At 70.8% G+C, this 54,799-nt stretch carries 63 protein-coding genes (1 of these 63 only partly in view); 43 read left to right on the top strand and 20 right to left on the bottom strand.

Translation table 11 applies throughout. From position 1 onward, the window contains the following. Positions 1-171 precede the first annotated feature (171 nt). From rho to prfA, 3 genes are all read left to right on the top strand, one after another. Positions 172-2,118 carry a transcription termination factor Rho gene (rho, locus tag OO60_RS10830; protein WP_033261277.1) on the top strand — a complete coding sequence of 649 codons (1,947 nt, stop codon included), beginning with the start codon at positions 172-174 and terminating at the stop codon, positions 2,116-2,118. Positions 2,119-2,300: 182 nt separating this feature from the next. Further along, entirely contained in the window at positions 2,301-2,528 is a 228-nt protein-coding gene (gene rpmE / locus OO60_RS10825) for a 50S ribosomal protein L31 (RefSeq protein ID WP_003102730.1), read from the top strand. Between the two features lie 92 nt (positions 2,529-2,620). Beyond that, positions 2,621-3,691, top strand: coding sequence for a peptide chain release factor 1 (gene prfA, locus OO60_RS10820; RefSeq protein ID WP_003102728.1), 1,071 nt, complete (start codon positions 2,621-2,623; stop codon positions 3,689-3,691). An 84-nt stretch (positions 3,692-3,775) separates the two neighbouring features. Here the strand turns inward: prfA and OO60_RS10815 are convergent, their stop codons facing one another. The 9 genes from OO60_RS10815 to OO60_RS10775 form a co-directional block, all read right to left on the bottom strand. Continuing rightward, the gene (locus tag OO60_RS10815) at positions 3,776-4,162 is read right to left on the bottom strand and encodes a VOC family protein (RefSeq protein ID WP_003102724.1); all 387 of its coding nucleotides are present in this window, start codon (positions 4,160-4,162) and stop codon (positions 3,776-3,778) included. Continuing rightward, positions 4,162-5,427 (bottom strand): mannosyltransferase family protein, encoded by a 1,266-nt coding sequence (locus tag OO60_RS10810; protein WP_003102721.1) that lies wholly within the window; start codon positions 5,425-5,427, stop codon positions 4,162-4,164. Before OO60_RS10810 ends, OO60_RS10815 begins: the two co-directional genes overlap by 1 nt. Beyond that, entirely contained in the window at positions 5,420-5,854 is a 435-nt protein-coding gene (locus OO60_RS10805) for a GtrA family protein (RefSeq protein WP_003102718.1), read from the bottom strand. The genes OO60_RS10810 and OO60_RS10805 overlap by 8 nt, the downstream gene beginning before the upstream one ends. Further along, entirely contained in the window at positions 5,851-6,855 is a 1,005-nt protein-coding gene (locus tag OO60_RS10800) for a glycosyltransferase family 2 protein (protein WP_003102716.1), read from the bottom strand. Before OO60_RS10800 ends, OO60_RS10805 begins: the two co-directional genes overlap by 4 nt. A gap of 143 nt (positions 6,856-6,998) precedes the next feature. Continuing rightward, entirely contained in the window at positions 6,999-8,453 is a 1,455-nt protein-coding gene (gene wsfD, locus OO60_RS10795; protein ID WP_003102710.1) for a glycan biosynthesis hexose transferase WsfD, read from the bottom strand. Between the two features lie 18 nt (positions 8,454-8,471). Next, positions 8,472-8,903, bottom strand: a complete 432-nt coding sequence (locus tag OO60_RS10790) for a GtrA family protein (RefSeq protein ID WP_003102707.1) — start codon at positions 8,901-8,903, stop codon at positions 8,472-8,474. Next, a complete protein-coding gene (locus OO60_RS10785; protein WP_003102704.1) occupies positions 8,900-9,892 on the bottom strand; it encodes a glycosyltransferase family 2 protein in 993 nt (330 codons plus the stop codon). Before OO60_RS10785 ends, OO60_RS10790 begins: the two co-directional genes overlap by 4 nt. A 31-nt stretch (positions 9,893-9,923) precedes the next feature. Further along, complete coding sequence (locus tag OO60_RS10780; protein WP_003102701.1) at positions 9,924-10,712, bottom strand: TIGR03619 family F420-dependent LLM class oxidoreductase; 789 nt, start codon at positions 10,710-10,712, stop codon at positions 9,924-9,926. Then, positions 10,712-11,479 (bottom strand): alpha/beta fold hydrolase, encoded by a 768-nt coding sequence (locus OO60_RS10775; RefSeq protein ID WP_003102698.1) that lies wholly within the window; start codon positions 11,477-11,479, stop codon positions 10,712-10,714. Before OO60_RS10775 ends, OO60_RS10780 begins: the two co-directional genes overlap by 1 nt. A 54-nt stretch (positions 11,480-11,533) precedes the next feature. Between OO60_RS10775 and OO60_RS10770 the strand changes: the two genes are divergently transcribed. Beyond that, positions 11,534-11,881: a MerR family transcriptional regulator gene (locus OO60_RS10770; protein WP_003102693.1), complete on the top strand. Its 348-nt coding sequence runs from the start codon at positions 11,534-11,536 to the stop codon at positions 11,879-11,881. A 96-nt stretch (positions 11,882-11,977) separates the two neighbouring features. Beyond that, positions 11,978-12,844 carry a peptide chain release factor N(5)-glutamine methyltransferase gene (gene prmC, locus OO60_RS10765; RefSeq protein ID WP_003102690.1) on the top strand — a complete coding sequence of 289 codons (867 nt, stop codon included), beginning with the start codon at positions 11,978-11,980 and terminating at the stop codon, positions 12,842-12,844. Positions 12,845-12,933: 89 nt separating this feature from the next. On the opposite strand, the gene OO60_RS10760 is transcribed toward prmC, so the two are convergent. Then, positions 12,934-14,907 carry a M6 family metalloprotease domain-containing protein gene (locus tag OO60_RS10760; protein ID WP_003102687.1) on the bottom strand — a complete coding sequence of 658 codons (1,974 nt, stop codon included), beginning with the start codon at positions 14,905-14,907 and terminating at the stop codon, positions 12,934-12,936. A 576-nt stretch (positions 14,908-15,483) separates the two neighbouring features. On the opposite strand from OO60_RS10760, the gene OO60_RS10755 reads away from it, so the two are divergent. The 14 genes from OO60_RS10755 to aroA all read left to right on the top strand — a co-directional run bounded on the left by OO60_RS10755 (position 15,484) and on the right by aroA (position 27,524). Continuing rightward, positions 15,484-16,134, top strand: coding sequence for an L-threonylcarbamoyladenylate synthase (locus OO60_RS10755; RefSeq protein WP_003102684.1), 651 nt, complete (start codon positions 15,484-15,486; stop codon positions 16,132-16,134). A gap of 74 nt (positions 16,135-16,208) precedes the next feature. Next, complete coding sequence (locus tag OO60_RS10750) at positions 16,209-17,366, top strand: glycosyltransferase family 4 protein (protein ID WP_003102682.1); 1,158 nt, start codon at positions 16,209-16,211, stop codon at positions 17,364-17,366. A 47-nt stretch (positions 17,367-17,413) separates the two neighbouring features. After that, positions 17,414-17,857 carry a Cg1360 family ATP-synthase-associated protein gene (locus OO60_RS10745; RefSeq protein ID WP_003102679.1) on the top strand — a complete coding sequence of 148 codons (444 nt, stop codon included), beginning with the start codon at positions 17,414-17,416 and terminating at the stop codon, positions 17,855-17,857. Between the two features lie 532 nt (positions 17,858-18,389). Further along, positions 18,390-19,190 carry a F0F1 ATP synthase subunit A gene (atpB, locus tag OO60_RS10740; protein WP_003102678.1) on the top strand — a complete coding sequence of 267 codons (801 nt, stop codon included), beginning with the start codon at positions 18,390-18,392 and terminating at the stop codon, positions 19,188-19,190. Between the two features lie 55 nt (positions 19,191-19,245). Beyond that, a complete protein-coding gene (locus OO60_RS10735; protein ID WP_033261340.1) occupies positions 19,246-19,503 on the top strand; it encodes an ATP synthase subunit c family protein in 258 nt (85 codons plus the stop codon). Positions 19,504-19,534: 31 nt separating this feature from the next. After that, positions 19,535-20,092 carry a F0F1 ATP synthase subunit B gene (locus OO60_RS10730; protein ID WP_003102673.1) on the top strand — a complete coding sequence of 186 codons (558 nt, stop codon included), beginning with the start codon at positions 19,535-19,537 and terminating at the stop codon, positions 20,090-20,092. Between the two features lie 5 nt (positions 20,093-20,097). Beyond that, complete coding sequence (locus OO60_RS10725; RefSeq protein ID WP_003102670.1) at positions 20,098-20,922, top strand: F0F1 ATP synthase subunit delta; 825 nt, start codon at positions 20,098-20,100, stop codon at positions 20,920-20,922. Between the two features lie 56 nt (positions 20,923-20,978). After that, positions 20,979-22,619 carry a F0F1 ATP synthase subunit alpha gene (atpA, locus tag OO60_RS10720; RefSeq protein WP_033261276.1) on the top strand — a complete coding sequence of 547 codons (1,641 nt, stop codon included), beginning with the start codon at positions 20,979-20,981 and terminating at the stop codon, positions 22,617-22,619. A gap of 11 nt (positions 22,620-22,630) precedes the next feature. Beyond that, the gene (locus OO60_RS10715; RefSeq protein ID WP_003102664.1) at positions 22,631-23,569 is read left to right on the top strand and encodes a F0F1 ATP synthase subunit gamma; all 939 of its coding nucleotides are present in this window, start codon (positions 22,631-22,633) and stop codon (positions 23,567-23,569) included. Continuing rightward, positions 23,569-24,996, top strand: a complete 1,428-nt coding sequence (gene atpD / locus OO60_RS10710) for a F0F1 ATP synthase subunit beta (RefSeq protein ID WP_003102661.1) — start codon at positions 23,569-23,571, stop codon at positions 24,994-24,996. Before OO60_RS10715 ends, atpD begins: the two co-directional genes overlap by 1 nt. A 114-nt stretch (positions 24,997-25,110) precedes the next feature. Further along, the gene (locus OO60_RS10705; protein WP_003102658.1) at positions 25,111-25,476 is read left to right on the top strand and encodes a F0F1 ATP synthase subunit epsilon; all 366 of its coding nucleotides are present in this window, start codon (positions 25,111-25,113) and stop codon (positions 25,474-25,476) included. Positions 25,477-25,501: 25 nt separating this feature from the next. Further along, complete coding sequence (locus OO60_RS10700; protein WP_003102655.1) at positions 25,502-25,936, top strand: DUF2550 domain-containing protein; 435 nt, start codon at positions 25,502-25,504, stop codon at positions 25,934-25,936. Between the two features lie 19 nt (positions 25,937-25,955). After that, the gene (locus OO60_RS10695; protein ID WP_003102652.1) at positions 25,956-26,276 is read left to right on the top strand and encodes a putative quinol monooxygenase; all 321 of its coding nucleotides are present in this window, start codon (positions 25,956-25,958) and stop codon (positions 26,274-26,276) included. Positions 26,277-26,285: 9 nt separating this feature from the next. After that, on the top strand, positions 26,286-27,524 hold the full coding sequence (gene aroA / locus OO60_RS10690) for a 3-phosphoshikimate 1-carboxyvinyltransferase (RefSeq protein WP_003102649.1): 1,239 nt from the start codon (positions 26,286-26,288) through the stop codon (positions 27,522-27,524). On the opposite strand, the gene OO60_RS10685 is transcribed toward aroA, so the two are convergent. Then, entirely contained in the window at positions 27,521-28,093 is a 573-nt protein-coding gene (locus OO60_RS10685) for a cob(I)yrinic acid a,c-diamide adenosyltransferase (RefSeq protein WP_003102646.1), read from the bottom strand. The two genes, aroA and OO60_RS10685, sit on opposite strands and share 4 nt — an antisense overlap. A 61-nt stretch (positions 28,094-28,154) precedes the next feature. Between OO60_RS10685 and murA the strand changes: the two genes are divergently transcribed. Beyond that, positions 28,155-29,429, top strand: coding sequence for a UDP-N-acetylglucosamine 1-carboxyvinyltransferase (gene murA / locus OO60_RS10680; protein WP_003102645.1), 1,275 nt, complete (start codon positions 28,155-28,157; stop codon positions 29,427-29,429). A gap of 30 nt (positions 29,430-29,459) precedes the next feature. On the opposite strand, the gene OO60_RS10675 is transcribed toward murA, so the two are convergent. After that, positions 29,460-30,053: a TetR/AcrR family transcriptional regulator gene (locus OO60_RS10675; protein ID WP_003102640.1), complete on the bottom strand. Its 594-nt coding sequence runs from the start codon at positions 30,051-30,053 to the stop codon at positions 29,460-29,462. 94 nt (positions 30,054-30,147) lie between these two features. On the opposite strand from OO60_RS10675, the gene OO60_RS10670 reads away from it, so the two are divergent. The 3 genes from OO60_RS10670 to OO60_RS10660 are packed head-to-tail and all read left to right on the top strand — an operon-like array spanning position 30,148 to position 32,565. Continuing rightward, positions 30,148-30,567, top strand: coding sequence for a nuclear transport factor 2 family protein (locus OO60_RS10670; protein WP_003102638.1), 420 nt, complete (start codon positions 30,148-30,150; stop codon positions 30,565-30,567). Beyond that, positions 30,560-31,378 (top strand): Rossmann-fold NAD(P)-binding domain-containing protein, encoded by an 819-nt coding sequence (locus tag OO60_RS10665; protein ID WP_003102635.1) that lies wholly within the window; start codon positions 30,560-30,562, stop codon positions 31,376-31,378. The genes OO60_RS10670 and OO60_RS10665 overlap by 8 nt, the downstream gene beginning before the upstream one ends. After that, positions 31,375-32,565, top strand: a complete 1,191-nt coding sequence (locus OO60_RS10660) for an alpha/beta hydrolase family protein (protein WP_003102633.1) — start codon at positions 31,375-31,377, stop codon at positions 32,563-32,565. Before OO60_RS10665 ends, OO60_RS10660 begins: the two co-directional genes overlap by 4 nt. On the opposite strand, the gene OO60_RS10655 is transcribed toward OO60_RS10660, so the two are convergent. Together OO60_RS10655 and OO60_RS10650 are read right to left on the bottom strand one after the other, a co-directional pair. After that, positions 32,562-33,188, bottom strand: a complete 627-nt coding sequence (locus OO60_RS10655) for a LysE family translocator (RefSeq protein ID WP_003102631.1) — start codon at positions 33,186-33,188, stop codon at positions 32,562-32,564. The two genes, OO60_RS10660 and OO60_RS10655, sit on opposite strands and share 4 nt — an antisense overlap. Further along, the gene (locus OO60_RS10650) at positions 33,188-33,814 is read right to left on the bottom strand and encodes a LysE family translocator (protein WP_033261275.1); all 627 of its coding nucleotides are present in this window, start codon (positions 33,812-33,814) and stop codon (positions 33,188-33,190) included. Before OO60_RS10650 ends, OO60_RS10655 begins: the two co-directional genes overlap by 1 nt. A gap of 101 nt (positions 33,815-33,915) precedes the next feature. Between OO60_RS10650 and OO60_RS10645 the strand changes: the two genes are divergently transcribed. The 3 genes from OO60_RS10645 (at position 33,916) to OO60_RS10635 (ending at position 37,130) form a co-directional block, all read left to right on the top strand. Continuing rightward, positions 33,916-34,437, top strand: a complete 522-nt coding sequence (locus OO60_RS10645) for a YdbT family protein (protein ID WP_081655958.1) — start codon at positions 33,916-33,918, stop codon at positions 34,435-34,437. Positions 34,438-34,496: 59 nt separating this feature from the next. Then, positions 34,497-35,018, top strand: a complete 522-nt coding sequence (locus tag OO60_RS10640; RefSeq protein ID WP_003102627.1) for a hypothetical protein — start codon at positions 34,497-34,499, stop codon at positions 35,016-35,018. 93 nt (positions 35,019-35,111) lie between these two features. Continuing rightward, on the top strand, positions 35,112-37,130 hold the full coding sequence (locus OO60_RS10635) for a protein meaA (protein WP_081655957.1): 2,019 nt from the start codon (positions 35,112-35,114) through the stop codon (positions 37,128-37,130). On the opposite strand, the gene OO60_RS10630 is transcribed toward OO60_RS10635, so the two are convergent. Next, entirely contained in the window at positions 37,123-37,680 is a 558-nt protein-coding gene (locus tag OO60_RS10630; protein WP_003102624.1) for a cysteine hydrolase family protein, read from the bottom strand. The two genes, OO60_RS10635 and OO60_RS10630, sit on opposite strands and share 8 nt — an antisense overlap. Positions 37,681-37,752: 72 nt before the next feature. Between OO60_RS10630 and OO60_RS10625 the strand changes: the two genes are divergently transcribed. From OO60_RS10625 to OO60_RS10610, 4 genes are all read left to right on the top strand, one after another. Next, positions 37,753-38,739, top strand: coding sequence for a GlxA family transcriptional regulator (locus tag OO60_RS10625; RefSeq protein WP_033261274.1), 987 nt, complete (start codon positions 37,753-37,755; stop codon positions 38,737-38,739). After that, positions 38,718-39,485 (top strand): enoyl-CoA hydratase-related protein, encoded by a 768-nt coding sequence (locus tag OO60_RS10620; RefSeq protein WP_003054270.1) that lies wholly within the window; start codon positions 38,718-38,720, stop codon positions 39,483-39,485. The genes OO60_RS10625 and OO60_RS10620 overlap by 22 nt, the downstream gene beginning before the upstream one ends. A 66-nt stretch (positions 39,486-39,551) precedes the next feature. Continuing rightward, complete coding sequence (locus OO60_RS10615) at positions 39,552-40,052, top strand: TetR/AcrR family transcriptional regulator (protein WP_240490550.1); 501 nt, start codon at positions 39,552-39,554, stop codon at positions 40,050-40,052. Continuing rightward, positions 40,049-40,513: a DUF2867 domain-containing protein gene (locus OO60_RS10610; RefSeq protein WP_003054275.1), complete on the top strand. Its 465-nt coding sequence runs from the start codon at positions 40,049-40,051 to the stop codon at positions 40,511-40,513. The genes OO60_RS10615 and OO60_RS10610 overlap by 4 nt, the downstream gene beginning before the upstream one ends. Here the strand turns inward: OO60_RS10610 and OO60_RS10605 are convergent. Then, positions 40,485-41,030 carry an NUDIX domain-containing protein gene (locus tag OO60_RS10605; RefSeq protein WP_003054280.1) on the bottom strand — a complete coding sequence of 182 codons (546 nt, stop codon included), beginning with the start codon at positions 41,028-41,030 and terminating at the stop codon, positions 40,485-40,487. The two genes, OO60_RS10610 and OO60_RS10605, sit on opposite strands and share 29 nt — an antisense overlap. A 37-nt stretch (positions 41,031-41,067) precedes the next feature. Between OO60_RS10605 and nucS the strand changes: the two genes are divergently transcribed. The 10 genes from nucS (at position 41,068) to OO60_RS10555 (ending at position 50,589) form a co-directional block, all read left to right on the top strand. Continuing rightward, complete coding sequence (nucS, locus tag OO60_RS10600) at positions 41,068-41,727, top strand: endonuclease NucS (RefSeq protein WP_003054282.1); 660 nt, start codon at positions 41,068-41,070, stop codon at positions 41,725-41,727. Position 41,728: 1 nt separating this feature from the next. Beyond that, positions 41,729-41,944, top strand: a complete 216-nt coding sequence (locus tag OO60_RS10595) for a DUF1653 domain-containing protein (protein ID WP_003054284.1) — start codon at positions 41,729-41,731, stop codon at positions 41,942-41,944. Positions 41,945-42,327: 383 nt separating this feature from the next. Further along, positions 42,328-43,104, top strand: coding sequence for a hypothetical protein (locus OO60_RS10590; protein WP_033261273.1), 777 nt, complete (start codon positions 42,328-42,330; stop codon positions 43,102-43,104). Positions 43,105-43,305: 201 nt separating this feature from the next. Then, positions 43,306-45,003, top strand: coding sequence for a sodium:solute symporter family protein (locus OO60_RS10585; RefSeq protein WP_003054286.1), 1,698 nt, complete (start codon positions 43,306-43,308; stop codon positions 45,001-45,003). A gap of 9 nt (positions 45,004-45,012) precedes the next feature. Next, entirely contained in the window at positions 45,013-45,297 is a 285-nt protein-coding gene (locus tag OO60_RS10580; protein ID WP_003054289.1) for a hypothetical protein, read from the top strand. Between the two features lie 47 nt (positions 45,298-45,344). Then, on the top strand, positions 45,345-46,337 hold the full coding sequence (locus tag OO60_RS10575; protein ID WP_240490552.1) for a DUF3558 domain-containing protein: 993 nt from the start codon (positions 45,345-45,347) through the stop codon (positions 46,335-46,337). Positions 46,338-46,404: 67 nt separating this feature from the next. Then, positions 46,405-47,406: a dihydroxyacetone kinase subunit DhaK gene (gene dhaK, locus OO60_RS10570; RefSeq protein ID WP_003054293.1), complete on the top strand. Its 1,002-nt coding sequence runs from the start codon at positions 46,405-46,407 to the stop codon at positions 47,404-47,406. Then, positions 47,406-48,035, top strand: a complete 630-nt coding sequence (gene dhaL, locus OO60_RS10565; RefSeq protein ID WP_003054294.1) for a dihydroxyacetone kinase subunit DhaL — start codon at positions 47,406-47,408, stop codon at positions 48,033-48,035. The genes dhaK and dhaL overlap by 1 nt, the downstream gene beginning before the upstream one ends. Then, complete coding sequence (dhaM, locus tag OO60_RS10560) at positions 48,032-48,703, top strand: dihydroxyacetone kinase phosphoryl donor subunit DhaM (RefSeq protein ID WP_033261272.1); 672 nt, start codon at positions 48,032-48,034, stop codon at positions 48,701-48,703. Before dhaL ends, dhaM begins: the two co-directional genes overlap by 4 nt. Positions 48,704-48,822: 119 nt before the next feature. Next, positions 48,823-50,589, top strand: a complete 1,767-nt coding sequence (locus tag OO60_RS10555) for a 3-hydroxyacyl-CoA dehydrogenase family protein (RefSeq protein WP_033261271.1) — start codon at positions 48,823-48,825, stop codon at positions 50,587-50,589. Here OO60_RS10555 and tsaA read toward each other — a convergent pair whose 3' ends face one another. Genes tsaA through OO60_RS10540 form a run of 3 tightly spaced genes read right to left on the bottom strand, consistent with a single transcriptional unit; the run spans position 50,590 to position 52,258 of the window. Beyond that, a complete protein-coding gene (gene tsaA, locus OO60_RS10550) occupies positions 50,590-51,000 on the bottom strand; it encodes a tRNA (N6-threonylcarbamoyladenosine(37)-N6)-methyltransferase TrmO (protein WP_004560410.1) in 411 nt (136 codons plus the stop codon). After that, positions 50,997-51,422 carry a nucleoside deaminase gene (locus OO60_RS10545; RefSeq protein ID WP_004560412.1) on the bottom strand — a complete coding sequence of 142 codons (426 nt, stop codon included), beginning with the start codon at positions 51,420-51,422 and terminating at the stop codon, positions 50,997-50,999. The genes tsaA and OO60_RS10545 overlap by 4 nt, the downstream gene beginning before the upstream one ends. Next, positions 51,419-52,258: an LLM class flavin-dependent oxidoreductase gene (locus OO60_RS10540; RefSeq protein WP_004560414.1), complete on the bottom strand. Its 840-nt coding sequence runs from the start codon at positions 52,256-52,258 to the stop codon at positions 51,419-51,421. The genes OO60_RS10545 and OO60_RS10540 overlap by 4 nt, the downstream gene beginning before the upstream one ends. 93 nt (positions 52,259-52,351) lie before the next feature. Here OO60_RS10540 and OO60_RS10535 point away from each other — a divergent pair, with 93 nt between their 5' ends. Next, the gene (locus OO60_RS10535; protein ID WP_004560415.1) at positions 52,352-52,816 is read left to right on the top strand and encodes an Lrp/AsnC family transcriptional regulator; all 465 of its coding nucleotides are present in this window, start codon (positions 52,352-52,354) and stop codon (positions 52,814-52,816) included. Beyond that, positions 52,800-53,324, top strand: a complete 525-nt coding sequence (locus OO60_RS10530; protein ID WP_004560417.1) for a P-loop NTPase family protein — start codon at positions 52,800-52,802, stop codon at positions 53,322-53,324. The genes OO60_RS10535 and OO60_RS10530 overlap by 17 nt, the downstream gene beginning before the upstream one ends. 2 nt (positions 53,325-53,326) lie before the next feature. On the opposite strand, the gene OO60_RS10525 is transcribed toward OO60_RS10530, so the two are convergent. Continuing rightward, positions 53,327-53,803, bottom strand: a complete 477-nt coding sequence (locus tag OO60_RS10525) for an Lrp/AsnC family transcriptional regulator (protein WP_004560419.1) — start codon at positions 53,801-53,803, stop codon at positions 53,327-53,329. A gap of 58 nt (positions 53,804-53,861) precedes the next feature. On the opposite strand from OO60_RS10525, the gene OO60_RS10520 reads away from it, so the two are divergent. After that, on the top strand, positions 53,862-54,799 hold the 5' portion of the coding sequence (locus tag OO60_RS10520; protein ID WP_004560421.1) for a trans-sulfuration enzyme family protein. 181 nt of this gene lie beyond the right edge of the window; only the first 938 of its 1,119 coding nucleotides appear in the window; it begins with the start codon at positions 53,862-53,864; its stop codon lies off the right edge, out of view.

Below are 54,799 nucleotides of genomic sequence, written 5' to 3'. Positions count from 1 at the left end.
GTCCTCCGTTTGGAGGACGCAAACCCCTGTGGTGGAGGCGCTCCAGCTGTGTTCCGCACGGCCGAAGAGCTCATCTCGCGTATCGGGGGGCAACTACGCCGGTTCGCGATCAGAAGCGAGCGGCAGTCCGCTGATCCACCTGGAGGCGTGGATCGGTCAGGAAGGACATGTGTGAGCAACACCGATCTTTTGAGCGACGTGAGCGGCACGGCCGAGACGAACGGCACCGCCCCCGCTCCCAAGCGGACGGTCGGCGGGCTGACCGGTAAGACCGTCGCCGAGCTGCGTTCGCTCGCTGGGGAGCTCGGCGTCGGCGAGACGACGGGCATGCGCAAGGGCGACCTGATCGCCGCGATCCGCGAGCGCCAGGGCAAGTCCCGCAAGCCGCGTGCGGCGGCCGAGACGCTGCCGCTGGAGGGCGTCGGCGAGCCGCCGAAGGCTCCCAAGGCCGAGGCGAAGGCGGAAGCCCCCGCGGCCGAGACCAAGCCGGAGCCGAAGGCCGAGGCGCCCGCCTCCGCGCCCGCGGACACCCAGCCGGCGGCCGAGCGCCCGCAGCAGGACCGGCAGGACGGCCCCCAGGGCCAGGACGGCCAGCCCGAGGAGGGCGGCCGCAGCCGGCGTCGCCGCGGTGCCAACCGCGCCGCCGGGGCCCCCGACGGCCAGCAGGGCGGCGACCGCCAGCAGGGCGGCGACCGTCAGCAGGGCCAGGGCGGCGGCAACCGCGACCAGCAGCGCCAGGGCGGCAACCGCGGTGACAACCGGGGTGACAACCGCCAGGACGGCAACCGCGGCGACAACCGCCAGCGGAACAACCAGCAGGACGGCAACCGCGGCGGCCAGGACAACCGCAACCAGCAGCCGGACGACGACGAGGAAGGCGGCCGTCGCGGCCGTCGCTTCCGCGACCGCCGTCGCCGGGGCAGCGGTGGCGGCCAGCGCGACGGCGGTTCGCCGGACACCGAGATCCGCGAGGACGACGTCCTGCTGCCCGTCGCGGGCATCCTGGACGTGCTGGACAACTACGCGTTCGTCCGCACCTCCGGCTACCTCGCCGGCCCGAACGACGTCTACGTCTCGCTGTCGCTGGTCCGCAAGTACGGCCTGCGCCGCGGTGACGCCATCACCGGTGTCGTGCGCCAGCCGCGCGAGGGCGAGCAGCAGCGGCAGAAGTTCAACCCGCTGGTGCGCGTCGACTCGATCAACGGCCTGGAGCCGGACGAGGCCAAGCGGCGTCCCGACTTCACCAAGCTGACCCCGCTGTACCCGAACGAGCGGCTGCGCCTCGAGACCGAGTCGCACAAGCTCACCACCCGCGTGATCGACCTGATCATGCCGGTCGGCAAGGGGCAGCGCGCCCTGATCGTGTCGCCGCCGAAGGCCGGTAAGACCACGATCATGCAGGACATCGCCAACGCGATCTCCACGAACAACCCCGAGTGCCACCTGATGGTCGTCCTGGTCGACGAGCGTCCGGAAGAGGTCACCGACATGCAGCGCTCGGTGAAGGGCGAGGTCATCGCCTCGACCTTCGACCGGCCGCCGTCCGACCACACGTCGGTCGCGGAGTTGTCGATCGAGCGGGCCAAGCGCCTGGTCGAGATGGGCCACGACGTCGTCGTGCTGCTCGACTCGATCACCCGCCTGGGCCGTGCGTACAACCTGGCGGCCCCGGCGTCCGGCCGGATCCTCTCCGGTGGTGTCGACTCGACCGCGCTGTACCCGCCCAAGCGCTTCCTCGGCGCGGCCCGCAACATCGAGAACGGCGGCTCGCTGACCATCTTCGCCACGGCGATGGTCGAGACCGGCTCGACGATGGACACGGTCATCTTCGAGGAGTTCAAGGGCACCGGCAACGCCGAGCTCAAGCTCGACCGGAAGATCGCCGAGCGCCGGGTGTTCCCGGCGGTCGACGTCAACCCGTCCGGTACCCGCAAGGACGAGCTGCTGCTCTCGCCGGACGAGCTCGCGGTCACGGTGAAGCTGAGCCGGGTGCTGCACGCGCTCGACTCGCAGCAGGCCATCGACCTGCTGATCTCGCGCCTGCGCAAGACGAAGACCAACGTCGAGTTCCTGATGCAGGTCTCGAAGACCGCCCTCGGCGGCGGCGAAGACGACTGAGTCCCGTCTCGAAGGGGGCCTTCCCGGTGCGCCGGGGAGGCCCCCTTCGCGGTGGGAATAGCTGGTCAGCGGGGTGCGTTCCAGTACACGTCTGCCCGTCTGGCAGAATTACCCGCTGAAGTCCGGCGCCGGTTCACCCCGTGGGAACGACTGGGGACCCGGAGCCAACGAGAGAGGACACCATGAAGAGCGGTATTCACCCCGAGTACGTGGTCACGAACGTGAACTGCGACTGCGGCAACAGCTTCACCACGCGCAGCACCAAGACCAGCGGCAACATCCACGTCGAGATCTGCTCGAACTGCCACCCGTTCTACACGGGCAAGCAGAAGATCATGGACACCGGTGGCCGGGTCGCGCGCTTCGAGGCTCGCTACGGCAAGCGCCAGAAGAAGGCCGACGCCAAGTAGCTTTCCCGACGACGCCCACTCGCCCGCGCGAGTGGGCGTCGTCGTTTTGTGTGGACACGGTGTCCTGTTTCCCGGGCTGAGAGGTGGCAGAGGTGGATTCGAGCTCGCTCAAGGGGCTGCTCGCCGAGCACGCGGAGCTGGAGCAGCAGCTCGCGGACCCGGCGGTGCACGCCGACCAGGCGCGCGCCCGCAAGCTCGGCCGCCGCTACGCCGAGCTGACGCCGGTGGTGCGGGCCGTCCGCGAGCTGGACACCGCCCGCGACGACCTCGCGGCCGCCCGGGAGATGGCCGCGGAGGACGCCGACTTCGCCGCGGAGGCCGAGGAGCTGGCCGCGCGGATCCCGGAGCTGGAGGCGAAGCTCACCGAGCTGCTGCTGCCGCGTGACCCGTACGACGGCTCCGACGTCGTGATGGAGATCAAGTCCGGCGAGGGCGGCGAGGAGTCGGCCCTGTTCGCCGGCGACCTGCTGCGGATGTACCTGCGCTACGCCGAGCGCCACGGCTGGAAGGCGGAGGTCCTCGACTCGGTCGACTCCGACCTGGGCGGCTTCAAGGACGTCACGCTCTCGATCAAGACGAAGGCGGCCGACGTCGACGGCGTCTGGTCCCGGCTCAAGTTCGAGGGCGGCGTCCACCGCGTCCAGCGCGTCCCGGCGACGGAGTCCCAGGGCCGCATCCACACGTCGGCGTCCGGCGTGCTCATCTATCCGGAGCCGGAGGAGGTCGAGGTCGAGATCGACCCGAACGACCTGCGCATCGACGTGTTCCGCTCCTCGGGCCCCGGCGGCCAGAGCGTCAACACGACCGACTCGGCGGTCCGGATCACCCACCTGCCGACCGGCATCGTGGTGTCCTGCCAGAACGAGAAGTCCCAGATCCAGAACCGTGCGCGGGCGCTGCAGGTGCTGCAGGCCCGCCTCCAGGCGATCGCGGAGGAGGAGGCGGCGGCCAAGGCATCCGACGCCCGCCGGTCGCAGGTCCGCACGGTGGACCGCTCGGAGCGGGTGCGGACGTACAACTTCCCGGAGAACCGGATCTCGGACCACCGGGTGAACTACAAGGCGTACAACCTGGACCAGGTCCTGGACGGCGACCTGGACGGCGTCCTGGACGCCTTGGCGACGGCGGACCGCGAAGAGCGCCTGGCGGCTCAGGCCGGCTGAGCCCAGCGAGAACCGGCCGGCTCGTGGAGGACCCGCAGGAAGGCGAACGGCGCCCAGCAGGTCGAGCACGCTCCGCCGGGCCGTTCAGGCCCCCGGCTGCCGGGCGACCAGCCAGCACAGGCAGAAGGGATGCCCGGCCGGGTCGGCGTACACCTGGAAGTCGTCCCCGGTCGTGGTGCCCGCCGCCGGCTGCAGAACGGTCGCGCCGAGGGCCATGACCTGCTCGTGGGCTTCGGCGAAGTCCTCGACCCACAGGTCGAGGTGGATCTGCTGCCTGGTCGGGCCGTCCGGCCACGTCGGCGGCACGTGGTCCGGCGCGAGCTGCACGCCGATCCGCGGCGCGCCGTCCACCAGCACCATGTGCCAGTCGCCGTCGTCGTCGACCTCGCCGCCCAGGACGCCCGCCCAGAAGCGGCTCTCGGCCGCGAGGTCGGCCGCGTCGAACGTGACGACCTGGTGCACGATGCGCATCAGCCGGCCCAGAAGCCGGTGATGAAGCGGATGTAGATCGTCCCGCAGACCAGCGCGTTGGCGTAGAGCACGATGTGCACCGCGCCGCGCAGCCGGGGGCGGCGCTCGCCGAACAGCACCAGGGCCACGTACATCACCAGGCACGGCAGCAGGTAGCGGTGCACCGACACGACGTTGCTGTTCATCGTCAGCATCACGATCGACGCGAAGCCGAACAGCGCCAGCGGGATGCCCTTCGCGCGCAGGGCCACCAGGACGTACACCGAGGACGCGAACAGCAGCGCCAGGCCGATCATCGGCAGCACGTGGCTCATCAGCGTCCACGAGTCCATCGGGACGTCCCCGAGCAGCGCGTGGGCGGTGAGCTTGGCTTCGCCCCAGAGCGTTTCGAGGATGTTCGGGTTGAACTTGTGGTACGACCAGCTCTTCACGCCCTTCAGCGCGTTGAAGCTGGCGAACGCGTCGCCGGTCTGGAGCTTCATGTAGAGCAGCACGCCGCCGAGGCCGAGGAACGCCGCCGGGAACCACAGCAGGTTCCAGGACAGCAGGCCGCGCAGTTTCCAGTCCTTCGAGCGCCAGAACTCCAGGAAGCACAGGCCGACGAACACCGCCGCGGTGATGCGGGAGGCCGTCAGCGGGATGAGCGTCAAGCCCATCCAGAGCCACTGGCGGCGCAGCGCGAACAGGTAGGCCCAGAAGCCCAGCGCGCAGAACACCGCTTCGCTGTAGAACGCGTGCAGGAAGAACGCGGCGGGCGCGGTGAGGAACGCCGCGACGACCAGCCACGGGGCCCGCTCGCCGTCGAAGAAGTGGCGGCCGATCTTCAGCAGCGCGACCGCGGCCAGCCAGGTCGCCACCAGGTTGACGAGGAACCCGGCGAGGAGCAGGCCGATCGTGCCGAAGCTGACCGTGTGCACCAGCCAGACCAGGATCGGGAACACCGGGTAGAACGCGCGCGTCGGGGCGTAGCTGCCGGTGTAGGCGTGCACGGCGATCTCGCCGTAGTTGCCGGCGTCCCAGCGGTAGGTGTGCGCCAGCAGGCTCGCCGTCGAGCCGATGCCGGTCTTCGGGACGCCTTCGCTGGCCGGGCTGGACGGCCCGAACAGGTACGCGACGGCGATCAGCACCACGTTCCAGGCCAGCACCACGGCGAAGACGCGGGCGTAGTCGCCGTTCAGCCACGCCCACCGGCTCGATCTCTCGGCTTCCGTGCGCTCCGGCTCGGCCTGGCCGGCGACCCGGGACGGGACGGCCGTGCTAGTCATGGGAAACCTCCGGGACCGGCGTGCCGGCGGCCGTCGCGGGCCGCTGCCGGAAGACGACCTTGTGGTAGAGCAGGTAGTTCCAGACCAGGCCCACCGCGATGCCGGCGAACTTCGGGATCAGCACGTGCACGCCGGGGAACGCCTTCGTGACGGCGAGGATGATCAGCGCCTGCACGACCCAGAGCCCGAACGCGGTGACGGCGAAGAACAGCAGCGCCTGGCGCCGGACGTCGCCGTCCTTCGCGCGGAACGTGAAATTGCGGTTCAGGGTGAAGCTGAGCAGCATGCCCGTGGTCGTCGAGGCGAAGTTCGCCGCGAACAGCGGGACGCCCACCGTCACCAGCAGCGCGTAGCCGAGGGCGTCGACGAGCGTGTTCGCCACGCCCACCAGCCCGAAGCGCAGCTGGGTCGCCGTGATCAGCTTCACCGGGTACCTCTTCCCGCGTCGGCGTTCTCGGGGACGGCGACCGGGTCGCCGGGACGGGTCCGTACCGACGCGACGCCGTAGAGCGGCCGGTTCTGCACCTGGGAATAAGTTCTGCCGATGTAACTTCCCAGGACGCCGAGCATGATGATCTGGATGCCGCCGAGGAAGAACATGGCGATGGTGATGAACGCCCAGCCGGGGACGGCGGTTTCGGGAGCGAAGAGCTTCACGCCGACGACGTAGAGGACGCCGAGGAAGCTCAGCAGGGAGATCAGGTAGCCCATCCGCGTGATCATCCGCAGCGGCGTGGTGGAGAACCCGAGGATGCCGTCGGCGGCGAAGCGGAGCATTTTGCGCAGCGGATAGCCCGTGACGCCGGCGTGGCGCTTGTCGCGGTCGAACAGGACGGCGGTCTGCTTGAAGCCGATATAGCTGACGAGACCGCGGAGGAACCGGTCGCGTTCGCGGTACTTGCGCAGTTCGTCGACGACCTTGCGGTCGATCAGGCGGAAGTCGCCGGTGTTCTTGGGGATGTCGACCGCGGCCATTTTCCGGAGCGACCAGTAGAACGCGCCGGCGGTGAGCTTCTTGAACGCGGAATCCTGCCGCGACCGGCGCTGGGCGTAGACGACGTCGTAGCCCTCTTCCCACTTTTCGAGCAGTTCCAGGGCGACGCGGGGCGGGTCCTGGAGGTCGCTGTCCATGATGATGACGGCGTCGGCGTCGACCAGGTCGAGGCCCGCGGTGACGGCCATCTGGTGGCCGAAGTTGCGGGAGAGCTCGATGACGGTGACCCGCTGGTCGCGCTCCGCCAGCTCGGTGAGCTTGGCCAGGGAGCCGTCGCGGCTGCCGTCGTCGACGTACAGGAAGCTGAAGTCGTAACGCTCCGCCAGCGGCGCGGTCACCTCGTCGACGGTCTTGTGCAGCAGGTCGATGTTCGCTTCCTCGTTGTAGATCGGGAAGACGAACGCCACCCGGCGGGTGGTCGGCTTGGTCGGCACTGCGGGACTCCCCGGAGTTTCGGTGCGGAACGGCCCGGGCGGCGCTAGATCAGGTGAAAATTCCCCCGACCCGGTGCCCGGCATCCTAGGAGATGGAACCGGCCCCCCTGCCGAGAGACCCGGTTAACCGGCGTTGACCGGCATCACCGGAAGGCCGACCGCTCCGGCTCGCGGAACGCGTCGAACACCTCGGTCACCGGCTCCGCCTCGACGTCGTCCTCGACCGGCGGGGCCGGCCGCGGCAGCAGGCTCAGCGCCGCGAACACGAAGGCCAGGCACGTCGGGAACAGCGTCAGCAGCTGGTGCTTGACGCCCTCGACGCCCTCACCCAGCGCCGACAGCCCGAACTGGCCCACCGCGAACAGCAGCAGGAAGAACACCACGATCCCGTACTCGCGCGCGCGGCGGCGGAACGCGCGGACCCCGGCCCACGCGGTCAGCAGCCACACCGGCACCAGCACGACCAGCCCCAGCGGCGCCACCAGCGCGGACAGCCCGGAGAACACCGGCACCCGGAACTCCTGCGCCATCGGCGGCAGCCCGGACGTCTCCGAGAAACTGCCGAGCCGCGGCGGGCGGGCGGTCAGCGTGTCCACCGCGCCCTGCTGGAGGATCTGCAGCGTGCGCTTCGGGTGGCCGGCGTAGTAGCGGACCACGTTCCGGCGGCTGATCTGGTCGGAGTAGGCGTTGTAGTCGGCGTCGGTCCAGGGGCGTGCTTCCCACCAGCCCTTGCCGATGAACTTCTTCGCGCTCGGCGGCAGGCCCAGTGCGGCCAGGTCGGCGTCGGTGTCGTGCTTGCCGTCCACGATGCTGTCGAACACGACGTGGAACATGTTCGCTTCGCGGTACTCGGCGTTGGCCGGGTCGCCCTGCGACTGCACCACCGCCGTCCCTGCGCCGACGAGAACCAGCACGCCCAGCGGCAGCGCCCACCGCGCCCAGCCCCGCTTGCCCAGCGGCCGGACCAGCACCAGCGCCAGCAGGAACAGCGGGATCAGCAGCAGTGTCTGCGACTTCGCGTTGAGGCCGATCAGCGCGCCCACCACGGTCAGCGCGGCGCCCCAGTACCGCCACGCGCCCGTGCGGTGCATCAGCAGCAGCCCGCCCGCGGTCAGCAGCATCCCCAGGAAGCCCGCGCCCTCGCTCAGCACCGACGCGAAGTAGCCGAAGAACGCCGAATCGGCCATCACGAGCAGCAGCAGCACGGCGGCGATGACGCGGTTGCGGACGCTCAGGTCGAGCGCCAGGACCGCCGCCGTGACGCCCACGGCGACCAGCACGCAGGTGATCGCGCCGAGGACCAGCAGGTTGAGCTGCGCCGACGAGCCGAGCAGCGTGCCGGCCTTGCTCGCCAGCCAGTCGAGCCACGCCTGGCTGGAGATGTAGTCGCTCTTGCAGGCCGCGCCCGGACCGTAGCTGAAGTGGACGTAGTACTCGGACTTCAGTTCCGGGTGCCGGCCGCCGAGGTCGCACAGCAGCCGCCAGCCGTCGCCGTTGTCGGCCATCCCGACCGGCCGGGGTACGAGGAACCGGACCAGCAGCACACCCAGGGACAGGACGAAAACGCCCAGGCCGAAGCGCAGTTCACGGGATCGCACCCGGACCAGCGTACGAGATCACGCTGAGTCGGCCGGTGCTGCACCGGGCACCGGGCTCGCCGGCCGGTGCCGGAACACGACGTAGTGGTAAAGCAGGTAGTTCCAGCACAACCCGACGACGATCGCCGCGCCCTTCGGCACCAGCAGGCCGACGCCCGGGAACAGGTGGCCGACCAGCCGGATGACGGCGAACTGGATCACCCACAGCCCGAACGCGGTGACGCCGAAGAACAGCAGTGCCTGGCGGCGGACGTCGCCGTCCTTCGCGCGGAACGTGAAGCTCCGGTTCAGCGCGAACGACAGCAGCATGCCCGCCGTCGTCGAAATCAGGTTGGCGACGAACTGCGGCAGGCCGAGCGTCACGAGGAGTGCGTAGCCCAGTGCGTCGACCAGGGTGTTGCCGATCCCGACGATCCCGAACCGCACCTGCGTGGCCGTGACGAGCCTCATCGGGCGGCGCTCCGGCGGTCTTCGGCCGGTTCGCCGGGACGGGACCGTACCGACGCGACGCCGTAGAGCGGCCGGTTCTGCACCTGCGAATAAGTTCTGCCGATGTAACTTCCCAGGACGCCGAGCATGATGATCTGGATGCCGCCGAGGAAGAACATCGCGATGGTGATGAACGCCCACCCCGGCACCGCCGTCTCCGGCGCGAACAGCTTCACGCCCACGACGTAGAGGACACCGAGGAAGCTCAGCAGCGAGATCAGGTATCCCATCCGCGTGATCATCCGCAGCGGAGTGGTCGAGAAGCCCAGGATGCCGTCGGCGGCGAACCGCAGCATCTTCGTCAGCGGGTAGCCGGTGACACCGGCGTGCCGCTTGTCGCGGTCGAAGAGCACCGCGGTCTGCTTGAACCCGACGTAGCTCACCAGGCCGCGCAGGAACCGGTCGCGTTCGCGGTACTTGCGGAGCTCGTCGACGACCTTGCGGTCGATCAACCGGAAGTCGCCGGTGTTCTTCGGGATGTCGACCGCGGCCATTCTCCGCAGGAACCAGTAGAACGCGGTCGCGGTGAACCGCTTGAACGGCGAGTCCTGCCGCGACCGCCGCTGCGCGTAGACGACGTCGTAGCCCTCCTCCCACTTTTCGAGCAGCTCGAGCGCCACCCGCGGCGGGTCCTGGAGGTCGCTGTCCATGATGACGACGGCGTCGGCGTCGACCAGGTCCAGCCCCGCGGTGACGGCCATCTGGTGCCCGAAGTTGCGGGAGAGCTCGATCACCGTGACCCGCTGGTCGCAGGCGCTGAGCTCGGTGAGCTTGGCCAGGGAGCCGTCGCGGCTGCCGTCGTCGACGTACAGGAAGCTGAAGTCGTAGCGTCCGGCGTGGGGTGCGGTGACCTCGTCGACGGTTTTGTGCAGCAGGTCGATGTTCGCCTCCTCGTTGTAGATGGGGAAGACGAACGCGACCCGGCGGCGCGTGGTCGGCTCGGTCGGCACGGGCGCTCCCGGGGGTCGGCGTCGAAGGGGCCTAGGGACCGGCGACGGCCTCGGCGAACGCGGTCATCCGCTGCGCGAAGGCTTCGGCCGGGCCGAAGTGGACGGCCACCGCGTCCGCCCCCGCCAGGATATACGCGCGGAATCGCGCCACGGCGGTTTCGAGATCGGTCCCGTCCCATTCCATTCTGGCGGTGACCCGTGTTTCGCGGCCGTTTGTCATGGCCCTCAGCCGTCCGGCGCGTTCGCCGACTTCGGCGGGGGAGAGGCCCGCGCTCGTCCAGCCCGCGCCGATCCGCGCGGCCCGCCGCAGCGCCGCGGCGGAGTTGCCGCCCACGGTGACCGGCACCGGCCCCGCCGTCCGCGGCTCGACGTACCCACCGCGGGGGCCGCGGCCGGTCCGGAGCAGCTCCGCGAGCAGGTCGAGCGTCTCGTCGGTGCGACGGCCACGGGCCCCGAAATCGGCGCCGACCTCGGTGAACTCGGGCTCGTTCCACCCCACGCCGACGCCGAGGCCGAACCGGTGCCCGCTCAGCCGGTCGAGGGTCGCGACCTGCTTGGCGAGGGTGAACGGCTCCCGCAGCGGCACGATCAGCACCGAGGTCCCGAGCCGGATCCGGCTGGTCCGCGCGGCGATGTGGGCGAGGGTGACCAGCGGCTCGTAGACGCCTCCGAAGACCTCGCCGAACGGGCCCGGCGGCAGCACGTGGTCGGGCAGCCAGGCGGCGCGGTAGCCGAGGTCTTCGGCGAGCCGGGCCAGCTCGGCGGGCCGCGCGGGGTCGAGGTCCGGCTCCTCGTTCGGCAGGACGACTTCCAGGTCCATCAGAGCCCTCCCAGGAACTTCTCGATCGCGGCGAGCCACGCGCCGGGCGCTTCCCCGCCGATGTTGTGGCCGGCTTCGATCTCGACCAGCTCGGCGTGGGGGAGACCGGCCGCGAGCTCGCGTGACAACGCGGGCGAGGCGAGCCCGTCCAGGGTGGTCGCGACGACGAGCGCCGGGACGGTGATCGCGGCCAGCTCGGCGCGCGTGTCGACCTGCGCGACCAGGCCGACCTGCTCCGGGCTGCCCGCGGGGATGAAGGCGGCGAGCTCGTCGACGGCCGTCGCCAGGTCCGCCGGCGACAGCGACTCGAGGTGCCGCGTGCCGGTCCCGGCCAGCGTGAGGAACTTCGCGAGCAGCCTCGGATCGTCGTGCAGCAGCGACGCCCAGATGTCGACGGCGAGTCGGATGCGGTTGTCGAGCCGGGCGAACCCGCTGGTCAGGATCAGTCCGGTGACGCGGCCGGGGTGCCGCGTGGCGGCGCGCACGGCCACCGCCGTGCCGAGCGAGTAGCCGAGGACCGCGAAGCGCTCCAGCCCGGCGCCGACGGCGATGGCGACCAGTTCGTCGGCGACCTCGTCCAGGTCGAGCGGGGTTTCGCTGCGGGGCGTCGCGCCGGAGCCGGGGTAGTCGGGGCCGACGACGGTGTGCGTGCGCGCGAGGTCGCCGAGGATCGGGCCGAAGTTGGCCTCGACGCTGCCGCCGCCCCCGTGGGCGAGCAGCAGGCCGGGCCCGGAACCCCGCACGACGTGGCGGAAATGTTCGGTCATGCCGGCGACGTTAGGCATTCACATCGGTGTGAAGGTCAACCATTCGGGGGTCACATGCGGATCGGCGAGCTCGCGGAACGCACCGGCGTCAGCACGCGCCTGCTGCGCTACTACGAGGAGCAGGGCCTGCTGACGCCGTCGCGCGACAGCAACGGGTACCGGACGTACGCGGAGGACGCCGTCGTCCGCGTCCGGCAGATCCGCCGCCTGCTCGGGGCGGGGCTGAACACCGAGGTCATCGCGTCGGCGCTGCAGTGCGCGCGCGGCGAGGAGGCCCACCTCGACCTGTGCCCGGAGCTGGCCCGGCTGCTGCACCGCGAGCTCACCGCGATGGACGACCGGATCGGGACGCTGCAGCGGCGGCGCAGCGCACTGGCCGGGTACTTGTCCGCCGGGTCGTGAGGGTGCCTCGATACGCTGGACGGCGTGGGACCGGCGCGTGTCCTCACGGGGCAGTTCCGCCTGGTGTGCCAGGCTTGACGAGGTGAAGGACGACGAGTGAATCGGCAGCCGCTGCGCCTGGCCATCATCGAGGCCACCCGGATCCTCGAACGCGCGGGCGTCGCCTCGCCGCGGTTCGACGCCGAGGTGATCGCCGCGCACGTGCTCGGGGTCGAACGCGGCCGGCTGCCGATGGTGCCGCTGGTCGACCCGCCGGTGATCGAGGCGATCGGTCAGCTCGTCCAGCAGCGCGCGAAGCGGATCCCGCTGCAGTACCTGACCGGGTGGGCGGCGCTCGGCGACATCACGGTCGCGGTCGGCGCGGGCGTGTTCGTGCCGCGGCCGGAGACCGAGCTGCTGCTCGAGTGGGGTGTCAAGTTCCTGCAGGGCCGCGAGTTCCCGGTGGTGGTGGACCTGTGCACCGGTTCCGGAGCGCTGGCGCTGGCGGTGGCCCACGCCCGCCCGGACGCGGTGGTCTACGCGGTGGACATCGACCCACAGGCGCTGGCCTGGGCCCGCCACAACGCGGACGTGCACGCGGACGCGGGCCACACGCCGATCCGCCTGTACTCGGGTGACATCGGCGACCCGACGATGTTCGCCGAGCTCGACGGCCTGGTGGACCTGGTGCTGTGCAACCCGCCGTACGTCCCCGAGGGCACCCCGGTGCCCCCGGAGGTCGCCGAGCACGACCCGCCTCGCGCGGTGTTCGCGGAGGAGAGCGGCCTGGCGGTGATCCGCCACGCGATCGCGGCGGGGGCCCGGTTGCTGCGCCCGGGGGGTGGCCTGGCCATCGAGCACGACGACACGCACGGTTCGGCGGTGCCGGCGCTGGTGCGGGCGCGGCGGGTGCTGACCGGGGTGGAGGACCACGCGGACCTGACGGGCCGGGCGCGGTTCGTGACGGCGCGCCGGCTGGGCTGAGCAGCCCCCGATCTCGACGCTACCGGTGGCCACCGACGGTTTCCGGTGGTCCGGAGGGGACTGTCCACAGCCCCCTCCGGACCACCGGCTCAGAAGCCGAGCGCCGTGCAGCTCGCCGACGCCGTCTTCGACGGGTCGCTCACCGACGTCGCCGTCAGCTTCACCCTGGCCGCGAAGTCGCCGCCTGCGCCTCGCTTCGCGTACGCCGGGACCTTCACGTGGCTGCCGAACTTGGCCGTCGCCAGCTCGTTCGGGAGGCGCACCTCCCAGCCCTTCGCGTCCGTCGACACGCTCAGCCGGTAGGTGTCCGTGTCGTACGGCGCCTGTGCTCCGCGCGCCGCGCCCGTGTTGAGGAGGCCGAAGTCGCACGTGGCGAGGCCGCCCCGGGCGAAGGCCGGCAGGGCCGGTGTCACGGCTGCGCCGCGGGCCTGGCTGCCCGAGCCGTCCAGGGAGGCCACCGTCACCGTGTACGACAGGACTCCGTGGCGATCGCGGGCCAGGTCCGTGATCAGGAAGTGCAGGCGGTTGGCCTGGTCGGTGTACTCGTACGGGCTGGCCGCCTCGGTGCCCGCCTTGAACAGGGCGTCGTTGAGCTGGCGGTAGTCACCGATGGTGATCTTCACCGGCGTGCCGTCCGGCTTGGTGTAGTCGGTGATGCCGATGTCCTGCGGGTTCGCGTCGATCACCCAGTCGAAGGGCGCGTCGTCCTTGTTCTTGGTCTTCGTGATCAGCACGCCGGAGTCCGGGGCGAACGAGTCCGAGCCCATCCGGTCGACCACCTCGACCGTGTAGTTGTCGTAGCCGCCGCCGTCGCAGAACGGGTCCTTCGACCGGTCGCACTTGGGCGCCTTGTCGCCGCCCGTCAGCTTGATGTTCAGCCCGGTGAACGCGCCGGGCTGCGCCTCGGTCTCGCGTGCGGTCAGCCGAGCCGAAACCGGGCCGGACGACGCCAGCTGGTTCCGGTCCAGCTGCAGGACGTCCGCCGGGTCGACGATGCCGAGCTTCAGCTTGTTGCGCAGCTGGTGCTGCGCGCCCATCGAGCTGCCCTGCGTCGCCGGGATCTGCCAGCGCGTGTGCGGGCCGCCCGGCCCGTTGAACGTCCCGCGCGACAGCATGTCCCACGGCCCGCTGTAGCTGCGGGAGGGCGGGACGCCGAACGGGTTGTTGTAGTTGTCGCCGATGCCCAGGATGTGGCTGAACTCGTGGGCGTAGGTCGACTGCCCGGAGCTCTCCGCCTGCACCGAGCTGCCGTCCTGCGCGTTCGGCCAGATGCTGGCGGCCGACGCCCACGACGTCCACGGCACGTACCGCGTCGCCGCGTAGTTGGGCAGGTCGTGGTTCGGCGGCCCGAAGCTGTCCGGCACGTTCTCCTTGGTGCCGAACTTCATCTCGCCGAACTCCTGCCAGGTCGAGCTCTCGTCCTGGCCGGCGGAGAGGTAGAAGACGAAGTCGAACTGCTTCGCGGTGTCGCCGACGTCGGCGCGCCAGGCGTCACCGGCGTCCTTGCGCAGGTCCCGGTTGCAGTTCGCGCCGGGCGGGCAGGCGCTCGGCTGGAACTCCATGCCGTACTCGTAGGACTTCCCGGGCATCCGGTAGGGCCCGAACGCGGTCAGCTGCACGCCGAACCGGCCGCCGGAGTCCTCCATCCAGTACTCGTTGATCGTGTGCCCGTGGTTGAGGGTCTCGGGTTTGTTGAGGAAGTCCTGGTAGTACTGCGCGACCCCCGCCCGCGGAACGTTCGCGGCGGCGGGCCCGGGGTTGCCGAAGATGGTCGAGTTCGCCGGCTTGGTGACGACGAAGTCCTGGTCCGGGTAGTCGGCGAGGACGACGGCGCCCTTGAAGGTGCGCTGGGTCGGCTTCAGGCTCGGGTCGGCCCAGTTCGTGCCGGGGACCTTGCGGTAGTCGGACCAGGTCATGTGGTCCTGGTTCTCCCAGTGCGCGGCATCGATCGGGGCGGGCCAGCCACGGGTGAGCGGCTCCGCCGCGGCGGTACCCGCACCAAGCCCGCTCAGGACGGCAACCGAGGCGAGCAGGGCGAGCGCTTTCGGGGTTCTGGGGCGCATCTGCGGCTCCTTCGCTGGGAACCCACGGGGTGGTGGTTCCCGAAGATCGACCGTATTGAGCCCCGCTGTCCCGGTTCCGCCTCGCGACGAGGTTTACCCGCTTGCCGCACGACGAAAGTCTGGCCGGTTGTCAGGCCGGCCATGCTGTGGACAGATCGGGCCGCGCGTGCTGTGAGGGCGGGAAACTGTCGGTGCCCACCGGTAGCGTGGAAGACGGGGGCGCCCCCGGGGCCACCGCCGACGACGACCACCTCTCGTCCGCCACCGGCGACCTCGCCCGCCAGTGCCTTGCCAGGCCCGCGGCTGCCGAAGCTTTGCCGGGCCGCACCTGCCGGTGCCTTTCCGGAGCCGCGCCCGCCGAAGCCCTACCTCCCAATCCGCCGCCCGCCCTCGTCCCCGCCGCGCCCTGTGGACAACTCCGGCCACCCGCACCCGCGAGCCCGCGAAACTGCCGGTCCCCACCGGTAGCGTGGAAGACGGGGGGCGCCCCCAGGCCCCCCCCGCACCAGCCCACCCCGCCCAGCCGGTGTGACGCGGCGAACGGTCCCCCAACCGGCCGGACTACCCTTGGCGCCCATGAGCGTGGTCTACGACTGCAGCAAGCGGGAGACCCGGGCCGACGGGCTGGCCGCCGCGGCCGGGGCCGTCCGGTCGAGCCGGCTGGTCGTCCTGCCGACCGACACCGTCTACGGCATCGGGGCCGATGCCTTCGACGCCGGCGCCGTGCAGGCGCTGCTGCGTGCCAAGAACCGCGGGCCGGACATGCCGGTCGGGGTGCTCGTCGGCTCCTGGTCCACTGTGGACGGACTGGTGCTCGGGGTGCCGCCGCAGGCGCGGGCGCTCATCGAAGCCTTCTGGCCCGGTGACCTCTCCATCGTTTTGCCGCACGCGCCGAGCCTGCAGTGGAACCTCGGCGACGCCCGCGGCACCGTCATGCTCCGGATGCCGCTGCACCCGGTGGCGCTGGAACTGCTGCGCGACGTCGGCCCGATGGCCGTCTCCAGCGCGAACGTCTCCGGGCGGCCGCCCGCCAGCACCGCGCAGGAGGCGCAGGAGCAGCTCGGCGACTCGGTTGCGGTGTACCTCGACGGCGGTTCGAGCGGCGAGCCCGTCGCCTCGAGCATCGTGGACCTCACCGGTACCGAACCGGTCGTGCTGCGCGAGGGCGCGGTGGGCAAGGAAGCCATCGCGGAGGTGCTGGGTGTGCCCGCGGAATCGTTGGCCTGAAGCCGGATCGAGCGGGATTCCGCGGCACGATAGCGTGTCGCGGGTGACCCCGACCCCGCGAGCGTGACGCACCCGTGCCGCCCACATCCGGTCTCCTCCCCATCCGGGAATACATCCTCGTCGCGCTGACCGCGACGGCCGTGACCTACCTGCTCACCGGTGTCGTGCGCCGGATCGCGATCCGGGTCGGCGCGATCGCCAACCCGCGCGCCCGCGACGTGCACGTCGCCCCGATCCCGCGGATGGGCGGCGTCGGCATCTACCTCGGCGTGGCCGCCGCGATGGGGCTGGCCCACCAGCTGCCCGCGCTGTCGCACGGCTTCGACGCCTCGTTCGACTCGGTCGGCGTGCTGCTCGCCGCCGGGGTCATCTCGCTGATCGGCGCGCTCGACGACCGGTTCGAACTGGACGCCTGGACGAAGCTCGCCGGCCAGGTGATGTGCGCCGGGATCCTGGTCATCTTCGGCGTGCAGTGGGTGTCGTTCTGGGTGCCGTGGGGCGGCACCGGCGGCTCGTTCGGGTCGGTGCTGGTGCTCGACAAGAACCAGGGCGCGCTGCTCACCGTCGTCATGGTCGTGGTGATGGTCAACGCGATGAACTTCGTCGACGGCCTCGACGGGCTGGCCGGCGGCCTCGGCTTCATCGCGGCCGCCGCCACCTGCGCGTTCTCACTCGGGCTGCTCGACAGCTCCGGCGGCGACGTCGGCACCTACCCGCCCGCGCTGATCGCGGCCACCCTCGCCGGCGCCTGTCTGGGCTTCCTGCCCTACAACTTCCAGCCCGCCAAGATCTTCATGGGCGACTCCGGCTCGATGATGATCGGCCTGATGCTCGCGGGCGCGACGACGTCGGCGTCCGGGCGCGTGCCGTACCCGCAGTTCAGCGGCAAGGACGCGATCGCGCTGCTCTCGCCGCTGGTCGTCGTGGCGGCGGTGCTGTTCGTGCCGATGCTGGACCTGATCATGGCGGTGGTCCGGCGCACCCGCCGCGGCGAAAGCCCGTTCGCGGCCGACAAGATGCACCTGCACCACCGGCTGCTGGAGATCGGCCACTCCCAGCGCCGCGCGGTCCTGCTGATCTACCTGTGGGCCGGGATCCTCGCCTTCGGCGCGGTGTCGGTGACGCTGTTCGACGACGCCGCGGCGCTGTGGATCATCGGGGTCGGGCTGGTGTTCGCGGTGGTGGTTTCGATCGTCCCGCGGCTGCGCTCGCGCAACCAGCCCGGAACCTGACCAGCGGGGTTCTCTACACTCGGTGGCGAACCGAGCAGGGAGCCAGTGTGAGCGAAACCGAAACGCCCGAGCAGGAGAACCCGCACGCCAAGGTGGTGCTGCAGGCCGCCCGCGCGATGACGAAGGCTTCGCTGCTGGTGACCCCGCCCGCGGTGATCGTCTGCATCGCCCTGTTCAGCATCCTGAACGGCCTGCCCGGTTTCCTGGGCTCGCTGGTCGGCGGCGTGCTCGCGATGCTGGCGTCGCTGTCCACCCTCGGCATGATGAAGTTCAGCGCCGGCCAGGACCCGATGTTCGTCATGGTCATCGCGCTCGGCGGGTACGTCGTCAAGGTCGTCCTGCTCTTCGGGGCGCTGACCCTGCTGAAGGGCGTCACCGCGCTGCACCCGATGTCGCTCGGCATCACGATGATCGTCGCCATCCTGCTCGCCGCCGCGGCCGAGTTCGCCGCCTTCCGCAAGACCAAGATCCCGACGATCATCCCCTCCTGACGCTGTCCGTTTTGCCGCGGACTTCCGTTACTCTTCGTGCACCCGCCTGCGGCCGCCTGAGTGTGACCGGCGTCACCAAAGTGCGCTTTCGTGCGCACTGCGGAACGTGACCGGGACCCCTCGCCTGCGGTGATCCGGTGCCGGTCCCGGCCCGGGCCGGACCTGGGTCCCGGGTCGACCCGGGACCTAAGTCCTGGGCTGATCGGTGGGGATGGAGTACGGCTGTACGGCACCGATTGACCTGCTGGTATGGTCCGCGTCAAGGGTGGCGGCCTCGGCCGCGCGCTCCCTGAGACGAACCGCGATCAGCAGTGTGGCGACCGAGTGGTTCCGCCCCTGCGCAGCTGGTCCGAAGTAGACCGCAGGGCAGTGTTCACGCGAGACAACCCCGTGTGCAGAACGTGAAGGTGTGTTCTGCGAACCGTGGGGTAGCCGCCTCCGGCGTCCCGATACGTATCGGGTACGTTAAGTCCAGATCGTGACGATTCCCCCGGCGGAGTGAACGCCGGCCGGGAGAACCGGAAGGAGCCCAGTGGGCGCGCTGGTACTGACCGAGGGCGGCACTTTCACGCCCCCCGGTGTGGCGGACTTCAACCTGCCGCCTCTTTTCGGCTCCGGGTACTGGGGCAGCTTCACCAAGCCGATGCTGCTCGTGGTGATCTCGCTGGTCATCATCGTCGCCTACTTCATGCTGGCGTCCCGGAAGCTGAAGGTCGTCCCCGGCAAGGGACAGTTCATCGCCGAGTCGATCTACAACTTCGGCCGCAACAACATCGCGCGGGAGCAGATCGGCTCGAAGGACTTCAAGCCGTTCATCCCGCTGGTGCTCGGCCTGTTCGTCTTCGTGCTGGTGAACAACCTGTTCGGGATCATCCCGTTCTTCCAGTTCCCGACGATGGCGCGGATCGGGTTCCCGCTGGCGCTGTCCGTCCTGGTCGTTTATCCGGTGTACCACTACGTCGGCATCAAGCGCCACGGCTTCGGGCACTACCTGAAGAAGGAACTGGCGCCGCCGGGCATCCCCGGATTCGTGCTGCCGCTCTACTCGACCATCGAGTTCGCGCAGAAGTTCTTCATCGCGCCGGCCACGCTCGCCATCCGAGTCTTCGCCGCGATGTTCGCCGGGCACCTCATCATCATGGTGTTCACGCTCGGCGGCAGCTTCCTGCTGACGGAGACCGACGGCTTCGGCCTGAAGCTCGTTTCGCCGATCGCGTTCATCTTCGCGATCCTGATGACCTTCCTCGAGGCCTTCATCCAGGTGCTGCAGGCCTTCATCTTCGCCCTGCTGTCGGCCGGGTACATCGGCGCCGCGCTGGCGTCGGAGCACTGAGAACACAAGCCCCCGATCCACGCGAGCGCGTGGACCGAAGTGAAGGGAAATGCACGTGAGCAACATCGTTCTGGCCCAGGCCGCGGAGCAGGCTGCCAACATCAACCCCGGCCTTGCCGCCATCGGTTACGGCCTGGGCGCGATCGGCCCGGGCATCGGTGTGGGCCTGATCTTCGCCGCCGTCATCAACGGCACCGCGCGTCAGCCGGAGGCGCAGGGCAAGCTGCAGGGCATCGGCTTCTCGACCTTCGTGCTGACCGAGGTCCTCGCCCTGATCGGCATCGTCATCTACTTCATCGCCTCCGCCGCCTGAGTTCGGTTAGCTCATCGCTTAAGGAGACGTTGTGCTGAAGACGGACCTGGTGTTGGCCGCCGAGAAGGCGCCCAACCCGATCATCCCGCACATTCCCGAGGTCATCCTCGGGCTCGTCGCCTTCCTCATCCTGCTGTTCGTCCTCAAGAAGTACGTCGTTCCGCGCTTCGAAGCGGCGTACGAAGAGCGCGCCCAGATGATCGAAGGCGGCATCGAGAAGGCGGAGAAGGCCCAGGCTGCGGCCGAGGACGCGCTCGCCAAGTACAAGGCGCAGCTGGCCGAGGCCCGCACCGAAGCCGCGAAGATCCGCGACGACGCCCGGCTCGAAGCCGAGCAGATCAAGGCGGAGCTGCGGGCCGAGGCCGAGGCCGAGTCCCAGCGCATCGTCGCCCAGGGCCAGGCCCAGCTGCAGGCCCAGAAGGCGCAGATCATCGCCGAGCTGCGGGCCGACATGGGCCGCAACGCCGTCGAGCTGGCCAGCCGGATCGTCGGCGAATCGCTCGAGGACGAGGTGCGCCGCCGTGGCACCGTCGACCGGTTCCTCGCGGAACTGGAGACCGCCGGTGCCTCCAACGGAGCGGGGAAGTAACCGGAATGACGCTGCATGCTGCGAGCCGTGAAGCGCTCGGCCTCGCCGAGGAACGCCTCGGCGAGGTTCTGGCCGACGCGGGAGCCGACGCGGCCACGGTCGGCGACGAGCTGCTCTCGGTCGTCGACCTGCTGGACCGGGAGATCGGCCTGCGCCGGGCGGTGAGCGACGCCTCGGCGGCGCCGGAGTCGCGCACCGCGCTGGTGCGCCGGCTGTTCGACGGCAAGCTGTCCGAACCGGCCCTGAAGGTGCTCGACGCCGTGGCGGGCAGCCGCTGGTCCAGCCCCCGTGAGCTGACCGACGGGCTCGAGTCGCTCGGGCGCTCGGCCCTGCTCACCTCGGCGGAGAAGACCGGGAACGTCGACACCGTCGAATCCCAGCTCTTCCAGGTCGCGCGGGTCGTGGCCAACCACCCGGAGCTCGAGGCCGCGCTGTCGGACCTGACCGGTCCGGCCGACGCCAAGCGCACGCTGGTGCGCGGGCTGTTCGCCGACAAGGTGGACGTGGTCACCGAGACCCTCGTCGAGCAGGTCGTCCGCCGGGCCAAGGGCCGCGGCGTCGGCATCGGGCTCGACAAGCTGGTCAAGCTGGCCGCGGAGCGGCGTCAGCGTTCGGTGGCCTACGTGACCAGTGCGAACGCCCTGTCCGACGAGCAGGTCGCGCAGCTGAGCGCGAAGCTCGACGACATCTACGGGCGGCCGATCGCGCTGCACGTCGAGGTCGACCCCCGGCTCGGCGGCGGGCTCGTCGTCCGCGTCGGCGACGAGGTCATCGACGGGAGCGCGGCGGGACAGCTGGCGGCGTTGCGCAGGCGGCTGGCCCGGGCGTAGCCCCGGTCACACAAGACTTTGCATACTGGCAAGAACGAAGCGAGAGCGGGAAAGACATGGCCGAGCTGACGATCTCCTCGGATGAGATCCGTAGCGCGATCGAGAACTACGTCTCGAGTTACGCCCCGGACGTGAGCCGGGAAGAAGTTGGCACCGTGGTGGACGCCGGCGACGGCATCGCCCACGTCGAGGGCCTGCCCTCGGCCATGGCCAACGAGCTGCTCGAGTTCCCCGGCGGCGTCCTGGGCGTCGCACTGAACCTGGACGCGCGCTCCATCGGTGCCGCGATCCTCGGCGACTTCGAAAGCATCGAAGAGGGCCAGCAGGTCAAGCGCACCGGTCAGGTCCTGTCGGTGCCGGTCGGTGACGGCTACCTCGGCCGCGTCGTCAACCCGCTGGGCCAGGCGATCGACGGCCTCGGCGACATCGAGACCACCGAGCGCCGCGCGCTGGAGCTGAAGGCCGCCTCGGTGGTCGAGCGCCAGCCGGTGTCGGAGCCGCTGCAGACCGGCATCACCGCCATCGACGCGATGACGCCGATCGGCCGTGGCCAGCGCCAGCTGATCATCGGTGACCGCAAGACGGGCAAGACCGCCGTCGCCGTGGACACGATCATCAACCAGAAGGCCAACTGGGAGACCGGCGACCCGCAGAAGCAGGTCCGCTGCATCTACGTCGCGGTCGGCCAGAAGGGCTCCACGATCGCCGCCGTGAAGAAGTCCCTCGAGGACGCCGGCGCGCTGGAGTACACCACGATCGTCGCGGCCCCCGCGTCCGACTCGGCCGGCTTCAAGTGGATCGCGCCGTACACCGGCTCGGCCATCGGCCAGCACTGGATGTACGAGGGCAAGCACGTCCTCATCGTGTTCGACGACCTGACCAAGCAGGCCGACGCCTACCGCGCGATCTCGCTGCTGCTGCGCCGCCCGCCGGGCCGCGAGGCGTTCCCCGGCGACGTCTTCTACTTGCACTCCCGCCTGCTGGAGCGCTGCGCGAAGCTGTCGGACGAGCTGGGCGCCGGCTCGCTGACCGGTCTCCCGATCATCGAGACCAAGGCGAACGACGTGTCGGCCTACATCCCGACCAACGTCATCTCGATCACCGACGGCCAGTGCTTCTTCCAGTCGGACCTGTTCAACGCCGGCCAGCGCCCGGCCATCGACGTGGGCATCTCGGTGTCCCGCGTGGGTGGTGCCGCGCAGGTCAAGGCGATGAAGTCGGTCTCCGGTTCGCTCCGGATCGACCTCTCGCAGTACCGCGAGCTGGAGGCGTTCGCCGCCTTCGCTTCGGACCTCGACGACGCCTCGAAGGCGCAGCTCGAGCGCGGTGCCCGGCTGTACGAGGTGCTCAAGCAGCCGCAGTACTCGCCGATCCCGGTCGAGGAGCAGGTCTGCACGGTGTGGCTGGGCACGAACGGTCACTACGACTCGGTCCCGACCGAGGACGTGCGCCGCTTCAACCTCGAGTTCCTCGACTCGGCCCGCCGCAAGCACCAGGACGTCCTGGGCGCGATCCGCGACTCCGGCAAGTTCGAGGACGAGACGGCCGACAAGCTGGTCGCCGCGGTGAACGAGTTCAAGAAGGAGTTCACCACGTCCGAGGGCAAGTCCCTGGTCGAGGCGGACACCGACGCGATGGACGCCGACAAGGTCGGGCAGGAGACCGTCAAGGTCAACAAGCCCGCCCCGAAGAAGTGAGCTGGTAGCTCATGGCCGCACAACTCCGGGAACTCCGGTCGCGCATCAAGGCGACCAAGTCGATCGGCAAGATCACCAAGGCGATGGAGCTCATCGCCACCGCGCGCATCACCAAGGCGCGGGCTCGGGTCGCCGCTTCCCGGCCGTACGCGGACGAGATCACCAAGGTGCTCTCGGCGCTGGCCGGCGCGGCCACCACGCTCGACCACCCCATGCTGGTCGAGCGCCCGAACCCGAAGCGGGCCGCCGTCCTGGTCGTGACCAGTGACAAGGGCCAGTGCGGTGGGTACAACTCCAACGTGCTGCGCGCGACCGAAGAGCTGCTGGCCCTCCTCCGCTCGGAGGGCAAGGAGCCCCAGGTCTACGTCACCGGCAACAAGGGGCTGAACTACTACCGGTTCCGGGGCCGCGAGGTCGTGGACGGCTGGACGGGCTTCTCCGACCAGCCGGGCTACACCAACGCGGTCCAGGCCGGCGAAGCCCTGGTCGAGTCGTTCATGCGCGGCGTCGACGACGAGCACGGCAACGCCGACGGCATCACGGGTGTCGACGAGATCCACATCGTCTACACCGAGTTCGTGTCGATGCTGACCCAGCGGCCGACGGCCAAGCGCGTCGCCCCGCTCGAGGTCGAGTACTCCGAGGGAGAAGAGGAGAAGCCCGCCGGGCTGCTCCCCAGCTACGAGTTCGAGCCCAGTGCCGACAAGCTGCTGGACTCGCTCCTGCCGAAGTACATCAACACGCGGCTCTACGCGGCCCTCCTCGAGTCCGCGGCGTCCGAGCTGGCCGCCCGCCGGACGGCGATGAAGGCCGCGTCGGACAACGCGAACGAGCTGGTCGGCAACCTGACGCGGGAGATGAACCAGGCCCGCCAGGCGCAGATCACCCAGGAGATCTCCGAAATCGTCGGTGGCGCGAACGCGCTCACCGCAGCAGGAAGTGATGATTGATGACCAGTACTGAAGCCCCGCGCGCCAAGGGGCGCATCGTGTCGGTGACCGGTCCGGTCGTCGACGTCGAGTTCCCGCGCGGTTCCGTGCCCGACCAGTTCAACGCCCTCAAGGTCGAGATCGAGTTCGAGCAGCTGCGCAAGACGGTGACCCTCGAGGTCGCCAGCCACCTGGGCGACAACCTCGTCCGCACGATTTCGCTCCAGCCGCAGGACGGCCTGGTCCGCGGCGCCGAGGTCACCGACACCGGCGGCCCGATCACCGTCCCGGTCGGCGACAAGGTCAAGGGCCACGTCTACAACGCCCTCGGCGAGTGCCTCGACGAGCCCGGCTACGGCGAGGACCTCGAGCGCTGGGGCATCCACCGCAGCGCCCCGTCCTTCGACCAGCTCGAGGGCAAGACCGAGATGCTGGAGACCGGCCTCAAGGTCGTCGACCTGCTCACCCCGTACGTCCAGGGTGGCAAGATCGGCCTGTTCGGCGGTGCCGGCGTCGGCAAGACGGTGCTCATCAAGGAGATGATCACCCGTGTCGCCCGGAACTTCGGTGGTACGTCGGTGTTCGCCGGGGTCGGCGAGCGCACCCGTGAGGGCAACGACCTCTTCCTGGAGATGTCCGAGGACGGCGTCATCAACGACACCGCCCTCATCTTCGGCCAGATGGACGAGCCGCCGGGCACGCGCATGCGCGTCGCGCTGTCCGCGCTGACCATGGCGGAGTACTTCCGCGACGTCCAGAACCAGGACGTGCTGCTGTTCATCGACAACATCTTCCGGTTCACCCAGGCCGGCTCGGAGGTGTCGACCCTGCTGGGCCGCATGCCGTCCGCCGTGGGTTACCAGCCGACGCTGGCCGACGAGATGGGGCAGCTGCAGGAGCGGATCACCTCGACCCGGGGTCGTTCGATCACCTCGATGCAGGCGATCTACGTCCCCGCGGACGACTACACCGACCCGGCCCCGGCCGCGACGTTCGCCCACCTGGACGCCACCACCGAGCTCTCCCGGTCGGTGTTCCAGAAGGGCATCTTCCCGGCGGTGGACCCGCTGGCGTCGACGTCGACGATCCTCGACCCGGCCATCGTCGGCGAGGACCACTACCGCGTCGCCTCCGAGGTCATCCGGATCCTGCAGAAGTACAAGGAGCTGCAGGACATCATCGCGATCCTCGGGATGGACGAGCTCTCGGAAGAGGACAAGCTGACCGTTCAGCGCGCGCGCCGCATCGAGCGGTTCCTGTCGCAGAACATGCTGGTCGCCGAGGCGTTCACGCAGATCCCGGGCTCGACGGTGCCGCTGTCGGAGACCATCGAGTCGTTCGACCGCATCGCCAAGGGTGACTTCGACCACTACCCGGAGCAGGCGTTCCTGGGCATCGGTGGCCTCGAGGACCTCGAGAAGAAGTACAAGGAAATCACCAAGAAGTGAGTTCCTGACGACGGCGGGGGCAGTGTCCTATGTGGACTCGGGCCCCCGCCGTTCTCATAGCTTGAGTCAGACCTATTACACTCGGTGGCAACACCCCGAGTTAAGGAGTGCTACGTGGCCGAGATGTCCGTGGAGCTGGTGGCCGTCGAGCGCCGTCTCTGGTCGGGTACCGCCACTTTCGTGGTGGCCCAGACCACCGAGGGTGAGATCGGCATCATGGCCGGTCACGAACCCGTGCTCGGGCAGCTCGTCGAGGGTGGCGTGGTCAAGGTGACGACCACCGACGGTGAGACGGTCTGCGCGGCCGTGCACGGGGGGTTCCTCTCCGTCACCGGCACCGGGGTGAGCATCCTCGCCGAGAGCGCCGAGCTTTCCGACGAGATCGACGTCGAGGCGGCCAAGGCGGCCCTGACCGGGGACGACGAGACCGAGCGGGCGAGGGCCTCGGCCCAGCTCCGCGCAGCGGGTCAGTCGGCCTGAGCGCGAGACGGGCAGGAGCCGGGCCGTGAAGATCACCGTGGTCGTAGTGGGGCTCCTGATCGTGCTCGCGGTGCTGGCCGCCTGGTACGGCCAGCGGTGGATCCGGATGCGCCGCGGCGGTGGCGTGAGCGTCGCACTGCGGTGGCGTCCGGACAACCCGCGGTCCAGCTGGCACCTGGGGCTGGGCCGCTACGAGGGCGACGAGTTCGTCTGGTACCGGGTGTGGAGCCTGCGGACCGGCGCCGACCGCGTCTTCCAGCGGGAAAGCATGCAGATCGCCGACCGCCGCGACCCGTCCGGCACCGAGGCCTACGCCGTTCCGGAGGGCTCGACGGTGCTGCGGTGCGAGTCGGAGACCCAGGAGGCGATCGAGATCGCCATGGGTCCGGGCGCACTCACCGGCTTCCTTTCGTGGCTCGAGTCCGCCCCACCCGGGCGGCGCCTCCCGCGCGCCTCGTAGCGGGCCTACCGTGGAGGCCATGATTCTCATCGTGGTCAAGTGGCCGGTGAAACCCGAGTACGCGGAAAGCTGGCCGGAGATCGTCGCGGACTACACCGCGAACACCCGTGCCGAGGACGGCAACCGGTTCTTCGAGTGGTCCCGCAGCCTCGAGGACGAGAACACCTACGTGCTGGTCGAGGGTTTCGACGGCCAGGACGCGGCGGTCGCGCACGTCGGCTCCGACCACTTCAAGTGGGCGGTCGGGAACCTCGGCGCGTACATCAGCGACAACCCGCAGATCATCAACGTCCAGGACGCCTCCGACTGGGGCCCGATGGCGGAAATCGCGCCGCACTAAACTCGGGGTGTGACCCTCGTCGAGATCCCCGGCTCCAAGTCCGTCACCGCCCGTGGCCTCTTCCTGGCCGCCGCCGCGCACGGCACCACCGTCCTCGGCCGCCCGCTGCACTCGGACGACACCGAGGGCTTCGCCGAGGGCCTGGTCAAGCTGGGCTACCGGGTCGACCGGCAGCCGGAGGCGTGGACCATCGAGGGCCGCCCCGCGGGGCCCGGGGTCGCTTCGGCGGACGTCTTCTGCCGCGACGGCGCGACGACGGCCCGGTTCCTGCCCGCGCTGGCCGCGGCCGGCACCGGGACGTTCGCCTTCGACGCGTCCGACCAGATGCGTCGCCGCCCGCTCGGGCCGCTGACCGACGCCCTGCAGGAGCTGGGCGTCGACCTGGAGTTCCGCGGCGAGCCGGGCCACCACCCGCTGACGGTCCGCGCGAACGGCATCAAGGGCGGCGAGCTGACCCTGGACGCGGGGTTGTCGTCGCAGTTCCTGACGGCGTTGCTGCTGGTCGGGCCGCTGACCGCGGAGGGCCTGCGCATCACGGTCACCGACCTCGTGTCGGTGCCGTACGTCGAGATCACGCTGGAGATGATGCGCCGCTTCGGCGTCGACGTCCGCCGCGAGGGCCAGACGTTCGTGGTCCCGGCGCAGCCGTACCAGGCGTGCGAGTACCCGGTGGAGCCGGACGCGTCGACGGCGAGCTACTTCCTGGCCGCGGCCGCGGTCACCGGCCGCACGGTGACCATCCCGGGGCTGGGCTCCGACGCCCTGCAGGGGGACGTGAAGTTCTCCGACGTGCTGCGCGAGATGGGCGCGCACGTCGAGCTGACGCCGGACTCGGTGACGGTCGCCGGCCCGTCGGACGGCCTTCGCGGCGTCACGGTCAACATGCGCGACATCTCGGACACGGTCCCGACCCTGGCGGCGATCGCCCCGTTCGCGTCCGGCCCGGTGCGCATCGAGGACGTCTACAACACCCGCATCAAGGAGTGCGACCGGCTCGACGCGTGCGAGGAGAACCTGCGCGCGATGGGCATCGAGGTCGAGACGGGCCGCGACTGGATCGAGATCCAGCCGGGCGAGCCGACGGGCACCCTGGTCACATGCCGCCGCGACCACCGGATCGCGATGGCGTTCAGCATCACCGGCTTGCTGACCGAAGGCATCACGCTGGACGATCCGGACTGCGTGAAGAAGACGTTCCCCGGCTTCCACCAGGCGCTGGGCGCGCTGCGGGAGAGCTGGGGGATCTAGGGCTGCCCGCCCGGCTGCCACAGGACGTCGCCGTCCGGGTTGGCCAGCCGGGCGAGGATGAACAGCAGGTCCGAGAGCCGGTTCAGGTACTTCACCGCCACCGGGTTCGTCGTCTCCGGCTCGGCCTCGTGCACAGCCCAGGCCGACCGCTCCGCCCGCCGCGCCACCGTGCGCGCCTGGTGCAGGAACGCCGCGCCCGGCGTGCCGCCCGGCAGGATGAACGACGTCAGCTTCGGCAGGCGCTCGTTGAACTCGTCGCACCAGCCTTCCAGGCGCTCGACGTACTTCTCGGTGATCCGCAGCGGCGGGTACGGCGGGTCGTCGGAGATCGGTAGGCAGAGGTCCGCGCCGACGTCGAAGAGATCGTTCTGCACCGCACGCAGCACGTCCGTCACTTCGGACGGCAGCGCACCGACCGCGATGGCCAGGCCGAGCACCGAGTTCGTCTCGTCGGTGTCCGCGTACGCGGCCAGGCGAGCCGAGGTTTTGGGCACGCGTGACCCGTCGCCGAGCGCGGTCGTGCCGTTGTCGCCGACCTTCGTGTAGACGCGGTTGATGCGAACGACCATGAACCCACCATAGCGGCCCCCGCCCGGGCCGAATCCGGGCGAGAGGGCATGATTGGCGGCCATGAGCGAGCACTTCGACGTGCATGGCGGAGCCCGGCTGGTCGGCGAGGTCGACGTGGTCGGCGCCAAGAACAGCGTGCTGAAGCTGATGGCCGCGGCCCTCCTCGCGGAGGGCACCACGACCATCACGAACTGCCCGCAGATCCTGGACGTCCCGCTGATGGGCGACGTGCTGCGGAGCGTCGGCTGCGAGGTCGTCATCGAGGGCGACACGGCCACCATCACGACGCCGGCCGAGCTGTCGCACCGCGCGGACTCCGCAGCGATGGGCAAGCTGCGCGCGTCCGTCTGCGTGCTGGGGCCGCTGGTCGGCCGGCTGAAGCAGGCCGTCGTGGCGCTGCCGGGCGGCGACGCGATCGGCTCGCGCCCGCTGGACATGCACCAGAACGGCCTGCGCAAGCTGGGCGCGACGAGCACGATCGAGCACGGCTGCGTCGTCGCGAAGGCCGAGACGCTGGTCGGCGCGCAGATCTGGCTGGACTTCCCGAGCGTCGGCGCGACCGAGAACATCCTGATGGCGGCCGTGCTGGCCGAGGGCACCACGGTCATCGACAACTGCGCGCGCGAGCCGGAGATCGTCGACATCTGCACGATGCTGACCGAGATGGGCGCGAAGATCGAAGGCGCCGGGACGTCGACGCTGACGGTGCACGGCGTGGAGCAGCTGCACCCGACGACGCACAGCGTGATCGGCGACCGGATCGTGGGCGCGACCTGGGCGTTCGCCGCCTCGATGACCCGCGGCGACATCACCGTGCGCGGGGTCAACCCGCACCACCTCGACCTGGTGCTGAACAAGCTGCAGCTGGCCGGCGCGGACGTCGAGACGTTCGGCGACAAGGGTTTCCGCGTGGTCCAGCCGGAGCGCCCGAAGGCGGTCGACTGGGTGACGCTGCCGTACCCCGGCTTCGCGACCGACCTGCAGCCGTTCGCGGTGGCGCTGTCGGCGGTGTCGGAAGGCACGTCGATGATCACGGAGAACGTCTACGAGGCGCGCTTCCGGTTCATCGAGGAGATGGTCCGGTTGTCGGGCGACGCCCGCACCGACGGCCACCACGCGGTGGTCCGCGGGGTCGAGAAGCTCTCGAGCGCGCCGGTCTGGGCGTCGGACATCCGCGCCGGCGCCGGGCTGGTGCTGGCGGGCCTGTGCGCGGACGGCGTCACCGAGGTCTGGGACGTCTTCCACATCGACCGCGGCTACCCGCACTTCGTCGAGAACCTCAACCGCCTGGGCGCGAACATCAAGCGCGTCGCCGGCGAGCCCGACCGGAAGTGAGTTAGCCGCGGTTAACGGGAACCGGCCGGCTCAGCCGCCCTGCGCGCCGAGCGCGCGCAGGGCGTACGCCACCAGCCGGTCCACGTAGTCCGGCTCCGCCTCGGCCTGCCGGACCACCAGGCGCCAGTAGATCGGCGCCGCCAGGACGTCGAGCGCCAGCTCCATGTCCAGGTCCTCCGGGAGTTCGCCGCGCGCGATGGCGCGGCGCAGCATCGCCTCGCCGACCTCGCGCCGCGGCCCGCCGATGGCCCCGCGCAGGCCGTCGCCGTAGCCCGGGTTGCGGGCGTCCTCCGCGACCAGGTCGGGCAGGATCCGCGAGAACAGCGGGTGCGTGAGCCAGTCGATCAGCGCCTGCATCGTTTCGCGCAGGTCGCCGCGCAGTGAACCGGTGTTCACGTCGGCCGCGCGGGCCACGCTGAAGTCCGTCACCACGGACGCGATCATGTAGGCCTTCGACGTCCAGCGCCGGTACAGCGCGCTCTTGCTGACGCCGGCGCGTTTCGCGACGGCTTCCATCGAGAGCCGCCCGTAGCCCTGCTCGGCGAGTTCCCACATGACGGCCTCGGTGATCGCCTGCGTGACCTCGGGCTGGAGGACCGCGGCGCCGGTCGGGGTGCGTGCCATGGGCGCAGTGTAGCGGGTGGACGGGACGGTACCGTCCCGTCTATGGTTGACGTCGGGACGGTACCGTACCGTCCAAACGTCGAGGGAGGCTGCGATGCGCGACTTCGTCGAGCACGCGCTCGAACTGCTGCTCAAGCACGACATGACCGGGTTCGCCGGGCTCTGGGCCGAGGACGGCGTCCTCGAGTTCCCGTTCGCCGGCCCGGGCTACCCGAAGCGCGTCGAAGGGCGCGACGCGATCCGCGAGTACCTGCGGGACTACCCGAACCTGCTCGACATCCGCGAGATCACGGCCAAGACCGTGCACGAAACGACCGAGCCGGGCGTGGTCGTCGCCGAGTTCACCGCCGCCGGGGTCGTGGTGGCCACGCAGCGGCCGTACGAGCTGTCGTACATCGCCGTGATCACGGTCGAGGACGGTGCGATCCGCACCTACCGCGACTACTGGAGTCCGCAGGCCGCGGCGGAGATCCTCGGCGGCGTCGACGCGCTGACGGCGGCGTTCAGTGACTGAAATTCTGGTCCTCGGCGGCACCGGCACGACCGGCCGCCGCGTCGTGGCGGGCCTGCGCGCGAACGGCGTCACCGCGCGGGCGGCCACCCGCAAGCCGGCGGAACCCGGGCAGGTCCGGTTCGACTGGGCCGACCGCGCCACCCACGCCGGTGCGCTGCGCGGGGTGTCGGCGCTGTACCTGCTGCCGCCGATCGGCGAGGCCGAGCCCGCGCGGCTGGTGGAGCCGTTCCTCGGCGACGCGCTGGCCGCCGGCGTGCGGCGGGTCGTGCTGCTCAGCTCGTCGGCCGTCACCGCGGACACGCCCGGGCTCGGCGACCTGCAGCGGCTGGTGCGTACCGCGCCGGAGTGGGCCGTGCTGAAGCCGTCGTGGTTCATGCAGAACTTCACCGGCGAGCACCTGGTCGCCCAGGGTGTCCGGGACGGTGAGATCGTCACGGCCACGGGCGATGCGCGGGTCGCCTTCGTCGACGCCGGCGACATCGCCGCCGTCGCCGTCCGCGCGCTGACCGACGCGGCACCGCACAACGCGGAGCACGTCCTGACCGGCCCGGAGGCCATCAGCTACGCCGAAGCCGCAGCGATCGTTTCCGCGCACCTCGGACGGACGGTACGGCACCGTCCCGTCGCCACCGCGGAGTTCGCCACGCGGCTGACCGCGGCCGGGTTCCCCGCCGGGTTCGCCCGCGTGCTGGCCGCGCTGGACGAAGACGTCCGCCGCGGCGCCGAAGACCGCATCACCCGGACCGTCGAGCAGATCGCCGGCCGGCCCGCCCGTTCGTTCGCCACTTTCGTGCAGGAGGAACTCCGATGAAGCAGCTGATGTTCGAAGAAGATGTGCAGTTCTGGTTCGAGACCCTGCGCCTGTTCGGCCACGCGGCCTACGGCGGTTCGGACTTCGGCGAGGTCGTCGCCGCGGCGTCGGCCGTGACAGCGGGCGACTACGACAGCTGGCACGACGCCTACCGCGCCATGGCCGACCGGCTGTACGCCGAAGCGGCCGACGCGGGCCCGGTGACGGCGCGGGACCTGCTGCTGCGCGCGTCGACGTACTACTTCTCCTCGGAGTTCTTCCTGCACGGCAACCCGGCGGACCCGCGGATCGCGGCGGCCTACGACCGGAGCGTCGAGTGCTTCCGGCGTGCGGGTGTCGCGGAGCCGGTCGAAATCCCTTACGAGGGAACGGTTCTCAGCGGGTACCTCTACCGCGCGCCCGGTGCCGGGCCGAAGCCGTTGCTGATCATGCACAACGGGTTCGACGGCAGCGCCGAGGAGCTGCACTACATGGGCGCGGCCGCCGGCGCGGAGCGCGGCTACCACGTGCTGACCTTCGACGGCCCCGGGCAGCCGAGCGCGATCCGGCGGGAGAAGCTCGTGTTCCGCCCGGACTGGGAGCACGTCGTCACGCCGGTCGTGGACTTCGCGCTGACGCTCGACGGCGTCGACCCGGCGCGGATCGCGCTGCTCGGCGTAAGCCTGGGCGGGGAGCTGGCGCCGCGCGCGGCGGCGTTCGAGGACCGCCTGGCCGCCGTCGTCGCGGTGGACGGCGTGTACGACGCGGGTGCGGCGGTGACGTCGATGCTGCCGTGGCCGCGCGAGGAGATCGTCCGCCGGGCCCGCGCCGAGCACGACGAGGAATTCGACGCCCTGCTCGCCGCGGGACGGCAGGCGAGCCCGACGCTGCGCTGGGCGTGCGACCACGGCCGGTACGTCCTGGGCGCGGCGACGGATCGCGAGTTCGTGGCGAAGTACCTCGAGTACACGCTCGAGGGCGGCGTGGCGGAGAAGATCACGTGCCCGGTCCTGGTGTGCGAAGCGGCCGACGACCTGTTCTTCGGCGGCACGCAGGAAACCGAGCCGCGGAGGCTGTACGCGCACCTGGACGCGCCGAAGACGCTGCTGACGTTCACGGCGGAGGAGGGCGCGGACGCGCACTGCCACGTCGGCGCCCAGCGGCTCGCGGCGGGCCGGATCTACGACTGGCTGGACCGGACGCTCTAGCTTTCGAGCGCGAGGGCGGCGCCGAAGCCGACGAGGGCGGTGCCGGTCGCGCCGTCCAGCACCCGGCGGACCCGGCGCCGTCCCAGCCAGCCACGGACGCGGTGCACGAACAGCAGCAACAGCACCTGCCACACCACGCCCAGCGCCGCGACCGTGTACGCCAGCAGCAGCGCGTCACCCTGGCCGGTCACGCCGGGCGTCAGGAACTGCGGCAGCACCGACAGGTACAGCACGATCACCTTCGGGTTCGTGATGTTGGAGAGGAACCCCTCCCGGAACCGCCGTCCCCGGGTCGCGCGGGCGCGGCGGACGTCGGCCAGGGCGTCGTAGTCGCCGCGCCAGGCGCCTCGCAGCGCCTGGATCCCCAGGAACACGAGGTACGCCGCACCGGCCCACTTGAGCGTGAGGAACACCGGCTGCGACCGGGTGAGCACCGCGCCCAGGCCGAGGGCCGCCGCCGTGCCCTGGAGGAAGTTCGCCACCGAGATGCCCGCGCACGCCCAGGCGCCGCCGCGGGGGCCGCCGGTCAGGGCGTTCTTCAGGACGATCATCGTGTCCGGGCCGGGCATCATCGCCAGGAACGCCATCATCGCGGTGAAGCCCGCGTACGTGCTCCAGGTCATCAGGACTCCAGGGCCAAAGCGGCGCCGAAGCCGAGCAGTGCCGTGCCGGTCACGCCGTCGAGGGCGCGGCGGACCCGGCGGCGCTCCAGCCACGCCCGCACGCGGTGCACGAACGCCAGCAGCACCAGCAGCCACAGCACGCCGAGCACGGCGACCGTGTACGCCAGGGCCAGCGCGTCCCACGTCGTCGTGCGGACCGGGTCGAGGAACTGGGGCAGCACCGACAGGTACAGCACCAGCACCTTCGGATTGGTGATGTTGGAGAGGAAGCCCTCGCGGAACCGCCGGAACCCGCCGCCGCGGCGCCGCTGCGCCTGCTCGACGACGTCGTACTTCCCGCGGAACGCCCCGCGCAGCGCCTGGAAACCGAGGAACACGAGGTAGGCCGCGCCGGCCCACTTCAGCGCGATGAACACCGGCTGCGACCGCGCGATCAGGACGCCGAGGCCGAGCGCCGCGGCACTGCCCTGCACCGCGTTGCCGGTGAAGATCCCCAGCGACGCGAGCAGCCCGCCGCGGAACCCGCCGGACAGCGCGTTCTTCAGCATGACCATCGTGTCCGGGCCCGGCGCCAGCACGATCAGGACCACGATGACCAGGTAACTCCCGTACACACTCCACGTCACGGCTCCCCACGCTAATCGACGGCCGCCGCCGGGTCTCGCGGATTTCGGCCACACCGCCGCGGCACTCGGCGGGAGGGGTCCCGGCGGAGTAGTGTTCGGCCATGTCAGCAGGGGAAATCGATCTTTCGCCCGGGGAACGCGTGCTCTGGGCGGGGGAGCCGGTCCAGCGCCCGCTCTACGTCGCCGCGGACGGGGTGACCGCCCCTGCCGGGCTCGTCCTCACCGCCGCCGCGCTCTGGTTCCTGCTGGTGAAAGCGCCGAGCGGCGCGGCGATGGCCGCGGCGGTGGTGGTGCTGGTGATCGGGTTGTACGGGGCCGTCGGCCGGTCGGTCGTCCGCTACCTCGCCCTCGGGCGCACGACGTATGCACTGACGGACAGCCGGATCATCGCGCGCTCGGGACTGTTCCGGCAGAAGGAACGCGCCAGCGAGCTCGCCGGGCTGCCGGCCCCGGTCCTCAAGCCGGGGCCGTCCCGCACCGGGACCATCTCCTTCGGCGGCCCGGGCACGGTGACGCTGATGGGCATCGGCGAACCCAAGCGCGTCCGCGACCTGCTGACCAAGGCCATCGACGAGGCCACGGCCCGCCAGGCGCCGCCGGAATCGGGCAGCTCGGCCGCCTGAGCGGGCAACCGGCACGGGCACCCGGAGCGTCACCCGGCAAAGAACGCCGGGAGGCCGCCGTGGAAGAACCGATCATCGTGCTGCTGCCGGGGGAGCGACTGCTGTGGTCGGGACGGTCCCGTCGCGTCGTTCCGACCGGCCGCGAGTGGTTCCGCATGGCCTTGGGCTCGCTCCTGGTGGCCGGGCCGGTGGCCGCCGGGCTGTCGGACCCGGCCGGCGGGTTCCCCGTCGTGGCCGCGGTCTTCGCGGCCTTCGGTCTCGCCATTGCCTGGGGACCGGTGCTCTGGCGGCTCCGGACGACGCGCCGCGCGGTGTACACGGTGACCGATCAGCGCGTCTTGGTCGCCGACCGCGTCTCGGGCCGCACCCGCGAGGAGTACCTGAGCGACCTGGAGCCGCCGATCCTCGATCCCGGCCAGGACGGCACCGGCACGCTGACGTTGAGGCGGCTCGACGCGTCGGTGAACGTCTTCGGCGTCCCGGTGCCGGTGCGGAACGGGTCGGTCCCGATCGAGCTGTTCACCGTGCCGGACGCCGCCCGGCTCTGCCGGTTGATCGAGGAGGAGCAGGACTGGCATTGAGCGCCAGTCGTCACCCGGACGTGTCCGATTCCACTGCCCAGCTATGTTACCGGCGGGTACACTCGACGGATCGCCCACCGCCGGAGGTGCCCCGTGCCGTACCCAACGGATCGAGAACGAGACCGCCCGTGGGTGATGCGAACCTACGCGGGACATTCCTCGGCGGCCGCATCGAACGAGCTCTACCGGCGCAACCTCGCGAAGGGGCAGACCGGCCTTTCGGTCGCCTTCGACCTGCCCACCCAGACCGGCTACGACCCGGACCACCAGCTCTCGCGCGGTGAGGTCGGCAAGGTCGGCGTGCCGGTGTCGCACATCGGCGACATGCGGCAGCTGTTCGACGGCATCCCGCTCGCCGAGGCCAACACGTCGATGACCATCAACGCGCCGGCCATGTGGCTGCTCGCGCTGTACGTCTCCGTGGCGCGCGAGCAGGCCGAGGCCGAGGGCCGCGACGTCGACGAGGTGCTCGCGAAGCTCGCCGGCACCACCCAGAACGACATCATCAAGGAGTACCTGTCCCGCGGGACCTACATCTTCCCGCCGGGGCCGAGCCTGCGGCTGATCACCGACGTGATCGCGTGGACCGTGCACCACGTCCCGCAGTGGAACCCGATCAACATCTGCAGCTACCACCTGCAGGAAGCCGGTGCGACGCCGACGCAGGAGGTCGCGTACGCGCTGTGCACCGCGATCGCCGTGCTCGACGCGGTCCGCGACTCCGGGCAGGTCGACCAGGCCGACATGGCGAAGGTCGTCGCGCGGATCTCCTTCTTCGTCAACGCCGGTGTCCGGTTCGTCGAGGAGATGTCCAAGATGCGCGCGTTCACCGCGCTCTGGGACGAGCTCACCCGCGACCGCTACGGCGTGACGGACCCCAAGGCCCGTCGCCTGCGCTACGGCGTCCAGGTCAACTCGCTCGGGCTGACCGAGGCGCAGCCGGAGAACAACGTCCAGCGGATCGTGCTGGAGATGCTCGCGGTGTCGCTCTCCCGCGGCGCCCGCGCCCGCGCGATCCAGCTGCCGGCCTGGAACGAAGCCCTCGGCCTGCCCCGGCCGTGGGACCAGCAGTGGGCGCTGCGGATGCAGCAGGTGCTCGCGTTCGAAACCGACCTGCTGGAGTACGAGGACATCTTCGACGGCTCGCACGTCATCCAGGCCAAGGTCGACGAGATCATGGCCGGTGCCCGTGAGGAGATCGCCCGCGTGCAGGACCTCGGGGGCGCGGTCGCCGCGGTCGAGAGCGGCTACATGAAGTCGCAGCTGGTCGCTTCGCTGGCCGAGTACCGCCGCGGGATGGAGCACGGCGAGCGCGTCCTGGTCGGGGTGAACAAGTTCGAGACGACCGAGCCGTCGCCGTTGCAGGCCGAGGGCGCGAAGGCGATCGAGACGGTCGACCCCGCCGCCGAGAAGGCCGCCATCCAGGCCATCGAGGAATGGCGTGGCCAGCGCGACAACGCCGCCGTCGAACGGTCACTGGCCACGCTGAAGGAGCGCGCGCAGACCGCGGAAAACCTCTTCGAGGCCACTGTGGACTGTGCGCGGGCCGGCGTGACCACCGGCGAGTGGGCGGGCGCGCTGCGCGAGGTGTTCGGCGAATACCGGGCGCCCACCGGGGTTTCCGCCTCCGCGGTCGCCGGCACGGGCGACCCCGAGCTGGAGCGGGTGCGCGCGCGGGTCCGGGAAACCGAGGCGGAACTGGGCGAGCGGCTGCGGATCCTGGTCGGCAAGCCGGGCCTCGACGGGCACTCCAACGGCGCCGAGCAGGTCGCCGTCCGGGCGCGCGACGCCGGTTTCGAGGTCGTCTACCAGGGCATCCGGCTGACCCCCGAGCAGATCACCGCGGCCGCGGTGCAGGAGGGCGTGCACGTCGTCGGCCTGTCGGTGCTCTCCGGCTCGCACCTGGAGGTCGTCCCGCAGGTCGTCAACGGCCTGCGGGCCGCGGGCGCGGGGGACGTGCCGGTGATCGTCGGCGGCATCATCCCGCCGGACGACGCCGCGCTGCTGCTCGAACGCGGCGTCGCCCGGGTGTTCACGCCCAAGGACTACGAGCTCACCGGGATCATGGCCGGCATCGTGGACCTGGTCCGGGAGCGGCACGGCCTCAGCTGAGCCCGGCCAGGATGTCCTTTGTGGACTTCACGGTGGCGAACTGGTTCGCCAGGTTCGCCGCCGTGACGCGGTACAGCTCGTCCGCGGTCACGACGTCGCCGTCGAGGCCCGGCAGGTCGAACGTGAACGTCGCGTCGAGGGCGAAAGTCACGTCGTAGCCGAGGTTCCCGCCCATCCGGGCGGTGGTTTCGCAGCAGAAGTTCGTCTGGATGCCGCCCAGGACGAAGCTCGTGATGCCGCGTTTGCGCAGCCACGCGTCGAGGTCGACGTCGCCGAGGAACGCCGAGTTGACCTGCTTGCCGAACACCAGGTCCGGCCGCGCCCCGTCGAGTTCGGGCTTGAAGTCGTTGCCCGGCTGTCCGGGCCGCAGCGGCGAGCCCGGTTCCCGCGAATCGTGGTGCACGAGCACCACCGGGAGCCGGCTTTCCTGCCACGCGTCGAGCAGGGCCTTCATGTTCGCTTCGGCGCCCGGGTTGTTGCGCGGACCCCAGAAGCCCGGCTCGTCGAACCCGCGCTGGACGTCGATCAGGATGAGTGCCGTTTCGGTCATGCCGTCGAGTTTCGCGGCTTGCGCGGGGCCGCGGGGAGTGGCAGAAGGTGCGCGATGCGGTACTTTCCTGCCATGCGCACGATCGGCGTCCTGCTGCTGCCGGGTACCCGGGTGTTCGACCTCGCGGTGCTCGGCGAGGTCTGGGGCCAGGACCGGACCGACAGCGGGATCGGCCCGTTCACGGTCCGGCTGTGCAGCCCCGGCCGGGTCCGCACGCCCCTGTCGCCGTTCGGTGACGTCGCGGCCACGCACGGGCTCGCCGGGCTCGGCGGCTGTGACCTCGTGCTGGCGCCGGGCCGCGACGACCCGGGCGCGCCGGTTCCGCCGGCCGCCGTCGCGGCGCTGCGCCGGGCGCACCGGGCCGGGGCGACCGTCGCCGCGCTGTGCTCCGGCGCGTTCACGCTGGCCGCCGCCGGGCTGCTCGACGGCCGCCCGGCGACCACGCACTGGCGTGACCTCGACACGCTCGCTCGCGCCGCGCCGCGCGCGGACCTGCAGCGCGACGTGCTCTACACCGACGACGGCGGCGTCCTGACGTCCGCGGGTGTCGTCGGCGGCCTCGACCTCTGCCTCCACCTGGTCCGGCGCGACCACGGCGCCGACGTCGCCGCTGCCTTGGCGCGCCGGCTCGTGATGCCGTCGGCGCGCGAGGGCGGCCAGCGGCAGTACGTCGACCACCCGCTGCCGCCGTCGGCGGCCCAGCCCGGCCTGGCGTCCACTATGGACTGGGCGCTGGCCCGGCTGGCCGCCGGGATCGGCGTCGAGGACCTGGTCGGGCACGCGCGGATGAGCGAGCGGACGTTCCACCGCGAGTTCGCCGCGGCCACCGGCGTGACGCCGGGACGCTGGCTGCGCGTCCAGCGCGTCCGGTACGCGCAGCGGCTGCTGGAGACGACGTCGCTGCCGGTCGACCGCGTCGCCGAGCGGTCGGGCCTGGGCACGGCGGCGAACCTGCGGCGGCGGATGCGCGCCGAAGTCGGCGTCGGCCCGGACAGCTACCGGCGCACGTTCCGGTCCGCAGGCGCTACCGTCGAGGCATGTACCAGCACCTCCTCGTGAAGCGCGACGGCGACACCGTCACGATCACCATGAACCGGGCGGCGCGGCGCAATTCGCTGTCCGCGGACCACCTCGCCGAGCTGCTCGCGGCCTTCCGCGAGGCCGGCACGTCCGACGCGACCGGTGTCGTGCTGGCCGGCGACGGCCCGGTGTTTTCGGCCGGCCACGACTTCGGCGACGTCGCCGCCCGCGACCTGATGGGCGTGCGCGAGCTGCTGACGCTGTGCACGGAGCTCATGCACACGATGCAGTCGATCCCGCAGGTCGTCATCGCGCGGGTGCACGGCCTGGCCACCGCGGCGGGCTGCCAGCTGGTGGCGTCGTGCGACCTGGCGGTGGCCGCCGAGTCGGCGGGGTTCGCGCTGCCGGGCGGCAAGGGCGGCTGGTTCTGCCACACGCCGGCGGTGCCGGTGGCGCGGTCGATCGGCCGCAAGCGGCTGATGGAGCTGGCGCTGACCGGCGACGTCATCGACGCGCCCACGGCGTTGGACTGGGGCCTGGTCAACCGGGTCGTCCCCGACGAGCAGCTGGACGACGCCGTCGCGGAGCTGCTGGCCCGTGCGACGCGCGGCAGCCGCGCCAGCAAGGCGATGGGTAAGGTGACGCTCTACGCCCAGCTCGACCGGCCCGAAGCCGACGCGTACGCGATCGCGCTGGAGGTCATGGCCGCGGCGTCGCAGCTGCCCGGCGCACGCGAGGGTATGGCGGCCTTCCTGGAGAAGCGCAAGCCCTCCTGGCCGGACTGAACCGTCCCGGTTCGTCACAGAAATTTTTCCGTGACTGCAGAACGTACCATACGGTATGGTATGGCCATGGCGGGCAAGCGGGACTGGCTGGACGCGGGATTGGTGCTGCTGGCGGAGCAGGGCGCCCCGGCGGTGACGATCGAGCGGCTCGCCGAGCGGCTCGGGCTGTCGAAAGGCTCGTTCTACCACCACTTCAAGGGCATGGGCGGCTACCGCACGGCCCTGCTGGAGCACTTCGAAACCGAACGCACCACGCGGTTCGTGGAGCAGGCCGAAGGGGCGGGAGAGGACCGGCTGCACGTGTTGCTGAGCCTGGTCCTCGCGCCGGGACCCGGCCCGGAGCTGGAGATCGCCGTCCGGGCGTGGGCCCTGCAGGACGCCGAAGCGCGCGCGGTCCAGGAGCGCGTGGACGCCACCCGCGTCGCCTACCTGACCGAGATCAGCGGCGACGCGGATCTCGCGCGGGCGCTGTACCTGGTCGTCGTCGGCGCCGGGCAGGTCGTGCCGCCGCTGACCGGCCGCGGGCTCAAGAACGCGCTGGAACTCGTACTGGGGAGACGGAAATGACCGAGCCGTACGCCGACGGGGCCGACTACGTCGAGTTCAAGGAAATCGAGAGCGAGAACAGCCTGCGCGAGTTCGTCGCCGGCGTGTTCGGGTGGTCGCCGGCCTGGGTGAAAGCCCTGTTCGGCGTCCGGTACGTGCTCGCCAAGGCGCTGCGGCTGGACACCGCGTCCGTGCCGCGGACCGGCCGCCTCCGGCCGGAGGACATCGGGTTCGCGCCCGGCGACCGCGTGGCGTTCTTCACCGTCCGGTCCGGCGATCCGGAGCGCTACCTGGTGGCCGGCGTGGACGACAGCCACCTGACCGCGTACCTGACGGTCGAGGCGCTGCCGCGCGGCTTCCGGCTCGGCACCATCGTGCACTTCCACAACCGCGTCGGCCCGGCCTACTTCGCGCTCATCAAGCCGTTCCACCACCTGGTGATCCGGGGGATGCTCAAGGCCGGTGCCGCTCGGCCAGCATGAGCTGGGCCCACGCGGCGATCGACTGCGCGTCGGTGATCTCGCCGGTGACGATCATCTTGTCGATGTCCTCGCGGTCGAACCACGCGCTGCGCATGTCCTGCTCCTCGTGCTCGCGCTCCGGTTCGCCTTCGGTGATGTCCGTGGCGAGGAACACCCAGCCGCGCTGGCTGCTCATGCCGGCCGCGACGTCGAGCTTGCCGAGCGGGACCATCGAGCCCGCGCGCAAGCCCGTCTCCTCGCGCAGCTCCCGCGCGGCGAGCTCGCCCGGCGGCACGTCGGCGAGGTCCGGCGCGGTGCCCTGCGGGAACTCCCAGCGCCGCTGCCCGAGCGGGTAGCGGAACTGCTCGACCAGCCGGAACCGGTCGCCGTCCCGGGCGATGACGAGCGCGTACGTCGGCTTGTCGATCACGCCGTAGATGCCGGCCGAGCCGTCGGAGCGGCGGATCTCGTCCTCCCGCACGGTCATCCAGTTGTTCCGGTACACCTCGCGGGACGCGACACGCTGAATGGGGTCCACGCGCCCAGTATCACCGACCCTGTCCTACCCTCCTCGGGTGCGTCTCGTGATCGCGCGGTGCCAGGTCGACTACGCCGGCCGGCTGACCGCCCACCTGCCGATGGCCACCCGCCTGCTGCTCGTCAAGTCCGACGGCTCGGTGTCGGTGCACTCCGACGACCGTGCGTACAAGCCGTTGAACTGGATGAGCCCGCCGTGCTGGCTGATCGAGGACGGCAAGCTCTGGATCGTGGAGAACAAGCAGGGCGAGAAGCTGGTGATCTCGATCGACGAGGTCCTCCACGACCATTCCCAGGCCCTCGGCGCGGAACCGGGCCTGCAGAAGGACGGCGTCGAAGCGCACCTGCAGGAACTGCTGGCCGAGCACATCAAGACCCTCGGCGACGGCTACACGCTGGTCCGCCGCGAATTCCCGACGGCGATCGGCCCGGTCGACATCATGGCCCGCGACGCCGACGGCCGTTCGGTCGCGGTCGAGATCAAGCGCCGCGGCGAAATCGACGGCGTCGAGCAGCTGACGCGCTACCTGGAACTGCTCAACCGCGACCCGCTGCTGGCCCCGGTGCAGGGCGTGTTCGCGGCCCAGATCATCAAGCCGCAGGCCCGCACGCTGGCCGAGGACCGCGGCATCCGCTGCCTGACACTGGACTACGACGAACTCCGCGGCATCGAGTCCGACGAGTTCCGGCTGTTCTGACGTGTTCGGCGGAGAGCCCGGCCGGTACGTCCACTACAAGGGCGGCGAGTACGAGGTGCTCGGCGTGGCCCGGCACAGCGAGACCGAAGAGGAACTGGTCGTGTACCGCGCCCTTTACGGCGAGCGCGGCCTGTGGGTGCGCCCGGCCGCGATGTTCGCGGAGACGGTCGAGACGCCCGGTGGGTCGGTGCCGCGCTTCAGGCGCGTGACGGACTGACCCTCGCTCGTGGAAACCCGCCCTCGTGACTGCCCGGACGGGCGGGTCTCGGGGCCGATACCGAATCGATGCGGAAATCGGTGTATCTGATTCGGTGATTATTACTCCGCCAGGAAATCGTTGACCCGATAGGCCGCCGCGCAGTGAATCGAAACTTTTTCACCGCGATTCCTGCGCTGTTCGGGTGAGATCGGGATCTTATTCGGTCGTGCCGTGCCACACTCGATTCGAGGGGTTCCGCCGGTGCGTCCGGTGTGGCCGGAGGGTGGTGCGCTCGGCCGTCTTCGTTTTCGTCGTGCCAACGTCAGGTCCGCCTTCGAGCTCGTGTGCGCATGCCAGCCGGCCGGTGTGCGCGCCTTTTCGCCTGCACGGAGGAGGAAGTCATGCGTTATCGCCCACTCGGTTCCGATCCGGCCGACCCGCGCCTGGGCCGGTTCATTCCGGACGACTGGCGGCACGTCGAAAGGTATCCGCTCGGTGCGCTGGCCGAGAAGGACCGGCCCACCCGGTCGCCGGTCGTGATCGGGGTCAACTGGTACTCGGCCTTCGACGAGCCGGAACAGGACAAAACCTCCGGCGAGTTCTTCATCGCGAAGGGCGGCGTCGCGAAGCTCGGCCGGATCCGCGGCGGTCACTGCGTCTGCCTCGAACCGGGCGGCACCCCGGACACCGACGCCTACTACGCGTTCTACGACCAGGGGCACGAGGGCGCCTGCGTCGGCTTCGGCTGGTCCCGGTGCATGTCGATCTACAACGGCAGCGAGTACACCGCCCGCTGGCTCTGGGACGCGGCCAAGAAGCGCGACGAGTGGCCCGAGACCAACCCGGGCGACGAGAACGGCACGTCGGTCCGGGCCGCGGCCGAGGTCCTCAAGGAGACCGGGCACGTCCTATGGGACGACTCGTACGCGAACGACGACTGGCAGGCGCGGGAGAAGTACACCCCCGAGGCCAAGCAGGGCATCAAGGCGTTCCGCTGGGCGAAGTCGGTCGACGACGTGCACTCCGTGCTCGGCAACGCGCGTGCCGACGCGCTCGGCGCCGTGCCGATCCTCAACTCGTGGGGCCCGAGCTTCCCGCACCGGACGTACCTGCCCGATGCGGTGCTCGCCAAGCTGATCGACGAAGAAGGCGAGATCGCGGTCCCGACCGATCGCTGACGCCCGGCCGCTCCCGCGGCGCGTGAAAGGGAAGGCGCGTTTCCCCTGGTGAAAGCCGGGGGAGACGCGCCTTCCGGCCATTGTGGACACGTCAGCGTGCCGACCCTGAATCCATGCAGTACTGTCCGGATCCGACAGGATGCTGGTGATTCCTGTCGGATGTTGTCCTGCTTGAAAAAGTTACTGCCGGAGGTGGGTCGGGTGCTCGTCCTAGCCGATGCGAACCTGCGACTCGACGCGAGCGCGATCGACTACATCGAATTGGCGTTCTACTTCGTGCTCGTGCTCGGCATCGGGTACCTGGCGCGGCGGCAGGTGTCGAGCAGCCTCGACTTCTTCCTGTCCGGCCGGTCGCTGCCCGCCTGGGTCACCGGCCTCGCGTTCATTTCGGCGAACCTCGGCGCGGTCGAAGTCATGGGCATGTCGGCCAACGGCGCCCAGTACGGCCTGCCGACCGTGCACTACTTCTGGATCGGCGCCATTCCGGCGATGCTGTTCCTCGGCATCGTGATGATGCCGTTCTACTACGGCTCGAAGGTCCGCAGCGTCCCCGAGTTCATGCGGCGGCGCTTCGGCAAGCCGGCCCACCTGGTCAACGGCATCAGCTTCGCCGCGGCCCAGATCCTCATCGCGGGCGCGAACCTCTTCCTGCTGGCCAGCGTGGTCAACCTGCTGCTCGGCTGGCCGCTGTGGGTGTCGATCATCGTCGCCGCCGCGATCGTGCTCTCCTACACCGCGCTCGGCGGCCTGTCCGCCGCGATCTACAACGAGGTCCTGCAGTTCTTCGTCATCGTGATCGCGCTGGTGCCGTTGACGATCATCGGCCTGGTCAAGGTCGGCGGCTGGCAGGGCCTGGTCGACAAGGTCACCAACAGCCCGGGCGGCACCGCGCAGCTGCACTCGTGGCCGGGTGACAACCTCACCGGCTTCGGCAACAGCTTGCTTTCGGTGCTGGGCATCGTGTTCGGCCTCGGGTTCGTGCTCTCCTTCGGCTACTGGACGACGAACTTCGTCGAGGTCCAGCGCGCGATGGCGTCGAAGAGCATGTCGGCCGCGCGGCGCACGCCGATCATCGGCGCGTTCCCGAAGATGTTCGTGCCGTTCATCGTGATCATCCCCGGCATGATCGCCGCGGTCACCGTGTCCGAGTACGTCAAGGACAAGCAGGTGCTGCTCGACGGCGGCACCGCCGAAAGCGGCGTCACGTTCAACAACGCGCTCCTGCTGCTGATGCGCGACCTGCTGCCGAACGGCATGCTCGGCATCGCCATCGCGGGCCTGCTGGCCTCGTTCATGGCCGGGATGGCGGCGAACCTGAGCTCGTTCAACACGGTGTTCACCTACGACATCTGGCAGACCTACATCCAGAAGGATCGCCCGGACGGGTACTACCTGCGCCTCGGCCGGGTGGTGACCTCCGCGGGCACGGTCCTCGCGATCTTCACCGCGTTCATCGCGTCGAACTCGGGCAACATCCTGAACTACCTGCAGGACCTGTTCTCCTTCTTCAACGCGCCCCTGTTCGCGACGTTCATCCTGGGCATGTTCTGGAAGCGGATGACCCCGCACGCCGGCTGGAGCGGCCTGGTGTTCGGCACCCTGTCCGCGGTCACCGTCTGGGCGCTGTCGAAGCTCGGCGTACTCGGCCTGACCGGCCAGGGCATCAGCTTCGTCGCCGCGGGGACCGCGTTCGTCGTCGACATCGTGATCAGCGTCGCCGTCTCGCTGGCGACGCGGCCGAAGCCGGACGAGGAGCTGGTGGGCCTGGTCTACTCGCTCACGCCGAAGGAAACCCGTGAGCACGACTCGACCGGCGAGAACGCGGGCTGGTACCGCAAGCCGGGCCTGCTCGCCGGCATCGTGCTCATCCTGACCATCGCCCTCAACGCCATTTTCTAGGAGGACGGCATGGCTACCGAGTCGCAGCCGCGCGCACACAAGGCCGGCGCCTTCGACATCCGGCTGATCATCGCCCTGCTGATCGGCGTCTACGGCGTCATCCTCACCATCATGGGCATCTGGGTCACCTCCGCCGAGGAGATCGCGAAGGCCGCCGGCGTCAACATCAACCTGTGGGCCGGGATCGGCATGCTGGTGGTGGCCGCGTTGTTCGTCGTCTGGGCCCTGGTCCGGCCGCTCGTCGTGCCCGCGGCGACCGAGAGCGACGACACAGCGGCCGTCGCCGGCGAATAACCGGGTTGTCCGGACAGCGGCGCGCACCGGCCGCTACCGTGCTCGGCGTGTTCCCAGACGTCCGGCACCGCCGGTTCCCGAAGCTGTTCCTGCTGGTCACCGCCCTCGCGCTGCCGCTGACGGCGTGCGGGCCGGACCTCGGCAAGTCCAACTTCGCCCGGACGACGGTGCCTGCGGCGGCCGGCTCCGGCCCGGCCGCCGACGGCCCGATCACCGACGCTGCGGTGGCGGCGTCCGTGCTCCGCACGATCCAGCCGTGCCAGTTCCTGACCAAGGACGCCCTCGGGGCGCTGGGCCTCGGCACGGTCGACGACGACCCGTCGCCGTCGTCGATCGCCTTCGACACCTGCCGCAACAAGGTGAAGGACCCGGGCGGCAAGGAGATCCGGCTGGAGCTGGAGATCGGCAGCACCGTGGTGCCGCGGGCGGACAAGACGGCCGGGGCGGTCGGCGGGCTGCCGCTGCGCGTGAACAAGACCGGCGACACCGACTGCACCGTGGCCGTGATGACGGCGCTGAACCCGGACGTCGGGCTCGCGGTGTCGGTCACCTACGCCGGTGATCCCTGCCGTCCCGGGCAGACGTTCGCCGAGGCCGTCGTCCAGAAGCTGCACAACTCGCCGGAGAAGTACTCGACCCCCTCGGGGACCGTGCTGACCGCCGATCCGTGCGCGATGGCCGACGCGGCGGTGGTGACCGCCGCCGTGCCGTCGGCGAAGGCGGCACCTTCGGGCCTGCACTCGTGCGAGTGGAAGGACCGGGGTCCGTCGGTGACGGTCGGGTTCCTGCCGGGCCTGCCGCCGCTCGTCGGCGACGGTTACTCCAAGGTGGACCTCGGCAACGGCGTGACCGCGTTCCAGAAGCCGCAGACCGGGGGCTCGGCGCGGTGCAAGGTCCAGTGGCAGCACCGGCCGTGGCAGGGCGACGACGTCGAACTGGCCCAGGTGGACTACCAGGGGTACGACGACAACGACGCCGATCCGTGCGCCAAGGCGGTGACCGTCGCGAAGAACGTGGTCACCAAGCTCCCCAAACCCTGATCTGGCGGCGGGCCGCGCGGCGAGGTAGGAAGGGGACACCCCACCCGCCGATGTGCCGGAGGCTGCCGTGAAGAAGATCATCAACGATCCGGCGAACGTGGTTGCCGAGTCGCTGCGGGGGCTCGCCGCCGCGCACGCCGACGTCCTCCGCGTCCAGTACGACCCGGATGTCGTGATCAGAGCCGATGCGCCGGTCGCGGGCAAGGTCGCCGTCATCTCCGGCGGCGGGTCCGGGCACGAGCCGCTGCACGGCGGCTTCGTCGGCCGGGGCATGCTCGCCGCCGCCGTGCCCGGCGCGGTGTTCACCTCGCCGACGCCGGACGCCGTGCAGGCCGCGGTCACCGCGACCACCGGCGACGCGGGCGCGCTGCTCATCGTGAAGAACTACACCGGCGACGTGCTGAACTTCGAGACGGCCGCCGAGCTGGCCGCCGCCGAGGGCCTCGAGGTGCGCAGCGTCGTGATCGACGACGACGTCGCGGTCAAGGACTCGACGTACACCGCGGGCCGCCGCGGGGTCGGCGGGACGGTGCTGCTGGAGAAGCTCACCGGCGCCGCCGCCGAGCGCGGCGACTCGCTCGACGCCGTCACCGCGTTGGCACAGAAGGTGATCGGCCAGGTCCGGTCGATCGGCGTCGCGCTCACCGCGCCGACCGTGCCGCACGCCGGCACCCCCAGCTTCGACCTCGACGAGAACGAGATCGAGTTCGGCATCGGCATCCACGGCGAGCCCGGCCGCGAACGGATCCCGGCCGAGCCGGCCGACGCACTGGTGGCGCGGATGGTCGAGGCGGTCGTGTCGGACCTGCCCTTCGCCTCGGGTGACCGCGTGCTGCTGTTCACCAACTCGATGGGCGGCACCCCGCTCGTCGAGCTCTACCTGGCCCACGGCATCGCCGAGCGGCTGCTGGCCGACCGTGGGATCGTGGTCGAGCGCCGGCTGGTCGGCCCGTACATCACCAGCCTCGAGATGCAGGGGATGAGCCTGACGTTGCTGAAACTGGACGACGAACTGACCGAGCTGTGGGACGCCCCGGTCAACACCGCGGCCCTGCGGTGGGGGCTCTGATGGCCTGCACGGCCGAAGGGGTCGCGGTGGCGGTGCGCGCCGCCGCGGCGGTGGTCGCCGAACACCGCGTGGAGCTGATCGACCTCGACCGCGCGATCGGCGACGGCGACCACGGGGAGAACCTGAACCGCGGCTTCGCGGCCGTGGTGGCGGCGCTCGATTCCGCCGTTCCGGACACCCCGGGCGGGGTGCTGAAGCTCGTCGCGACGACGTTGATCTCCAAGGTCGGCGGGGCCGCAGGGCCGTTGTACGGCACGGCGTTCCTGCGCGCCTCGGCCAAAGTGGGGCCGGCCGGCGAGCTCGACGTCCCGGCCCTGGTGGACGCGCTGCGCGCCGGCCTCGAAGGCGTCCAGGCCCGCGGCAAGGCCGTGGGCGGCGACGCGACCATGGTCGACGCCCTGATCCCGGCGGTGTCGGCGGCGGAGAAGGCGGCTGCGGACGGCGGGGACGCCGCCGCGGTGCTGACCGCCGCGGCGGACGCGGCCGACGGCGGCGCGGAGTCCACTGTGGACCTGGTGCCGCGGAAGGGCCGGGCGTCCTACCTCGGCGAGCGCGCGGTGGGGCACCTGGACCCCGGCGCCCGCTCGTCGGCGCTGCTGCTGCGGGCGTTCGCGGAGGCCGCCCGGTGAGCGTGGGAATCGTGCTCGTGTCGCACAGCGCGAAGCTCGCCGAAGGACTGGCCGAGCTGGCCGCCCAGATGGCGCCGGACGTCACCATCGTGCCGGCCGGCGGCCTCGCCGACGGCTCGATCGGCACGGACTACGACGAGGTCGTCGCGGCCACCCAGCGCGCCGACCGCGGTGACGGCGTCGTGCTGCTCTACGACCTCGGCAGCGCGCAGATGACCGCCGAGCTCGCGGTCGAGTCGCTGGCCGACCCGTCGGCCGCGACCGTCGCGGACGGCCCGCTCGTCGAGGGCGCGATCGCGGCGGCGGTCGCGGCCCAGGCGGGCCAGGACCGCAAGGCGGTGGCGGAGGCGGCCGCGGCGGCCGGGATCCCCGAGGACCTGGCGCCGGCCGAGGCCACCGGCGACGGCGCCGAAATCGAGCTGGAGCTGCGCAACGAGGTCGGGCTGCACGCCCGGCCCGCCGCGGTGCTGGTCCGCACGCTCAGCGAGTTCGACACCGAGGTGACCGTGCGGCTCGGCGACCAGGAGGCCGACGGCCACAGCGTCCTGGCCCTGATGGCGCTCGGTGCGCGGCAGGGGGACCGGATCCGCGTGCGGGCGCGCGGCCCGCAGGCGTCCGCGGCGCTGGAGAAGGCGAAGGAGCTGGTGGACGGCAATTTCGGCGAGTGAAGCCGACCTCGCCGACCGGGTGACTTGAGCCGTACTGACTCGATTCCGTCTGGGCTTCCGGCGGTGCCGCGTGGCACTATCGGGGCAATTACCAGCGAGTAACATCTCTGGAGGCCTCGATGGCGCGGGATATCTCGACGGTCGGTGTGGTCGGCCTGGGCACCATGGGCTCCGGAATCGCCGAGGTGCTCGCGCGCAGCGGGCTCGACGTCGTCACGGTCGAACTCGACGAGGCCGGGGTGGCGCGCGGCCGCGATCACCTGGAGCACTCCACCGAACGGGCGCTCTCCGGCGGCAAGCTGGACGCGGCCGCGCGGACCGCGCTGCTCGGCCGGATCCGCTACGGCACGTCGCTGTCGGATCTGTCCGAAGTGGACCTGGTGATCGAGGCGATCCCGGAGAGCCTGGCGGCGAAGGCCGACGTCTTCGCCGAGCTGGACAAGATCACCCGGCCCGAGGTCGTCTTCGCGTCCAACACGTCGTCGCTGTCGATCACCGAGATCGGCGTGCACACCACCCGCCCCGGCAAGGTCGTCGGGATGCACTTCTTCAACCCGGCGCCGGTGCAGAAGCTCGTCGAGATCGTCAAGACGGTGGTGACCGAGCCGGACGTGGTCGCCGAGGTGGTCGAGTTCGCCGAGCGGCTGGGCAAGGTGCCGGTGGTGATCGGCGACCGGGCCGGGTTCATCGCCAACGCGCTGCTCTTCGGCTACCTCAACCACGCGGTGCGGATGTACGAGCAGCGCTACGCCACGCGCGAGGACCTCGACGCCGCGATGCGCTTCGGCTGCGGCTACCCGATGGGCCCGCTCGCGCTGCTCGACCTGATCGGCCTCGACACCGCGAACGAAATCCTCGACACGATGTACCACCAGTCCCGCAACCGCCTGCACGCGCCGGCGCCGCTGCTCAAGCAGATGATCACGGCGGGCCTGCTCGGCCGCAAGACCGGCCGGGGCTTCTACACCTACGACGCCCCGGATTCGCCCACCGTGGTCTCCTCCGCTGTGGTGTCCACAGTGGACGCGGTGCCACCGCGCCCGGTGGCGCGGGTGGGCGTGGTCGGCACGGGCACGATGGCCACCGGCATCGCGGAGGTGTTCGCCAAGCGCGGCCTCTACGTCGTGCTGCGCGCGCGGAGCCTGGAGAAGGCCCAGGGGTCGGTGGCCCGGGTCAAGAAGTCGCTCGACAAGGCCGTGGTCCGGGGCAAACTGTCCGAAGAGGACGCCGCGGCGACGCTGGCCCGCATCACCCCGGTCACCGACTTCGAGGCGCTGGCCGACGTCGACCTGGTCGTCGAGGCGGTGGCCGAGGAGCTGCCGGTGAAGCGGGCGGTGTTCGCGGCGCTCGACGAGGTGGTCCGCCCGGGCGCGGTCCTGGCGACGACGACGTCCTCGTTGCCGGTGATCGAGTGCGCGGCTGCGACGTCCCGGCCGTCCGATGTGGTCGGTCTCCACTTCTTCAACCCGGCCCCGGTGATGAAGCTGGTCGAAGTGGTGTCGACGATCGCGACCGCCCCGGACGTGGTGGCGACGGCGAGCGCGGTCTGTGCCACGGTCGGCAAGCACGCGGTGCACTGCGGCGACCGCGCCGGGTTCATCGTCAACGCGCTGTTGTTCCCGTACCTCAACGACGCGGTGAAGATGCTGGAAGCCCACTACGCGGGCGCGGACGACATCGACACGGCCATGAAGGTCGGCTGCGGCCTGCCGATGGGCCCGTTCGAGCTGCTGGACGTCGTCGGCCTCGACGTTTCGCTGGCCATCCAGCGGACGCTGTACAACGAGTTCCGCGAAGAGGGTTTCGCGCCGGCGCCGCTGCTGGAGCACCTCGTGACGGCCGGGCGGCTGGGCCGCAAGACCGGGAAGGGCTTCAAGGACTACTGATCAGCGCCCGGCGACCTCGCCGAGGACCGGCTTCACGTCCAGGACGGGCGTGCCGTCGATCGCCTCCAGGCCGGTCACCGTGAGCGTGCCGTTCTCCGCCGCCGTCACCGTGACGGTGTGGAGGCCGATCGGGTTCGGGCGGTCCGGGGACCGCGTCGAGAACACGCCCTGCCGCGGCCGGTCCGGGTCGCTGCGCGGGTGGACCGCCTGGACTTCGCGGTCGGCTGCGTGCAGCCAGGTCAGCAGCACCAGGCGATCGCCCGGGCGGAGGTCGGCGGCCGCGGCGTGGAACGCCGGGTCGAACACCACGCGGGCCGGTGGCGCGCCCTCGTCGCCCTGCTTCGGGGCCGCGGCGAGGTCGGTCAGGGGCGACTCGATGCGCGCCACCGGCCGCACGTCGTAGCTCGTCACCGGTAATAGCCTTCGATCGGCACGCGGGCCTCGTCGAACAGCGCCGGGCCTTCCGTCCGGTAGCCCCACGTCACCGGCGGGCGCAGCGTGAGGAACTGTTCCGTCGACAGCGCGTACACGACCCGCCCCAGCCCGGACCGCTCGATCGCGCCGGTGCACATGCCGCACGGCTGGGTGCTGGTGAACATCGTCGTGGCCGCCGCGGTTTCCGGGTCGAGGTGCTGCGCCGCCCAGCGGGCCAGCTTCAGCTCCGGGTGGGCCGTGATGTCGTTGTCCGTCAACGAGGTGTTGCGGTCCTCGGCCAGTATCTTCCCGTCGGCGTCGGCCAGCAGGGAACCGAACGGTGGGTTGCCGTGTTCCTCGCGCGCCTCACGGGCCAGCTCGATCGCCCGCCGCAGCAGGGCTTCTTCGGTGTCCTTCACCGGTTCTCCTTCCAGGATGCGGCCACCGCCGCGAGGTCCCGCCACGCCACCTCCGGGTGGAGGGTCTCGGCCGGGTCCGAGTCGAACGGGTCGAGCACGACGGTGTCCGCACCCAAGGCCCGCAGCTGTGCCAGGTCGTCGATGACCTGGTCGAGCGTGCCTTCGCCGGCACGCCGGTCCGGCCCGGTCACCGGGGCGCCGGTCACCCGCAGCAGGATCCGGGGCGCGAAGGCGGGCACCGGACGGTCGCCGGCCAGCTTTTCCAGGCGTGCCAAGCCTTCGCGGAACCCGGCCGGCGTCAGCCGCAGCGGGTGCCACGCGTCGCCGAGTTCGATTGCGCGGCGCAGCCCCGCGTCGCTGTGCCCGCCGAGCCAGAGCGGGATCGGCCCCGCGCGGTAGTCGTCGCGGTCGGCCCAGGCGGCGCGGATGGCCCGCAGGTGTTCGGTGGTGAGCTTCCCGCGCCGCTCGAACGGCACGCCCAGCGCGTCGAACTCCTGCTTCGCCCAGCCGATCCCGGCGCCGAGCACGAACCGGCCGCCGCTGAGCGCGTCGAGGTTCGCCGCCATCCGCGCCACCAGCAGGGGATGCCGGTACGGCACCACCAGCACGGTGGTGCCCAGCCGCACCCGCTGCGTCACCCCGGCCAGCCAGGACAGCGTCGTGAACGGCTCGTAGAACGGCGCCGGGTACTGCCCGGCGACGTCCGGTGTGATGGCGACGTGGTCGGACACCATCAGCAGGTCGAAGCCGAGCCCCTCGACCGTCTGCGCCCAGGCGCGCAGTACGCCTGGGTCCGTGCCGGGCCCGAAGTTGGGGACGTTCACGCCGATCTTCACACGCAAAGGCTATCGACGATTTGCCCGGTTCCGGAAGGGAACGATCACGGTGTCCGGCCGCTTCGGCCGTGGATCCCACGGTATCTTCGGCCCATGACCGAGAGTCTCGATCCGACGGACTGGGCCATCCTGGCCGAGCTCCAGCGCGACGCCCGGTTGCCGCTCACCGAGCTGGGCCGCCGCGTGAACCTCAGCGCGTCCGCGGCGACCGAACGGCTCCGGCGGCTCGAAGGGGCCGGCGTCATCACCGGCTACCACGCGGAGATCGACCTCGGCAAGGCCGGCTACCCGGTGCTCGCCGTCGTCCGGCTCAAGTACCCCGGCAGCCGGCACGAGCCGCTGCACAAGCTGCTCGGCGAGCGCGCCGAGATCCTCGAATGCCTGCGCACCACCGGCGACGACTGCTACACGCTCAAGATCGCCGCGGCCTCGATGGCCCACCTCGAGCGGACGGTCGACGAGCTGGCCCAGTTCGGCAGCACGACCACGAACCTCGTCTACAGCCGGACCCTGCCCTACCGCGGACCGCGGGAGCCCGCCCGTGACCTCGATGCCTGACCGCATCCTCGTCTACGGCGTGACCGGCTCGGGCAAGTCGACGCTCGCGGCCCGGATCGCCGAGCGGACCGGCCTGCCCTACCACTCCGCGGACGACCTCAGCTGGCAGCCGGGCTGGGTCCCGGTCCCCGACGAGGAACAGCGCCGCCGCATCGCCGAGGTGTGCGCGGGGGAACGCTGGGTCCTCGACGCCGCCTACGGCAAGTGGCGGGACATCGTGCTGGCCCGCACCCAGCTGGTGGTGGGCCTCGACTACCCGCGCTGGCTTTCGCTGAGCCGCCTGGTGCGCCGGACGTTCGCCAGGACGCTGACCCGGCGCCGGATCTGCAACGGCAACGTCGAGTCCGTCCGCCAGGTGTTTTCGGCGGACTCGATCATCCGCTGGCACTTCACGTCGTTCGCGACCAAGCGCGCTCGCATCCGGGCGTGGGCCGCCGAGTCACCGGGCCCGGCCGTCGTCCGGCTGACATCACCGCGGGAGACGCGCCGCTGGCTCGACAGCCTCTGAGGTCAGGCCTCCGGTGGCAGCAGCGGGCCGCCGCTCCAGTGCTGGAACACCAGGTTCGTGTGGACGCGGGCGACCTCGTCGCGGGCGGTCAGCTCGTCCAGGACCAGGCGCTGCAGCTCGCCGGCCGAGCTGGTCGCCACGTGCGCGAGGAAGTCGTCCGGCCCGGTCAGGTGGTAGACCGCGCGGACCTCCGGCAGGGACAGCAGGTGCGCCACGAACGGGTCGACCAGCGGCCGCCGGTGCGGGCGGACCTGGACGAACAGGAACGCCTCCAGCGGGCGCCCCAGCTTGGCCGCGTCGACCGACGCGTGCTGGCCGGTGATGACGCCGGTGTCCCGCAGCCGGGCCACGCGGTCCAGGCAGGTCGACGGCGCGATGCCGACCGCGGCCGCCAGGTCCTTGTTCGTGATCCGGGCATCGTTCTGCAGCAGCCGCAGAATTTCGAGGTCGACCGGACTCAGTTCGACGGATGCGGACATCGGCGAATGATATCCGAGGCTGTTGCTCCCGGCCCGGCGAAAGCTCGACCATGCTGGCATGACCTCCTCGCTGCGCACGCGAGCCGTCCACGCCGGCCGTGACGATCTCACGGACCTTGGCGTGCACGCCGCTCCGCTCGACCTGTCCACGACCTACCCGTCCCGCGACAGTGCCGCCGAAGCCGCCCGCATCGACGCCTTCGCCGCCGGCGCCGAGCTCGACGGCCCGCCGATCTACGGGCGGGTCGGCAACCCGACCGTCGAACGGTTCGAGCGGGCCCTCGCCGAACTCGAGGGCTTCGAGCACGGTGTCGCGTTCGCCAGCGGTATGGCCGCCGTCTCGGCCTGCCTGCTTTCCGCGGTGGCGCAGGGGAAACGGCACGTCGTCGCCGTCCGCCCGCTGTACGGCTGCAGCGACCACCTGCTCGAGTCCGGGCTGCTCGGCACCGAGGTCACGTGGGCCGCGCCCGACGCCGTCGCCGCCGCGCTGCGACCGGACACCGGCCTGGTGTTCGTCGAGACGCCGGCGAACCCGACGCTGGCGGAGGCCGACATCGCCGAGCTGGCCCGTGCCTGCGGCGAGGTGCCGCTGCTGGTGGACAACACGTTCGCCACGCCGGTCCTGCAGCGCCCCGGCCACCACGGCGCCCGGATCGTCCTGCACAGCGCGACGAAGTTCCTCGGCGGCCACGGCGACGTGATGGGCGGGATCGTCGCGTGCGACGCCGAAGAAGCCGCGCGCCTGCGCCAGATCCGCTTCGCCACCGGCGGCGTGCTGCACCCGCTCGCCGGATACCTGTTGCTGCGCGGGCTTTCGACGCTTCCGCTGCGCGTCAACGCTGCCTCCGCGACGGCGGCGACGCTGGCCTCGCGCCTCGGCGAGCACCCGGCCGTGACCGCCGTCCACTACCCGCGGATCGGCGGCCCGCTGGTCGCGTTCGAGGTCGACGGCGACCCGCACGCCCTGATCGGCGCGGTCCGGCTGATCACCCCGGC

The sequence above is a fragment of the Amycolatopsis vancoresmycina genome (assembly GCF_000716785.1).
GTDB classification, from domain to species: domain Bacteria; phylum Actinomycetota; class Actinomycetes; order Mycobacteriales; family Pseudonocardiaceae; genus Amycolatopsis; species Amycolatopsis vancoresmycina.
Note: the sequence above shows the minus strand (reverse complement) of the source record. Positions and strands in the feature narration are given on the sequence as shown.

Excerpts from the sequence above, each read along its gene's own strand:
- murA (WP_003102645.1), top strand. The coding sequence starts at position 28,155 with ATGAGCGAGCACTTCGACGTGCATGGCGGAGCCCGGCTGGTCGGCGAG.
- OO60_RS10580 (WP_003054289.1), top strand. The coding sequence starts at position 45,013 with ATGGCTACCGAGTCGCAGCCGCGCGCACACAAGGCCGGCGCCTTCGAC.
- OO60_RS10810 (WP_003102721.1), bottom strand. The coding sequence starts at position 5,427 with ATGACTAGCACGGCCGTCCCGTCCCGGGTCGCCGGCCAGGCCGAGCCG.
- atpD (WP_003102661.1), top strand. The coding sequence starts at position 23,569 with ATGACCAGTACTGAAGCCCCGCGCGCCAAGGGGCGCATCGTGTCGGTG.
- OO60_RS10555 (WP_033261271.1), top strand. The coding sequence starts at position 48,823 with ATGGCGCGGGATATCTCGACGGTCGGTGTGGTCGGCCTGGGCACCATG.
- OO60_RS10670 (WP_003102638.1), top strand. The coding sequence starts at position 30,148 with ATGCGCGACTTCGTCGAGCACGCGCTCGAACTGCTGCTCAAGCACGAC.
- OO60_RS10715 (WP_003102664.1), top strand. The coding sequence starts at position 22,631 with ATGGCCGCACAACTCCGGGAACTCCGGTCGCGCATCAAGGCGACCAAG.
- OO60_RS10645 (WP_081655958.1), top strand. The coding sequence starts at position 33,916 with ATGTCAGCAGGGGAAATCGATCTTTCGCCCGGGGAACGCGTGCTCTGG.
- OO60_RS10590 (WP_033261273.1), top strand. The coding sequence starts at position 42,328 with ATGCGTTATCGCCCACTCGGTTCCGATCCGGCCGACCCGCGCCTGGGC.
- OO60_RS10660 (WP_003102633.1), top strand. The coding sequence starts at position 31,375 with ATGAAGCAGCTGATGTTCGAAGAAGATGTGCAGTTCTGGTTCGAGACC.
- OO60_RS10685 (WP_003102646.1), bottom strand. The coding sequence starts at position 28,093 with ATGGTCGTTCGCATCAACCGCGTCTACACGAAGGTCGGCGACAACGGC.
- OO60_RS10815 (WP_003102724.1), bottom strand. The coding sequence starts at position 4,162 with ATGCGCATCGTGCACCAGGTCGTCACGTTCGACGCGGCCGACCTCGCG.
- OO60_RS10630 (WP_003102624.1), bottom strand. The coding sequence starts at position 37,680 with ATGACCGAAACGGCACTCATCCTGATCGACGTCCAGCGCGGGTTCGAC.
- OO60_RS10620 (WP_003054270.1), top strand. The coding sequence starts at position 38,718 with ATGTACCAGCACCTCCTCGTGAAGCGCGACGGCGACACCGTCACGATC.
- OO60_RS10725 (WP_003102670.1), top strand. The coding sequence starts at position 20,098 with ATGACGCTGCATGCTGCGAGCCGTGAAGCGCTCGGCCTCGCCGAGGAA.
- atpA (WP_033261276.1), top strand. The coding sequence starts at position 20,979 with ATGGCCGAGCTGACGATCTCCTCGGATGAGATCCGTAGCGCGATCGAG.
- OO60_RS10625 (WP_033261274.1), top strand. The coding sequence starts at position 37,753 with ATGCGCACGATCGGCGTCCTGCTGCTGCCGGGTACCCGGGTGTTCGAC.
- dhaL (WP_003054294.1), top strand. The coding sequence starts at position 47,406 with ATGGCCTGCACGGCCGAAGGGGTCGCGGTGGCGGTGCGCGCCGCCGCG.
- OO60_RS10770 (WP_003102693.1), top strand. The coding sequence starts at position 11,534 with ATGCGGATCGGCGAGCTCGCGGAACGCACCGGCGTCAGCACGCGCCTG.
- OO60_RS10525 (WP_004560419.1), bottom strand. The coding sequence starts at position 53,803 with ATGTCCGCATCCGTCGAACTGAGTCCGGTCGACCTCGAAATTCTGCGG.
- OO60_RS10780 (WP_003102701.1), bottom strand. The coding sequence starts at position 10,712 with ATGGACCTGGAAGTCGTCCTGCCGAACGAGGAGCCGGACCTCGACCCC.
- OO60_RS10610 (WP_003054275.1), top strand. The coding sequence starts at position 40,049 with ATGACCGAGCCGTACGCCGACGGGGCCGACTACGTCGAGTTCAAGGAA.
- OO60_RS10615 (WP_240490550.1), top strand. The coding sequence starts at position 39,552 with ATGGCGGGCAAGCGGGACTGGCTGGACGCGGGATTGGTGCTGCTGGCG.
- OO60_RS10755 (WP_003102684.1), top strand. The coding sequence starts at position 15,484 with ATGAGCGTGGTCTACGACTGCAGCAAGCGGGAGACCCGGGCCGACGGG.
- OO60_RS10695 (WP_003102652.1), top strand. The coding sequence starts at position 25,956 with ATGATTCTCATCGTGGTCAAGTGGCCGGTGAAACCCGAGTACGCGGAA.
- OO60_RS10535 (WP_004560415.1), top strand. The coding sequence starts at position 52,352 with ATGACCGAGAGTCTCGATCCGACGGACTGGGCCATCCTGGCCGAGCTC.
- OO60_RS10675 (WP_003102640.1), bottom strand. The coding sequence starts at position 30,053 with ATGGCACGCACCCCGACCGGCGCCGCGGTCCTCCAGCCCGAGGTCACG.
- rpmE (WP_003102730.1), top strand. The coding sequence starts at position 2,301 with ATGAAGAGCGGTATTCACCCCGAGTACGTGGTCACGAACGTGAACTGC.
- OO60_RS10655 (WP_003102631.1), bottom strand. The coding sequence starts at position 33,188 with ATGACCTGGAGCACGTACGCGGGCTTCACCGCGATGATGGCGTTCCTG.
- OO60_RS10760 (WP_003102687.1), bottom strand. The coding sequence starts at position 14,907 with ATGCGCCCCAGAACCCCGAAAGCGCTCGCCCTGCTCGCCTCGGTTGCC.
- OO60_RS10790 (WP_003102707.1), bottom strand. The coding sequence starts at position 8,903 with ATGAGGCTCGTCACGGCCACGCAGGTGCGGTTCGGGATCGTCGGGATC.
- OO60_RS10775 (WP_003102698.1), bottom strand. The coding sequence starts at position 11,479 with ATGACCGAACATTTCCGCCACGTCGTGCGGGGTTCCGGGCCCGGCCTG.